The organism is Streptococcus oralis, from assembly GCF_024399415.1.
Taxonomy (GTDB): domain Bacteria; phylum Bacillota; class Bacilli; order Lactobacillales; family Streptococcaceae; genus Streptococcus; species Streptococcus oralis_CS.
On the sequence record NZ_CP029257.1, the window covers coordinates 1,300,544 to 1,358,214 of the forward strand.

The following is a 57,671-nucleotide window of genomic DNA, read 5'->3' on the forward strand; positions in this document are numbered from 1 at the left end:
CAACACTGCTGATAATCGGTCCACGGATAAAAGTCATGGGAATCTGACCGACTCCCTTACATTCTGCCTCTGTATAGAAGCTTCCTAGTTGGCGTCCATAAGCATTGCGCTCAACCACTATATCCATGGTTCCAAGATGACTTTCTTCCTGAGAAGTGATTTCCTTAGCCAGCAAAATCAAACCGGCGCAGGTTCCAAAGACTGGGAGTCCAGATAAAATAGCTTCTCGGATGGGAAGCAGCATGTTCTGGTCACGCAAGAGCTTGCCCATGGTTGTAGACTCCCCACCAGGTAATATCAAACCCGCCAAGTCACTCTGATGTTTCTGAAAATCATCTAAATTTCTGATTTGGACACTAGCGACTCCTAGTTTATCTAGCACTTTTTCATGCTCTGCAAAGGCACCTTGCAAGGCTAATATTCCGATTTTCATCTATTTTCCTCGCTCAGCCATGAGAATTTGGATTTCATTCTCATTAATTCCAACCATGGCTTCCCCTAGATCTTCAGAGATTTGAGCTAGAATTTGAGGATTTTGATAATTGGTTACAGCTTTAACAATAGCACTTGCTCGTTTAACAGGATCGCCTGACTTGAAAATACCTGAACCGACAAAGACGCCCTCTGCCCCCAATTGCATCATCAGCGCAGCATCTGCTGGCGTTGCCACACCTCCAGCTGCGAAGTTTACAACTGGTAATTTTCCATGTTCATGGACGTATTGGACCAATTCAACAGGGACTTGCAAGTCCTTGGCAGCCACATAAAGTTCATCCTCACGGAGATTTTGAATACGGCGAATTTCCTGATTCATCATACGCATATGGCGAACGGCTTGAACAATATCTCCTGTCCCCGGTTCTCCTTTTGTGCGAATCATAGAAGCTCCTTCAGCGATACGACGCAAGGCTTCACCCAAGTCCTTAGCTCCACAGACAAAAGGAACTTGAAATTCCTTCTTATCTACATGGAAACGATCGTCTGCTGGAGACAGCACTTCACTCTCATCGATATAGTCAATCTCAATAGCCTCTAAAATCTGAGCTTCAACAAAATGCCCGATTCTGACCTTGGCCATCACTGGAATGCTGACCGCTTCTTGGATTTCCTTAATCATCTTTGGATCGCTCATACGGGAAACCCCACCAGCTGCACGAATATCAGCTGGAATCCGTTCCAAGGCCATCACAGCAGCCGCACCAGCAGCCTCTGCGATACGAGCCTGTTCAGGGTTTTGAACGTCCATGATAACCCCACCTTTGAGCATCTGTGCCAAGTTTTTATTTAGTTCATAACGATTTTCAGTCATTTCTTAATCCTCATCATTTGTATTGGTAGCTACCATTTCATTTTAAGCCATATTAGAATGAAGTACAAGATAAAAAAAGGATAATTGTATGGGTACAGATTGATACTCAATGAAAATCAAAGAGCAAACTAGGAAGCTAGCCGCAGGTTGCTCAAAGCACTGCTTTGAGGTTGTAGATAGAACTGACGAAGTCAGTAACATATATACGGTAAGGCGAAGCTGACGTGGTTTGAATTTGATTTTCGAAGAGTATAACTAAAAAACTATCTGACCTTAACCTAAGGCCAGATAGCTCGTCAATTTTTATTTTTCAGCTGTAAGTGCAGCCATTGTAATGTAATTGTATGGTTTGTTAAAGTGTGGCAAGAAGAAGAGATCTGTCAAGGCCAATTTATCGATTGTTACATGCTCTTGGATAGCAAGTGAGAACATGTGGATTCCCATACTGATAGCTGCATCATGTGAAACCATTTGTGCACCAAGGATTTCGCGGCTGTCTTTATCAAAAACAATCTTGATGGCAACTTCGTGGTTGTCATGTTTGATAAATTCTGGTTTTTGAAGATCGTTAAAGCCAGTTTCAGTTGCATTATAGCCTGCAGCTTTGGCTTTTTCAAGAGTCAAACCAGTCGAAACCATGTGAAGACCGTAGATAGAAATACCGTTTGATCCTTGTACACCAATTCCTTCCAATTCATGTCCACAAGCATTGTAAGCACCAACGATACCAGTACGTACAGCGTTAGATGCAAGAGCGATGTAGCTAGTGTCTTTACGAGCATTGTCATAAACAGTTGCACAGTCACCAACAGCGTATACACCTGGGATAGATGTTTCTTGTTTCTTATCTACAAGGAAGGCACCGTTACGGAAGAGTTCAATCTTACCATCAGCAAGAGCTGTGTTTGGACGGAAGCCAACAGCAAGAACCACCATATCTACATCAAATGTTTCTTTGTCTGTTACCAAGCGTTCAACTTTTCCATCACCTTGGATGGCTTTAACTGTTTGACCAAGAGCCAAGCGGATGTTGTGGTCTTCCAAGTTCTTCGCCATCATTTGAGTGAAGTCTTTATCATAGTAGCCGTTCAAGACTGTGTCTACGATATCGACAAGTACCACTTCTTTTCCAAGACGCTCAAAGGCTTCTGCAAGTTCAACACCGATGTAACCACCACCAACAACGGCAATGCGCTCAAGGTGTTTGCTCTTGTCTTCAAGTTTTTCAATAACTTCTTCAGCGTTTTGGTACAATTTAACAAATTGTACATTTTCAAGAGTCGCTTTGAATTCGCGGTTGCCCTTAACGATTTCAACACCTTCGATTGGAGGCAAGATTGGAGTTGAACCAGTTGCAAAGATCAATTTATCATAAGACTCTTTGTGCTCTTTTCCTTCAACTTCTGCAGTCACAACTTTGTTATCGTAGTCAATTGAAAGAACTGGTGAGTTCATGTAAACTTTAGCACCTTTTGCTTCCAATTTTTCTTTATCAGAGTAGAAGAGACCTTCTGGGCCGTCAATTTGTTCCCCGATCCAAAGCGCCATTCCACAACCAAGGAATGAAATATTTGAGTTTTGATCAAATACTACGATTTCGTTCTCATGACCGAAGTTGTCCAACATGGTATTAATACAAGCTGTACCAGCGTGGTTAGCACCAACTACAACGATTTTACTCATAGAAAAATTCCTACCTTTAATTTTTGATTTACCTTTCTAGTATATCATTTACTGTTAGCGTTTACAAGGCATTTGCTCAGAATTCTCTTTTTTTCAGAAAAAAATACACTTAACATTGATAAATCCAATTTTTCTATCGTTTTCATATTAATTTTGAGCATATTTCTTGACTTTTTGTCAAAATTCATTTGTGAAAACGCTGACTTTATGATATGCTAGATACATGGAAAGAAAATGTAAGGGGTTTAATTTTTCTTTAACGACCTTATATTGAATGATTTCCTATAAAGAGAAAGGAGCTGGTAGCTTGCCTCTTCATTCACGTTCTGAACGGCTAATGGGAACAACTATCACGATTTCATTAGTAGATGAACAGGCTGATTGCCTACTTCAAGGAGCCTTTGATTTGCTCAAGGAGCTCGAATACCGCTTCAACGCCAATAGTCAAGAATCCGAACTAATGGAAATCAACTACCAGGCTGGAATCGCACCTGTTAAGGTTCATCCTGACCTATTTGAGCTGATTGCTCTTGGACTTGATCATAGTCTAGCTCCATCTAGCCATCTAAACATCAGCATTGGCCCCTTGATTCAAACCTGGCGAATCGGATTTGCAGATGCACGGCTTCCAGACTCTAAAGAAATCGAAGCTGTCTTATCTCTAGTTGACCCGCATTTTATCAAGTTGGATCCGACTAGCTCTACTGTCTTTTTAGAGAAGAAAGGAATGAAGCTTGATTTAGGTTGTTTAGCCAAGGGCTATAGTGCAGATAAGGTTGCCCAGTATTTGAAAGAACACGGTGTCACCTCTGCCCTGATCAATCTCGGAGGAAATATCCTCACCATCGGGAACAACCAAGCCAAAGAAGGGAAAGCCTGGCAGATTGGGATTCAAGATCCGCGAAATCCTCGTGGCAATCATCTCCTAACCATTCCTGCTTCTAACAAATCCGTTGTCACTTCAGGTATCTATGAACGCCACCTGACAGTAGATGGAAAAGACTATCACCATATCTTTGATAGTGAGACAGGATTTCCTGTCGAAACCGATCTCGCTAGCCTAACGATTATCTCTGATAAATCCGTTGATGGTGAGGTATGGACAACGCGCCTTTTCGGAGAACGAAGCGCTTCTATCCTCTGGCAAGTCGAAAGTATAGATGGAATTGAAGCCATCCTCATCGACAAAGAGGGACGCCTTGCATGTTCTTCAGGCCTTCAAAATTGTATTATGTAAAAAGAGAAAGGAAATCTCATGCTAAAACTTATTGCCATTGTTGGAACGAACTCTAAACGTTCTACAAACCGCCAATTGCTCCAATACATGCAAAAACACTTTGCAGATAAAGCTGAAATTGAACTCGTTGAAATTAAGGACATTCCTGTTTTCAACAAACCAGCAGATAAACTTCTTCCTGCTGAAATTCTTGAAATTGCTGCTAAAATTGAAGCATCTGATGGTGTCATTATCGGTACTCCTGAGTACGACCACTCTATCCCTGCAGTTTTGATGAGCGCTCTTGCTTGGCTATCTTACGGTATCTACCCACTTTTGAACAAACCAATCATGATCACTGGTGCTTCTTACGGTACACTTGGTTCATCTCGTGCCCAATTGCAACTTCGTCAAATCTTGAATGCTCCTGAAATCAAGGCAAATGTTCTTCCAGATGAATTCTTGCTCTCACACTCTCTTCAAGCATTTAACCCAAGTGGCGACTTGGTTGACCTTGACGTCATCAAGAAATTGGATGCCATCTTTGATGACTTCCGTATCTTTGTGAAAATTACTGAAAAATTGCGCAATGCACAAGAATTGCTTCGCAAAGATGCTGAAGAATTTGACTGGGAAAATTTGTAAGATAGGAGACCGAAAGAATGAAATTTGTTGGACTTGTTGGATCAAACTACGATCAATCATATAACCGCAAACTCTTGGAATTTATTCGTCGCAATTTCAAATTCAAATTTGAATTAGAAGTCCTTGAAATTGACGAAGTTCCAATGTTTAACCAAGACGAAAAATGGGACGAAAGCTTCCAATTGCGTTTCTTGTATAACAAGATTACACGTGCTGATGGTGTCATTATCGCTACTCCTGAGCACAACCACACTATCTCAGCTTCACTCAAATCTGTACTCGAATGGCTTTCATACGAAGTTCATCCATTTGAAAACAAACCTGTTATGATTGTGGGAGCATCATACTATGACCAAGGAACATCACGTGCCCAAGTTCACCTTCGTAAAATCCTTGATGCTCCAGGTGTTAATGCCTACACGCTTCCAGGTAACGAATTCCTTCTTGGTAAAGCCAAAGAAGCTTTTGATAACAATGGAAACATCACCAACGAAGGAACTGTTAAATTCCTTGAAACTTGCTTAGATAACTTTGTTAAATACGTAGGAGTCGTTTCGAAATTGAAAAAACCAAAACCAATCGAACCAGAAGACTTGGATTGTGGAAAACCAATTGCTACAACCATTACTGAAGTTGATCCTGACGATCCAGAATGGGTAGAAAAAGTTGCAGCAATCACTGGAGCTGTTTCTGGTGATACCTATGTCAAACTGGACCACGGTATCCTTACAGTTAACCAAATCGATATGTTCTTGAAAGCTATGCCATTTGAATTGACATACGCTGACGACAACAACCAATTCCTCTACTACAACAACGCTCACCAAGATCCAGACACCATGTTTGCTAAACGTGTACCACCTCAATCAGGTAGCCGTATGTCGACTGTTCATGGTTCTCTTCCACCAGCACGTATGAAGAATGTAGAGTGGGTTATCGGAACACTTCGCAACGGAAACCAAGAATACGTCCGTACGATCGTTCCAGGTTCTCCTGCAGGTGTCATCAACACACACAACTACCAAGCAATGTACTATCCTGATGGATCATACGCTGGTATCAATGAAATTGTCTTTAACTTCCAACCATGGCTTGACTGGTACCTAAAAGAGACTGGTCAACGTTTGGTGGGTGGTAGCGGACCATTTGCCCCTGCTGCTGGAGGTCATGGAGACGCCGATGCTACTTCTGGTGCTTCTGATTCAGGTGATGCTGGAGGCCACGGTGGTGACGCTGACGCTACTTCTGGTGCAAGCAACTAAGAAACCAAAAAGGAGCCAAATGGTTCCTTCTTTTTTATTGAAAAAGAAAAGGGGCTTGTAAATCATCTACAAACCCCTTTCATTTTATGAGTTGGGATCATCTAAACTACGCCCATGCAAACCTTTTTCACGTTGTACCTGACGTAGTTTTTCTGGTGTGACGTCATTTCCTTCCTCATCCACAATTTTAATTCCTTCAATGTGGTGACGAACAGAACGACGATAGCCTTCGATGTACTCCTCACGAAGTTTAGCTTGTTCCACTTTTTCAGCAGAAGTTAAACCTTCTGTTTTTTTCTTTTTAGCAAGCTCGTTAATACGAGCGATTTTTTTCGGATCCATTTCTTCTCCTTTGTGATAAGATACAGTCCGTTCGACTGAGTTTATTTAGTATTGATTTGGTTAAAACGAGCGAGTTTAGCTGCTTTCTTGGTTAGTTGCGATAAGATTGCCAAGCGATTTTGTCGGACAGCCTGGTCTTCAGCCATTACCATGGTATTTTCAAAGAAAGCATCAATTACTGGGCTAAGCGCAAAGAGTTGTTCTAATTGCTGACTTGCAGTTCCTGACAAAACAAGTGATTCTACGGCTTCTGCCAAGGCTTTCTCTTCTTCATTCTCAAAGAGAGCATGATCAACAGTATCAGTTCCTTCGGCTTTTTCAGCCAAGTTAAAGGCGCGAGAGAGGGATTCGACAGATGGTTTGAAGCCTTCTTTCTTGCTTGCTTCTACAAGAGCACTTGCTGCTTCCAACATATCTGCCACAACGAAGTTCGAACTTGCAAGGACTGCTTCCTTAATGTCTTTTGGAGTAGAACCCATCATCTTATCAACACGAGCCTTGATAAAGTCCATAACTTCTGCTTTATTTTCATAAGTTAAGCTGTCGAATTTCAACGTATAAAGACTATCAATCAGCTCATCCATAGCAATGTGCCAACCAAAGGCATCCAAGATACGAACAACACCTTGCGTCGCACGACGAAGAGCGTAAGGGTCATTAGAACCTGATGGAATCAAGGCAACTGAGAAGAAACTCAAAATCGTATCCAATTTGTCTGCTATGGCTAGAATGGCTCCCACCTTGCTCTCTGGAAGAGCTCCGTCAGCTGATGTCGGCATGTAGTGTTCACGAATGGCTGCTGCGACTGCTGGAGTTTCCCCAGCAAGAAGGGCATATTTTTCACCCATAATCCCTTGGAGTTCATCAAACTCACCAACCATCCCCGTCAACAAGTCAAACTTGTAAATAGCTGCTGCACGAGCAAGGTCAAGAGTTTCATCCATTGATAAACCAGCTTTTTCTGCCAAGAGAGTGGCTATCTGACCAGTACGAATCATGTGTTCACGAAGAGAACCAATCTTTTCGTGGAAGGTCACATGGTTCAATTTTTCAACAAGGTCTGAGATGACCAATTTTTGGTCTTCACGCCAGAAGAATTCTCCGTCTTCCAAGCGGGCAACCAAGACTTTTTCATTGCCCTTGATGACATTTCCCAAATGCTCTGCATTTCCGTTACGGACTGAAATGAAGTTTGGCAAGAGTTTACCGTCTTGATCACGAACAACAAAGTAGCGTTGGTGCTCTTTCATTGAAGTCACCAAGACTTCTTCTGGAACTTCAAGGTATTTGGCGTCAAAACTTCCCATGAAGGCAGTTGGGTATTCAACCAAGTTCAAGACTTCATTCAGCAAGTCAGCATCAATTTCAATACGTACACCATGTTCAGCTTCGATTGCCTTGATTTGGTCAACAATTATTTGCTCACGTTCACGTGGATCCGCGATTACAAACTGCTTACGAAGGTCTTCTTCGTAGCTAAATGCTGACTGAATCTTAGTTTCTTGTCCCAAGAAACGATGACCACGGCTCACACGATCTCCCTTGATATCAAGGAAATCCAAATCAAACTCTTCTTCATCTAAAAGAACAGTTAAAGTGTGAACAGGGCGGATGTATTCAAAGGTGTTATTAGCCCAGTGCATACTGACAGGGAAAGTCAAGGACTTCAAGACATCTACAACACCAGGAACAATGGCTTCAACTGGTTTACCCACTTCTTCCTTGGTAACATAGACATATTCTTCACCCTTGATTTCGCGGAATTCAATATCTTCAACTGTCAAGCCTTTTCCACGGACAAATCCTTGGGCTGCTTTGGTGAAGTTCCCATCACTATCCAAGGCAATTTTCTTTGCTGGTCCCTTGAAATCTTCTGTTAAATCAGACTGTTTGTCTGCAAGACCAGTCACACGAACAGCCAAACGACGTGGTGTTGAGAAAGTTTGAATGGCTTCAAAGGAAAGACGATTTTCTTTGAGGAAGGCTGCCATTTTTTCACCTAGTTGTCTTTCGCTTGGAGTTACTACGTAGGCTGGTAACTCTTCAAGACCGAGTTCTACTAATAAGTTTTTTGTCATGTTTTTTCCTTTACATCTTCTTCAATCTTTTTTGATATGCACCTTAGGTACTGGGGACGTCGCTAACTAACTTTGTGAGTCTGTATGGAAATCTAATGCAAAATTGATCAAGATTTCCAACAGTCTCATCAAAGTGGATTTAGCTGACTGATTTTTGAACCTAAGGTTTCAAAAATCCCCACATAACAGTACAGCGGTGCATATCCCTCTAGCAAGTCTTTGACTTGCCTCTAACGATCTTAGAGCACAGTATTACTCACTATTCTGCGTCTTCTGCTAAAAGTTTAGCTCGTGTTGCTTCATCTAAAAGTGGGTAGCCTAGGCGTTTGCGTTCCGCAACAAAGGTTTTAGCTACGACACGGGCCAAGTTACGAATACGAGCGATATAGCCCGCACGCTCAGTTACAGATACGGCACCACGCGCATCCAGCAGGTTAAAGGTATGTGAACATTTGAGAACATAGTCATAGGCAGGGTGAACCAAGCCTTCTTCCAAGGCACGACCAGCTTCTTTTTCAAACTTATCAAAGTTTTCCAGCAACATTTCTTGGTCCGAAATTTCAAACGAATATTTTGAGTGCTCGTACTCAGGCTGGATGAAGATTTCTCCGTATTTTACACCATCGGCCCACTCGATATCATAGACAGAATCAACTTCTTGAATGTAAGAAGCCAAGCGTTCCAAACCATAGGTAACTTCCGCAGTCACAGGGCCAGTTGCCAATCCACCAACTTGTTGGAAATATGTGAACTGAGTGATTTCCATCCCATCAAGCCAAACTTCCCATCCAAGACCAGCTGAACCAGTTGAAGGATTTTCCCAGTTGTCCTCGACGAAACGGATATCGTGTTCCAAAGGATTGATACCCAATTTTTCCAAAGACTCAAGGTAAAGTTCTTGGATGTTTGATGGAGAAGGCTTCATAACCACTTGGAATTGGTGGTGTTGGTAGAGACGATTAGGGTTTTCCCCGTAACGACCGTCAGCAGGACGACGTGATGGCTCTACATAAGCCGCATTCCATGGCTCAGGCCCAATAGCACGAAGGAAAGTGTAAGGACTCATCGTTCCCGCACCTTTCTCATTATCATAAGCCTGCATAAGCATACAACCTTGGTCATTCCAAAATTGTTGCAAAGTCAAAATAATTTCTTGAAATGTTAATTTCTTAGACATTGAATACTCCTTTAATTTATATTATCTTTTTAGATTTATTCATCAAGCAACCAAGAAAAAGCTGGGTCCTGAAAAATATGACGTTTGGGAACCGTTTGTAAATTCTGATCGCATTCGTCTATTGTACCTAGTTTCAAAGCACAGACTTCTGGTATATTTTCTTGAGCAGTGAAAATTTGACTATGACAGTTCTGACAGTAATAGCGTTGTTTTCCTGGAGATGAACTATAGGTAACCAACTGTTCTTTTCCATGCAATACTAGGTTTTTACTGCTAACTTTGGCATTCACTGTATAGGCAGACGCAGTTGCTTTCCGACAGAATGAGCAGTGGCAAAAAACTAATTCCGACAATTCCTCATCTAAAGTGTAGGTCACTGCTTTGCATAAACAAGATCCTTTAAGCATTATGCTCCTTTCTACTTAGGCATTAGACGAAATTCAAAAAGAACCGAATTTCAACACCCAAGCCTTGCGACTAGGGGCGTCTGAAACGCGGTTCCACCCTAATTTATTACTTCATTGTTTATAAAAATACGACAGAAAGCGCCAGTTTCTTACCTTGTCCTACTTGGCTCCCACTATCCCAAGCTCGCTGAAGAACGCCATAAGACTTTCTTTCCTAGCTAGTATTATAGCAGATTTTCTAGCCAGTGTAAACCAAAAATGAGTCTGAAAACAAAGTTCCAGACTCATTTAATAGTAAAGCTTCAGAAAGTCCTGTTTAAGGATGTCTTCTTGCTTTTGGTTTTTTGCCATGTAGATTTCTCTTGGCTTGTTTCAATGCTGTAATGGCATCTTTGACATCTTCTTGGCTCGCTCCTGGATCTTTAAGGAGTTCCTGTGCCTCTTTAAAGGTTAGGAGATAAGCTGCTTTTTCTTTCTTGTCTGCATAGATAAATCTCGCGTTCTTTTCTTGGAAAAGGCGTTCATCTTTGACCAGTTTCTTCAGACTAGAGAAGTCAGTAGCTTTGCCATTTAGTTTGCTTTTAGCTGTTGCTAGGGCAATGAGAGATTGGTCAATTTGATCCTGTTTAACTTTAGGATCCACAGCTAGTAAGGCGATTTCTTGGAAGGCACGATCATAAGCTCGACGTACTTTTTCCTTAGCATTAGCATATCGTCCAGTTTTAGTCGTTGCATAGTAAGCTTTCATAGCTTCTTTCAAGGCTGTAACGTTCGAATCTTTTCCATCCAAAGCCTTACCAGCAACTTCAAGACTAGCAAGAACACCATCAATCAATTCTTGCTTCAACTTGCTTGACAAGGCTGACTGTGCCACTTGGAAAGCTTGGTCATAAGCTTTTCTCTTATCTGCACTACTATTAAAGTAACGAGACGTTTCTACCAGTTCTTTTTGTTGATTTACCGCAGCAATCAAGGCCAACTTAGACACAACAGATAGACGCAAAGCATTATTTCGACCTGGCTTCACGAGCAAGGAAACGAGATCTTCAAGGAGTTCATATCCAGTTGGCAAGGTGACTTGTACAGTATAACGACCTGTAGCAACTTTCTTACCAAAGGCGTATTGACCGTATTTTTCAGCAGGAAGAGTGATACTTGTCCCATCTTCTCCTTTCAGAACCACTGTAGTCGTCTTTGGAACTGCTTGATTGAAGGAAACAGACACAGGTGCATATTCTAAGAGATTTGCTAGGAAGGTAATGGTTTGGAAACTATTTTCTTCAGTCAAGTCAAACTCTTGGGACAAGGCACTGATAAATTTCAATTCTGTTCGGTCATAACTGAAAATTTCTGCTGTATAATGACCAAACTGTAAGAAATGAATCGCTTTTGTCTTGTCAACATCAACATATTGTCCCTTGCTATTTTTGATTCGATAGACGTAGAGGGTATCAATATCTTGGTTTGTTTTTGCATCCTTCAAGGCAATTTTCACTCGACCACTATTTTGATCGCGTACAAGTTCAGCAAGTGAGATATAATCTACATTTCCTGCATAGTCCTCAACAAGATAGTAAATATTAGCCTTGTCAACATCCTTAGGAAGTGTATAACTACCATCAGCATTGGCTTTGATCAGATGGGTGTTCTCAAGCGCACGAGTTCCAGACTGGTCTTTCCCAGATAGAATCATGGTCCCTTTCTGGTCAAATGGTGTGATATAGAAGACTTTTTCTGAAAGGATACCGCCTTGACCCACATCTTTTGGTTTGCGAGCTACGAATTCTTGGTTTCCATCTTTAAAGCGAATATAACCACTTGTGATGACAGGTTTTTGAGTATCAATTTGAATCTTAAAGGTCGTATATTGTTCTTTGGCTCCTGGAACATCTGGTGTGTAACTAATAACATAGTCATATAAACCATCTGCAACAGTATTCCCATCAAAATCCTGGCCTCTCCAAGCAGTATTATCTAGAATATAACTCTTCAGATTTCTACTGTCTCCATCAAAATAATTCTTACGAAGATCCTTTGCATCACCCTCCCAAATAGGATGTTCATGCTTGGTATCCGTAGCCGCATAAACTGTAGCCCGAAGATTTACAAGATTTCTCAAAGCAACCGTTTTGTATTCAACTAGGTCTTTGTTTCCATCATCATTTGGAGAAATGGCAATACGGACATTCCCTTTTTCGTCCAACTGAAGAACATGCTTACCTTCAGCATTTTGTTCGATTCCAAGAACGGTAATTCGGCGTCCTTGGCGTTGACCTTTAGACACTAGAAGGTCATTTTGCAAGGTAGCTAGATAGGTAGCATCATTAGAGTAGTTAACGGCGGGATTTTCTTTGTCTACTTCCGTGTAAAATCCATTTTTCCCTTCTCGGACAAGATTGTAAATTGGTTTTTCGACAGCAGGGAGATTTTGGAATTCTCCTCGGAAGCCCATAAATGCAAGACTCACAATATCCCCATCATCTGCTGGATCTACAAATCTAACAAAACCTTCAAGGAAATAGCCATTTGGCATTTGTTTGCTGAGTTCAGCAGCAAATTTTCGAGCATCCACTTTAACAGTGACTGTTTGACTGCTGTGGGCTTTGACTGTCACTTCAGGCCAGACTGTCTCCGTTAGTTTTCGAGGTCGAAGGGTGAATTTTCCATCTTGGACTTCGTCTGTATTGGTATTCACTACCATCTTGAGAGTACGGTCAGTATCTGAAATGTTGTGTACAGTAACCTTGAAAGTAAATTGATCTCCAACATTTCCTAAAGTCACGCTTGGATAACCATTTTCACCTGTTACATAGAGGTCGGTTGAAACTGCAGCAGCAGTATCCACAATCCCAGAGCCTTGCTGACGAGGAGAGGTATAAGTGCCTGTATCCTTATTAACATGTGGTTTTGCAGTTGACATGATCAAGGCCTTGACAGTCTCTGATACTTGCTCAGGAGTCAATTCTGGATGGTGTTTTTGAAGGTATTCCTTAACCAGAACTGCAACACCCGTAACGTGAGGAGCCGCCATACTGGTTCCGCTGATACTTCCATAGGTATTGTCATTAAAGGATGAATAGATATTGCCACCAGGAGCTGTCACGTCCGGTTTCAATTGTCCATCGGTAGTCACTCCCCAACTTGAAAAGTCAGATAGCTGATTGGCTACATCGGAAGGGCGATTATCCATCTTGTCATTAAAAACAATCTTGTAGTTTCCTGATTTTAAGGCTTCACCATACTGTTTAGAAATAAATACTGAAGGAATTTTCTTTGCTTCATCATCAATAGCCATATTGATGTTTGCACCTTCTACATTATTGTAGATCAAAGCACCAACTGCACCGTGTTTTCGTGCATTTTTGATCTTCTCTGAAAAGTTCATGGCTCCACGCTGAATGAGGGCAAGTTTCCCAGTTAAATCCAACTTCGCAAAGTCTTCTTCACGACCTAACCCTGCTTCGACGTATTCGTACTCTTTTCCTTTTTCAAAGTCCTTATCTGCTTCAGGTTGATTATAATCAAATTTTCCGTTATGAAGGCCGGCATTTCCCTCTAGACCTTTAACTTCAAAAACGGCTGTTGTCAATGTTTTATTGTTGACAGAAGCAACTGAAATTGAGTCTTCAACAGTGGATGGATTTCCAACCAAGCCATAGTCTGGGTTTTCGGCTAGCGGTTTTGAATAACCATTTCCGAATGTATTGCTATTTCCTGCTGAGATAAGAACAGACACTCCCTTGGCACGAGCCCGTTTGATGGCATCCACAATATCGGAACCAGCATCCACCATAGAACCAGTGCTAGATCCTAAACTCATATTAATGGCATCTGCTCCTAAGGCAACTGCGTCATCAATCGCCTTTACATAAAGGGCAGAACTGGTCGTTTTTTGGCGATCTGAAAAGACACGCATAAACATGACTTGGGCTTCTGGCGCAACACCATAGACCTTTTCACCATTTGGTGCTTCTTTATCAGGGTTTCCAGCAGCAATCCCTGTTACGTGCATCCCATGAGAAGTTCTTTCTGCTTCTTTGATTTTATCTGTTCCGTCAAAGTAATCGTAGGCATAGACAACCTTATCACTATACCATTTACCGTAGTCGATTCCAGCAGCCTTTTTAGCTGCTTCGATGGCTTCCTTGTTTTTAAATTTTGCTTTTGACGGATCCGAAATTCGAAGAACCTCATGATTCAAATCAAGCCCAGAATCAATTATGGCAACAACGGTCCCTGTCCCCTTGTAACCAGCCTTCCAAGTTTTTGGTACTGTGATGATATCATTGCTTGAAAGACTATTGGGTTTTGCAGACTCAGCTTTTTCTTGTTCTTTTTCAGTAGTTACTGTTTCTCCAGTAGTTTTAGGAGCTGTCGTTGCTTGAGCCTCTTTGTTCTCTATGTTAGAAGCCTTCTCAGTAGCAGGCGCTGTACTGGTATCGACTGTTGTTTCTTTTTGGACGACACCTTGGTCTACTTCTTTTGCAACTGCGCTATCTTTTCCTGATTCTTGAGCTTCAGCAGTTTTATCAACCGGAGCTTCCACCTTAGCTTCTTGTTTACTAGCATCCTCTTTAGAAGTTTCAGCTTCTTGTTTCTCTCCAACTACTGGAGCTATCACATTAGTATTGGTTTGGTCAGTCGCAGAGTTTGAGTGTTTATCGTCTTTTAGCTCTGTCTTAATTTCCTGAGTTTGTGCTTGATTTTCACCTGTACTCTGCTCATTGGCACTGACTTGACTTGCTCCAAAAACCAATGCAGTTCCCAATAAAACTGAAGCAAGACCAAATTTGTATTTCCTTAATGAAAAACGTTGTCGTCTATTCATAAATAATCTCCTTTTTCTTTAAAGTATACCTATTATAACGCAAATAATCATAAATTTTCATAAAAATCTGAATTGTCACAAAAATGTAATATTTACGTATATATTTTACTTGTTTAATTTTATCATTCGTGTTATTTGTTCTATCAAACCAATATTTTCTAAATTCGTTCCTATATTTCAATCCATAAAATTATTTTATTATACAAACAATTTAGATTTTTTATACACAAAAAGACTAGGATTTAAAATTCCTAGTCTTTGTTATTTCGGTATAAATAGATTTTACAAACTAAAAATCCATCTCATCCACACGAGGTGCGCCCGAAGTCACTGAAATTGTCTTTAAGATTTCTCGCTCGTCTTTGCTGAGTTCAATTCCAAAACAGTCAAGATTGCTCTGGATGCGAGAGGCTGTCACTGACTTAGGTAGAGGTAAAAAGCCTTCTGCCAAACTCCAAGCCAAGGCAATTTGAGCCACTGATTTCCCATGCTTAGCAGCAATTTCTTGGACTTCTGTCTTGTCAAACAACTCTCCTTGGCCAAAAGGTCCCCAAGCCTCTAAGAGAATTCCTTTCTCTCTACAGTAGTCAACCACTTCCTCTTGATAAACTCCTGGTGCAAAGCGTACCTGATTGACCGCTGGAATGACTCTTGCTGTCTCAAGCAAGGCATCCAAATGATGGGGAAGGAAATTACTAACGCCGATAGCACTGATTTTGCCTTCTTGGTAAAGGTCCTCCATCGCTCTCCAGACTTCAGCATTGCGAGTTTTCCATTCGTCATTTTCTCTTAAAGGTTTTGGATTTGGCCAATGGATAAGGTACAAATCTAGATAATCCAATCCCAGTTTTTCCATTGATTCTTCAAATGCTTGGCGTGCTTCATCATAGCTGTGATTGGTATTCCAGAGTTTGGTCGTTACAAAAATTTCTTGTCTTGGAATACCGCTATCTCGAATAGCACGACCAACACTTTCCTCATTTTTATAGATAGCTGCAGTATCGATATGACGATAGCCGGCCTTTAAGGCTTCTAAAACGGCTTGGTAGGCCACCTCTCCATTTTCAGCTTTCCATGTTCCAAATCCTAGTACAGGAATTGAAACTCCATTATTAAGTGTGTAAGATTTCATCGTTTTTCCTTTCTATTGTGAAGAAAATCTAAAGAAACAAAATCCTGATTATCAGAACACTTGCCCCTTTAGATTTTAACAATTATTGATCACGATCGTAATAGATCTCGTGAGCTTTCAAGCGAGAATTGAGCAATTCAGGAACGGTCACAAATGTATACCCTTCACCCTTTAAATACTCAATGACACTTGGTAGGGAATTAACTGAAGGACCATGGATATCATGCATGAGGATGATAGAACCATTGCGAACCTGACGTTGAATCTCTGTCAAAATAGCTGTCTCATTTTTACTCTTCCAGTCCAAACTATCCACATCCCACATGATGAAGCTTAAATCAAGGCCGTTTCGAATATCATCAGTGATAGCACCATAAGGTGGACGCATCAGTTTAGAGCTTGATCCTAAAACTTGAGTTAACAAATCTTCTGTATCAGTGATTTGCTTTTTAGCATCTTCGAGCGAAAGTTGTGAAAGAACGGGATGACTCCAGCTGTGGTTTCCTACAACATGACCTTCTGATTTCATTCGTTTTAGAAGATTTTCATTACCTGCAATGTTTTTACCAAGTACAAAGAAGGTTGCTTTTACACCATATTTAGCTAAAGTATCCAAAGCCTGCGTGGTTGTGGTTGGATTTGGACCATCGTCAAAGGTCAAGGCTACAACTTTTTTATTTTTCTTAGCAAAGTATGCTTGGTAAAGTTCAGCATCCTTTTCTAATAGATAAGAGGACTCAATGACATCAAAGAAACTGGATATGGGCAAAGCAATTTCCTCAACAGTCTCTCCAGCATTAGCAGGATAAAGGATGATTTGACTATCCTTATAATCAAAGCTCCAAGATGTCAATTCTTGGTCTGTGAAGCTCTTTATAACTTGATCAATTTTTGCCTGGTCAAGTTTCTTATCTTCTAGAGTTGATTTGATTTGACTCAGTAAAAGTTCCTTAGCCTTACTTGCATCTTTGAAGAGTTTACTGAGGTCAAAAGCTTTCCCATCTTCAGTCAAGAAAATTTTCCCTAAAGAAGTCTTTTCTTTTTCTTCAACCTTTGATGCAGACAAATCGTAGACTTGCTTACTGATACTACGAGCAACAACTCCCTTTAAGACTGGATCCAACTGCTCGGTATAATAAAAGACCAAATCCTCTTTATCTTCCAGCTTTTCTTTGATATCCTGGTTGATTTTTTCTCTAACAGACGCAATGACTTCCTCTCCTTGTAGAGGGTAGTAGGCAATCACCTCAGCTTGACCTTTTCGGAAATGATCCTTCTGACTACCTGTGTTGAATTGCTGGTCCTTTTCGCTTTTTAGCGCTTCAATTTTCTGTTCGTAAGATTGCTTTTGTAGTAGCTTATAACCAATAGCACTCCCTAATAGAATCGTAGCAATTCCAAAGATTCCAACAAGGGAAAGCAATAGCCTTCTCGTTTTATCGTGAGAAACACGTTTCGCTCTATTTTTTTTCATATTTCCATCATATCAAATCAAGGCTATTATTTCAATGATAAACAGGGATTCTGTCTTTTTTTAGGAAAATAAAAAAGCTTAGAAATCTTCTAAGCTTCTATTTTTAAAAACGAATCGCTTCACGTGTTTTCTCATATGAAGTTACAAAACGGTTTGTAACCCCTGGTTCAGCAACTTCCAAAGCTTGTGAAATTTTTTCAAACGACGCTTGGTAGTCAAACTCTTTTTCAAAAATTTCAAGCGCTTCGTTGAAGGCCTCTTGGATACGCTCATCAAATGAACGGTAACGGTTTGAGTATTGGAGTAGTTGCTCCGTCAAGGTTGCATATTGAACGATATCATAGGTTTCTGTTTCAAGTGCTTCCATATCATTTGTTGCAATTTCAAGAATTCGTTTAACCGATTCAATATTCACTTGTGGTTGTTCTAACTCTGCCATCAGATCTTCTGTGTTATGACTTGCAGTAAAGAAAAGTTTCAAGAAACTTTGAGGAATACCTGGCAAGTTTCTCTTCTCCATGTAACGTTTGATAGTATGCAAACGGTTCACATAGACATTTGCTTTTTGGCGAGCATTGAGGTCGTCTTTTTCAATTTGCGCAAGTCGTTCGCTAACAGAGATTTGCTCATCCTCTATATCCTTGAGGTTGCTTTGAAGCATTTCCAACTGTTCTTCAAGAGCAGAGTAGGCTTGTGTTGACTCACCTTGATCCTCTGTCACTTCCATGATTGCTGTATCAAGTGCAGCCAATTCTGCTTGAAGGCGACGAACATGATTGCCATCACTTTCAGGAAGAAGGTAGGTTTTAGTCAAGCGTTCAAGATCTTGAACAAGCACCTGATTATTTTCTTTCAAGTGGTTGAGATAAGTTGGTAATGTAGCAAGAAGACTTTCAACCACTTTTTGAGCTGCAATTTCACGAGTGAAGATATCATAAAGTGCGTTGATTTCTTCTTGGATGCGATTATTTTCATACTCTGCATTGTCCAATTCCAACTGACGAATATTTTCTTGATTATTTTTCAAAGACTCATGCAAAAGTTGGAAACGGGATTCAATATCTGTTTCTGTAAAGTGGTAGTTGGCATCCAACAGCTTGCGATAGCCTTCTTCCAAATCTGCCAATTGTTCTGGCAGTTCCTTTGTCAAGGTTTCAACAAGAGCTGGAATTCGCTCAACGATGTGTGTCAAAGCGAGAATATGATTTTCAGTTGAATCAAGAATTGCTGCGGCTTCAACCGGGTCACCTGATGAATTTAGGGTAACAAATTGAGAGAATTCAGATTGGATGTTTTCCAATTGTTTCTCAATCTCAGGAAGGGCCTTACCATATTTCTCCGAATCTTCTGCAACGGTATGTTGAAGGGATTCAAACAAGTCCAAGGCATGAAGGACACGGCCACTATTCTTAGATTCTTGTTTTTCGAGTTCAGAAAGGGCATTGCGAATAGCTGCAATATCTTCTTCAATCAAGCCGATTTGGCTTTCAATTTGATCAATCTTGTGAGCTGCTTTAAAGAAACGGAAAGAATTATTGTAGCTTTCAGCTTCAAAGAGGTGATTTTCAATATCAGCAAATGAGTTCAGAGATAAATCAACCCATTTTTGATTCCATTCACGGAAGGTCACCTGACTTTGACCAATCAAGTGCATGTTTTTAACGGCTTCAACCTCATCATTTACAGGAAGGTTGTAGAGTTCTTCTTTTCTTTCTTCAAGGGCCGTTAATCTGCTTACATTACGCTTACGTAAAAAGATAGCTGTTACATAAGCTAAGATCAGAATGACTGCAATCGCAACCATTAGATAAATTAGTTGTCCATTAGACATATCAAACTCCTTTTATACTAGAAACAATCGTAATGATTATATCATATTTTTTAAACCAAGGGAACTATTTCCCACATTTTTTAGACGTCAAGTGTACTGTAAACAGCGTTTTCTTCGATAAATTCGCGACGAGGTTCTACTCGATCCCCCATCAACATATCAAAGATTTTATCTGCTTCGGCAGCATCATCTACCGAAACACGCGCCATCAAGCGATGTTCAGGATCCATGGTTGTTTCCCACAATTGGTGGTCATCCATTTCTCCCAAACCTTTATAACGTTGGATGGTTGGTTTTGAACGCCCTTCACTGTGACGTGCTAAGGCTTCTTGGAGTTTAATTTCTTGATCTGCACCAGGTTGAATGTATTCTTTGATCTCACTTCCAACTTTAACCCCATAAATCGGTGGTTGGGCAATGTAGACATAACCAGCCTCTAAGATTGGTTTCATGTAGCGGTAAATCAAGGTAAGCAGGAGTGTTCGAATGTGGGCTCCATCAACATCGGCATCGGTCATCAAAACAAGTTTTTGGTAACGAGCCTTAGTGACATCAAATTCTGCACCAAATCCTGTTCCCATAGCTGTGAAAAGGCTTCGAATTTCTTCGTTTGCAAGGATTTTATCCATGCTAGCTTTTTCAACGTTCAAGATCTTACCACGAATTGGCAAGATAGCTTGGAATTCACGATTACGACCAGATTTGGCTGATCCACCAGCTGAGTCTCCTTCGACGATGAAGAGTTCGGTTTCAGCAGGGTTGTTAGAAGAACAGTCTGCTAGTTTTCCTGGAAGATTGGAAATTTCCAAGCCAGATTTCTTGCGAGTGACTTCACGCGCACGCTTGGCAGCTACACGAGCCTTGGCAGCCAAAATCCCTTTTTCCACGATACGCTTGGCAATCTGTGGATTTTCCATGAGAAAATCAGAGAAGGCATCGCTGAAGAGGCGATTGGTGATCTTGACCACTTCACTGTTCCCCAGTTTGGTCTTGGTTTGTCCTTCAAACTGCGGGTTTGGATGCTTAACTGAGATAACTGCAGTCAAGCCTTCACGGACATCTTCCCCTGTTAGGTTATCTTCATTGTCTTTTAGTAGCTTATTCTTGCGAGCATAATCATTGATAACACGCGTCAGGGCTGTACGGAAACCTTGCTCATGCGTACCACCTTCATGGGTGTGAATGTTATTGGCGAAACTCATGACGTTTTCGTGGTAACCGGTTGTGTACTGCATGGCTACTTCAACTGTGATATCATCCATCTCACCGTCTGTGTAGATTGGTGTATCAAAGATAACATCCTTGTTCTCGTTGATATATTCAACGTAGCTAGCAATCCCACCCTCATAGTGGTAATGTTTAGTCTGTTCGAGACCATCACGCTTATCTGTGATGGAGATTTGAAGACCTCGGTTCAAAAAGGCTAGTTCTTGAATACGTTTGTTTAATTTATCAAAATCAAAAGTCGTTGTTTCTGTAAAAATCTCTGGATCTGGTGTGAAGTGAACTGTTGTTCCAGTTTTATCTGTATCTCCAACCACCTCAAGATCAGCAACAACATGACCACGACGGTATTCTTGGTAATGAATCTTACCGTTTTTATGGACATGAACATCTAGTTGAGTTGAAAGAGCGTTTACTACTGATGAACCTACACCGTGCAATCCACCTGAAACCTTGTATCCGCCACCGCCGAATTTTCCTCCAGCGTGAAGAACTGTAAAGACGGTCTCAACAGCGGGACGTCCTGTTTTTTCCTGAATATCAACAGGAATTCCACGCCCATCATCCACTACGGTGATGGAGTTATCTGGCTCTATAAAGACTTGGATGTGACTGGCAAATCCAGCTAGGGCTTCGTCAATTGAGTTATCAACGATTTCCCATACTAGATGGTGAAGACCTTCTTTTGAAGTCGATCCAATATACATACCTGGACGCATACGAACAGCTTCAAGTCCCTCCAAAACTTGAATTTGACTGGCATCATAATCCTGTGCCTGTTGATTTTTGATTTCTTCTGTCATTTTTTCCCTTTTCTTACATGTCTATTGCTTGTCTCAATGTCGCAACGTTATTAAAAAGATAGGCATCTAAGCCAGCAGCTTTACCTGCTTCTACATCTATATTTCTGTCACCAATGACCAAACCAGATGTAATATGATATTTATCACGTAAATAAATCATGGACTCAGGATCTGGTTTTCGTTTAAAGCCAGAACTGGCAGTCACCACCTCGGTGAAGTAGTTCGCTATCTGGGTCTTAGCAAGAAGTTCTAGAACTTGGTCATTTCGATGAGAAACCAAGAAATGGCGACCACCCTTGTCCGAAACGTCTTTGAGTAATTCTGGAATTCCCTCAAACAAAACTGGATGTTCTAGCTCACGCGCTTCATTTTCTTTATAGTTCTCTAAAAAATCCTCGATATCTGGTGCAAACTTCTCGATGGCAAAAGCTGTCGAAACCTTCAAAGCTTCGTAGACTCGGTCGTGTTCTTGCTCTATTCCGTATTGGGCTAAGGTTTCTACAAAGGCTGCAGTAGAAGTCTCATAATTATCCAATAGGGTACCACCTAAATCCCATATATAGTCGTGATATTTCATACCCTTCATTATACCATTTTTTTATGAAAAAAGCGATGATTTCCTAGATTTTTCGGCTCTATAATTTATATAGAGAGTAAAACACTATTGCATCTATGGAGCCTTTTTGTGAAGAATAGCTCCTCTATAAATAATCAAGCAAAATCTTTCTTATCTCAAATGTACAAATTAAAGAATAGAAACTACTAACAACCGCGTCATTGTTCACAAACGAAACGCTTTTGGATTTTCAAACTTTAAAAATAGAATACTCATTGCTTTGAATACCACAATAGAGTGCAGAAAAAGATTATTCCAATATGGAGTCCCTTGTTAATTCATTACAGTTCCCAATGATTCCATCTTTCTTTTCAATTGTAATTTATTCTCCAAACAGGCAAAAAACGATAACGTCCTTTTAAGGTGTTATCGTTTTTGTATATCATCAGATAAAGTTTGATTTTTATTGAGCTAAATTCGATTAGTTTCTTCCGAAGTTTTGACCTCTACCATCGCGGTCAAAATACATCCAACTTCCATCTTCAAGTTGAATCCATTTGCTTCGAGCCATATCCCCTGAATTGGCATCGAAATATCGACTAACCCCATTCACATCAACAACTTTTCCTTTGACTTGCTTGCCGTCTTGCGTGAAATAGAGAGTCTGTTGACCAACCTGCTGCAAGCCTGTCACTGCTTTTCCATCTTGATCAAAATAGTACCACTCATTTTGGGAACCTTCGACAAACTTGTTGGTTGCCATCTCTCCTGAGTTAGCATCAAAGTAACGGATACTCTTATCTGAAAGTGTCACGATTTTGCCCTTGACTTGCTTGCCATCTTGGTCGAAGTAAAGTGTTTGTTTGTCAATCTTTTGAAGGCCTGTCACTGCTTTACCAGTTTGGTCAAAGTAATACCATTCGTTCTTGGCACCTTCTGCAAACTTGCCGACTGCCATTTCTCCTGAGTCGGCATCAAAGTAACGGATGGATTTATCAGCCAAAGTTACTACTTTACCCTTGACTTGCTTACCATCTTGGTCAAAGTAAAGTGTTTGTTTGCCAATCTTTTGAAGACCTGTCACTGCTTTACCAGTTTTGTCAAAGTAATACCATTCGTTCTTGGCACCTTCAGCAAACTTGCCGACCGCCATTTCTCCTGAGTTGGCATCAAAGTAACGGATACTCTTATCTGAAAGTGTCACGATTTTACCCTTGACTTGCTTGCCATCTTGGTCAAAGTAAAGTGTTTGTTGACCAATCTTTTGAAGACCTGTCACTGCAACTCCATCTGCTCCGAAATAGTACCAATCACTTGGGTTATCACCTTGAGCAAAACGATTGATAACAGCATTTCCTGAATCCTTGTCAAAGTAACGAAGTTTGCCATCTTTAGCACTCACAATCTTGCCCTTAACCTGATAGCCGTTTTCATCAAAGAATTGCTGTCCATCTCCTATCTTGACAAGACCTCGAGCCATAACGCCCTTGGCATCAAAGTAACGCCAGTTTTGACCATCAGTAGTGTAGTAACGGTTGAGAACTTGGGCACCAGTTTGATCATAGTAGTACTGATTACCATTTTCATCTTCACGGATAGAATCACGAAGTTGAATACCATTCTTCAAGAAATAAACGTGCTTGCCATCAATTTCATGAGCACCTGTTACAAGATAGCCTCGTTTATCGAAGTAATACCAATTTCCATTTTCATCTTGGATAAAGGAATTTTTAGCTTGATAACCACTAGTTGAATAGAACTTAGTACCATTGGCATCACTAACAAATCCTGTGTAAGCATTCTTATTAACTAATTGCTTAGGCAATACTATCTCGCCATTTCTGTTAGTGAGATAGTCGTTGCTAGCCCAGTCTTTAAGAACATAGTAAGCACCACGACCTAAGATATTGGTACCATTGAAGTACTTAGCCGACCACTTGGTAATCTTCTCATCTGTTGTCATCTTTTGACCATTGGAAATCTGTACTCGTTCAAAGATTTCTGGATATTTAGCTTTGAGCTCATCTAAGAAGGCGCCACCGTACTTACCTTGGAAATCAGTTCCATTGGTCTTACTATTAGCTACATAGAGTTTTTCCTTGATTTCTGCACCTTCACGGTAGGTTCCGTAGTTGTTGACACGTGTTGCTGTTACCACTTCCTTACCTGGTAGGTTATAGATTTGGTCTGGTACCCAGTCCGCGATGGCTTGGATATTAACACTGTGAAGCGCACGAAGAGCATTGAGCAAATCTTTTAAAGAACCATATTTATTGTTCTTGCTCATCGCCATATCATAGCGGTCTTCAAAGGCATAACCATTCTGAATGATAGAATCTAAGAAAGTACCGTCTTGGCTAGATACATACTGAGGTGGTAGCTCAAATGAAGTTACTCCCCATTCCTTGAAGAGGTTGACATTTTTAGCAATAACTTTATTGGTATATTGGTCATCGCGGGTTGCAAAGTCTTGGAAGTTAGAAAATCCTTCGTAAATCAACTGAGAATCAAGGGCTGCGCTAGATTCGTAGACCTGACCACTAGCGTTTTTCTTCTTGCTTGCTGTTGTACGAGCATCCTGATCTGCCTTAGCGCCAACTGGTACCCAAACAGCCAGATATCCAGAAACCTGTACATTGCTATAGCCTGCAATATCATTCATATCAAAGGTTAAAATACCATTAGCATCTGTCTTCTTCCAGAGCGATTGCGGCACTTCTTCGTCAGTTAGATAGCGGGAAATGCCATCTTTGGTCGTCAAAAGCACAGGGCGATAGTATTGATTCTTGTGGGCTGCTCCCATATTGACTTGCAGTTTATCCCATTCGTTCAGTTTCAGGTTAGGGTTGTTAGAAGCAATAACAGCCATCCCTTGGGTACGGGTTTCTGCTGTTCCTTCATCTGTTGCTTCATTGGCACCAGTACCGTAGCGAACAGAAGTCAAAATACCATTGTAAGACCATTTATCAGCCTCACGAGGTACACCCATATATGTGACTTTCATGTCTTGTCCACCTGCTACATACTTAATACGAGCACGCAACAAGGCATCAATAGCATCGTGGTAAGGAGATTTTTTCTCCATGTATTGACCATCATCGGTATAGAGGTCACCATAGTAGACCCGAGTGATAGAGTCTTTATTGGAGAGCATGAGAGCATGAGCAGTTGGGATGTTGAACTGCGTATACTTCTTGTCTGCCTTGCGCATATCTTCGTTGTAAATCTTGAAGGCTTGCTTGAGTTCATCCATAGTAAAGGTCAAACCATCCGTGTTTGGATTAATATTTTCTCGGATGATGTCGGCAATAACGGTTTGTACTTCACTGTCATGAGCCCGAACAAAGATATAGTTAGCCATCCGTTCGCCATTTTTCTTTTCAGAAGAACGGTCATTTAGACTATTTGTAATCGTTGGCTCTACTCCGCTACGGATAGATAGATTACGCATGAATGAATAAAGCAAGGAGAAGCGTAGCTTGTTGTCAATTGCTAGTTGAGCACCTTTAGTATCTTTGTTGTAGTCAGGATCGTTATCAGACCAAGCTTCCAAGATAGACAAATGCTTGATAGCTTCTTCTTCACTTTCTCCCACCTTGTAGCGAGACTTGAAGTAGTCAGATGCGATTTGGAGCAAGTCTGCGTTGACATTGTCCACCGCATCGACACGAACTCCATCAAAATTAGCAGTCGGATCATTGGCTACGATGCTTCCAAAGTTCATCATAAAATGCAACCAGTTGAGTTGTTCGGCTTGAACAGCTGGATTAGAGTTGTCAAAGTCGTTAGCGAGCAAGAACTCATAACCACCATTTGACTTGTCAATGAAGTACTTAGGTGTACCTGTTTGACTAGTAGGGGTACGGTTAAGCAGACGGAACTTAGAGTCAGTATGAGAGCTCTTCTCATTATTGGTATAAAGCAAAGCTCCACCCTGCAAGTGGTCCTTTTTAGTACCAGTTGTTTCAGACTCTGACTTGATATTCCAGTTTGGCTGGGTTTTGACAAAGGCACCCATCAGCGTTCTCAACCATTTTGTATCGCCTTCTTTACCAATTTTTTCCTCAATTTTGCGCTGAACCTGCTGAGAAGCTCCTGTCAGGAGAGCTTGTTCAACTTTGTTTTCAAAAGCACCTGCTCCCAGACCTTGCTGGTTCATATAGTTGAGGTAATTAATCTGAGTACGTTTATCAGGCCACCAAGCCATCAAAAGGGGACGTAAGTCTGTTTCTGTCGAAGCCGTCCATGTTTTTCCATCTTTTAAGATGAACTTTGGACGATACCAACTATCTGCTGTCAAATAACCGTCTACAGTTTCGATATCCTTGTCAGTCGTACCGTAAAAAGCATTCTTTTGAGAGAATTCATTATTGAGACTGCTGGTTCCTTGTTGGAACTGATATTCATTTGAATCAACTAAGGCACCGGTTTCTGCATCAAAATAAAGTATTCTCCCATTAAGTTCAACTGCAAAGTTCTTTTTAACTGTACCATCGTCCTGAACATAGTAATTTTTACCATCAATGGTCTTAATATGAGATAGGACATCATCATCATGGTCAGCATTTACAGGTGCAGGTTGAGCCTGATCTGCCACCATTCTTTCAGCTATTGCTCCCTGTTTTTGAGCAGGTTCGGGCAAGCGATCTTTCTTTGCAACCTTTGGATTTGCAACAATCTTGTCTTCAACAGCCGTTTTTTCTCGCTTGTCGCCTTCTTGGTCTTGGGCAGTTGTTGGCCTTGCTTGTTTATTCTGGTCTGCTACTTCAGTTTTAGGAGTTTCTGTGATTGCATTAGCAGCTTTAACTTCTTCAGCAACAGCAGCCTTTTCTGTAGATGCTTCTTTCGTATCTGCTGGTTTAGCAGGCTCTTGAGCATTGGTTTGAACTGTTGCTTCTGTATTTTCTGCTGGTTTAGCAGGCTTTTCACTAGCAGCAACATCGTCTGTCACCTTGTCTGCAGGGGTTACTTTTTCTGCTTCTTGCTCAGATGCTATTTTAGCTTGGGCTGGAGTTTGCTGACCCGGACCACTAGTCTGAGCTGTAGCAGGTTCTTGAACTACAACCTGCTTTACATCATCCGCATGGACAACGCCTGATTCTAGACCAAGTACCTTTGGTGCTACAATAAGGGCCAAGGTAGTCAAAGCAATGGCTACCCAGTTTTTCTTAACTTTATGCATCTTATAATGAATCTTTTTCTCCATCATAAAGCCTCCTTCTGAATTTAGTATAAAGTTACGCTCTTATTCTAGTATATTTTTCAAAATGATCATTTTTTGTTGCACATCTACAACTATGAAAGGCAGATTCTTTCAAACTGTTCTTTAAGCTTTTGGGCAACACCAAAGGAATCTAAAAATTCAAAAAAAGATAGGCATTGCTCGATGTCACTGAGAGCATTAGTATTCCCGACCTTGTAGGCATACAGAGCCCTATGATACTTAATCAGCGTTCGATCATATAGATCGGTTTCAGGGATTTTAGAGTGGTCGAGATAATTGAGAAACCTCATAGCAACTAGCAGATGGTTTCCTTCTATACAGACGCTAATGACATTAAGTAGCATCTTGATAATACGGCGGCGATTTTCAGGTAGGTTGTTATAAAACTGGGTACGATTGATCATCTCACTAGCGAAGGTTTCCAACGTTTCCAAGGTCATCAAATCAACACTGTTTGTAAAAAGCCAGAGTTCATAACGTCCCCACTCCTCAACAGAAAAGAGATGATCCGTCAGAAATTCTATATCCTTCTTGCTAATCTGAAAATCTGAGCAACAGGAAGACAGAAGGGCTCTGACAATGATCGTATTGAGTTTATAGTTCTTCTTCTCAGGAAACTGTTCGGTCAAAGCTTCTGAGCTAGACAAAATATTTTGGAGCTTGACAACATTGTTTTCCTGATATGCATCAGCTACTTTTTTTGAGAACAGCACATCATCTGAATCAATGTAATTATGGTAAACATACTGAAACTCCTCTAGGGAAACGGCCATATTTTTTAAACAGCAATAAAAAGAATCAAGTGTGATCCCATTGACTCCCCGTTCAAAACGGGATAGCTGAGCCACGGAAATATCACCAGCAGCTACCTCTTTCAGGGACATTTTTTTTGATTCTCTAATGACTTTGAATATTTTTCCGAAAGTTTCCAACATATCACTCCCCCAGTTTCGTATATGCAAAAAATTCTTACTAATTTTAATATACTAGTAACACGTTTCAATTATATTACAGAGAAAGTACTTTATATTTCAAATTAATACAAGCAGATTAATTCACATGATAAGACCGTTTAATATAGCATTTATTGAATATTATATCTTTTTCATGAATCTATTGATTTCAGTAACAATCTGAAGTATTCTATCTAACAACTTGAAAACACTAAAATTTCTAGAGATAAATTTCCTTCTTATACTGGACGAAGCTTGATTGATTTATAAAAATTTGATATAAAATCACAAGACAATCATATGAAACATTTTTTAGAAAGGGAGTCAATAAAAAAAACGAGAGCCGAACTCTCGTCTTACTGTTTGTTTCCAAAGACATCCCGATAGAGCATGCCGTCTCGTAAACTTTCGGCATCTCCTCCCAATTGCTCTACCAACTCATAGGCAAAGGCAAGGGCAGTTGACGGTCCTCGGCTGGTTGTTAGATTGCCATCCACAACCACTGTTTGCTTTTGATAAATTCCGTCAGTAATTTGCTCCTGAACTCCGTCATAACAAGTAAAGTGCTTGTCTTTCAAGATACCTGCTTGATGGAGGGCGATTGGGGCTGCACAGATGGCAGCAATTTTCTTTCCAGCTTGGTCAAAGGCTTTAATCTCAGAAATGAGGGCTGGATTATCCCGTAGGTGAGCTGATCCTGGCATGCCACCTGGAAGAACTACCAAGTCATAGTCAGACAAATCACCATCAAAGGTACGGTCGGCTTTTACCTGAATGCCATGCGACCCTGTCACCTGCTCTTCAAATCCTACCATATCACAAGAAATGTTTGCTCGACGCAAGACATCGACTACTGTCAAGGCTTCGATTTCTTCAAAACCCTGGGCTAAAACAACTGCTACTTTTGCCATAGTGGCCTCCTTATTTGATTTGTTTTAGGACGACTTTTTTTCGTTTGAATGGAACTTTTCCACTTTTCTCCTCCGCTAGGTTGGTCTGGTAACTCATAGATAAGAGGAGACCAACACCGATGAGGTTACTAATAATTGCGGAGCCCCCTTGAGAAATAAATGGTAGAGGAATCCCTGTCAAAGGAAGTAAGCCTGTCACGGCACCGATATTTTCAAAGATATGGAAGAGCAGCATCATGATAAAACCAGTCGAAATATAGGTGTAGAACTGGTTATTTGACCTGAGCGTAATCTTCAACATACGGTAGATGAGAAGCAAGTATAAAGCAACCACAAAGACTGAACCAATAAAGCCAAAGTCTTCTGCAATTACGGTGAAAATCATATCACTCTCACGTACTGGAATGAGGAGATTGGACACATTGAAACCTTGTCCAAACAAGCCACCACTTCCAATCGCAATTTGTCCCTGCGCCTGTTGATATGTTGTTGTTTGTGCAAAGTCAAAGGGATTGAGCCAAGCCAAGATGCGGTTGATCTGGTAAGTTGGCATCCCAATCTGATGCAAGAAGGCACGTCCATCCTTGCTTATAAAGATGGCCATGAAGCCTGCAACAGCAGTCACCCCTGTCGCAAAAACCGGAATGATAATCTTCCACGAAACACCTGAAAGGAGAACCATACCGGAAAAAATAGCTACAAAGACCAAGGCAGTCCCCAAGTCACTTTGTAGGGCTAAGAGGATCAAGACTGGTATGGTAAAGGCAATCATCCAACCAATCAATAGGAAATCCAAGGGAATAGTTCGTCGCCATTCCTTGTGTTTTTGAGTGAATCTTACAATGGCTCGAGCCAACATCAAGATATAGGAAATCTTCATGAACTCCGATGGCTGAAAAAGTGTCGTTCCACCAATCGATACCCAGTTCTTGGCACCTGTTGACGCTACAAGATTTGGATTGTAGAAAACAAGAGGTAGGACCATCAAAGCTAGCCCTAGACCATAAAGATAGGGAGTCACCTTCCATAAAAACTCGGTATTAAAGAACATGACCACAAAACCAATGACAAGGCCCAAGGCAATCCAAGCGATTTGCTGACCTAGAATTGGTAATACATTATTTGGATAGTCATGACTAACTGCTATATAAATGGCCACTACTCCAATCACCAGTAAACAAAACACTGGTAGGAGGAGGCTATAATCGACTCGAGAGTCGAAGGAACGTTTCATATTTTTTACCTTTTCTCTTTCTTGGATTTTTCTTTCATTCTATTGCGACGGGATTGGAGAAAATCAGCTACAGCAGGCTCTAGCTGTTCTCTAGAAAGAACCTGAACAGCCCTTTCTTTTGACAAGGTCTGGGCGATTTGTTTGCCGTAACGCTTGCTGACAACACGACTGTCTAAGATTACAGCAACCGAACCTTGGTTGGGCCGTCTAACAGTACGACCCAGGGCTTGTTTTAACCGAATGATCGCCATCGGCAACTGATAATCATAGAAAGGATTTTTCCCTTCTTGACGCAGTTCTTGGTTTAATTTTTTGGTTAACGGTTCTTGGGGGTTTTGGAAAGGCAATCTCGGAATCACTTGAATCACGCAAGGATGGGTTGAAAAATCAACTCCTTCCCAGAAACTGCCTGTTCCAAGCAAGATCTGGCGTTCACCTTTTTCAAAACGTTTTTTCAGTTGGCTTGGTTCCCCATTTTTATACTGAGCTAGATGCGGTTGGTCGAGCAGGTCCGAAACTGCCAGCAACATCTCTTTTGAAGTAAACAAAACCAATAAAGGTTCTTGAAAGGCTTGTAACCTTCGGATAACAGAAGCCACTTCACTAGCATAGTCAAAAGGTGAAACTTCTGTCACAAGAGGAAAGTCATTGACTAGAAAGACTTCTTGTTGGTCCTGCTTTGCTACATCTAGCCTAACAAGTGGAGCATCCGGAAATCCCAATAAATCTGCTAAGGAAACCCGATTGCTGATTTCAAGAGTAGCCGATACTCCTAGGAGTCTACAATCTTCTGGCAATAGGTCTGCTAGTATAAAGCGACCTTTTTTGCTTGAACAAATCAAGACATCCTTGCTCGATTTCTCTGCTGTAGCAAGCCAAAATTCACGGTCCGAGGTGAAAAAGTTTGCAATTTCTCGATACTCTGGGAGAGCTAACTCCGAAAAATGCTGGCGCAAGTGTTCGAGAGAATCCAACCACTTTCCATTCTTCAGACCTGACTGATAGTGCTCCATCAAGTAACGACATTCAAAGCCGATACTCTCAAGCAAGCGTTTCTGAACCAAATCTTCCTCTGTCTCCAAGGACTTATCAAGCTGGGTTACAAGATCCTCAAGACGATAAGCCTGCTGGGCTAGATTTTCGAGAGCTAGCAGCATTTTTTGAGCCTCATCCAAGATTACTAAACGGTTATCGACAAACTCTGGATTGTCTTCCAAACGAGTGACCAGATAAGCATGATTGGTCAGAAGAACACGACTGGTTTTTGCCTTTTCCTGCCCTCGTTTCCAAAAATCCTCTGTGGCAAATAAACTTTTCTTTGAAAGCTTGCCATCGTGGACTAGTTCTGGCAGAAAATGCTGATAGCGATAAAGTTGCCCTATTTCGTCCAAGTCACCTGTCTCTGTCTCTGTTAGCCAGATAAGCAACTGCATTTTAAAGCGTGTGAAAAGGCGATTGGACTCTGATCGATAGAGAATTTGGTGAAAGGCATCCAATTTCAAGTAATTTTGAGGCCCCTTGAGACTATGAATCTCCATATGGAAGACCTCTTTTAAGCGCTGACCTTCTTCTTGCATGATTTGATTTTGAAGAATTTTGGTCGGAACACTCACTAGGATCCCTGCTTGACTCTCCAAGTTCAAAGCTGGGAGGAGATAACCATAAGTCTTGCCCAGTCCCGTTTGAGCTTGGACAAAGGAAATCTGGTGTTCTTCCAATAAGTGCTCAACCTTCTCCGCAAATTCCAACTGTTGCGGACGCTCCTCCAGCCCCAATAAAGAAATGTTTTTAGCAAAATCTTTGGATAACTTGCGTGGTACTAATGCTTGACTTTCCTTTCTCAGGAAAAGTCCATGGAGTTCCATCAAGTCTGGCGAAGACAAGAGAGATTGCTGCTGGTAAACCTCCTCAATCACCAGATAACTTTCATAGAGAAGGTTGTCTGCAAGGTCTAACAAGCTTTCTAAAAGCCCTTTTGGTAACTCAAAAAGTTTTTGACGCATGTAAAGCAAGAGTTCAGCTGTTGCCTGAGCATCAGACAGGGCAGCGTGGGCTTGTTCTAGTTCAATTCCCAACTCTTGACAAAGGATACCTAGATTGTATTTTTCAAACTGAGGATATAAAACTTGGGCTAACTCAACAGTATCCACCCGCGGTGTGCGCAATTCATATCCTTCAAAAAAGAGGAATTCTGCAAGAAGGTTAGCATCAAACTGTACATTGTGCGCAACAAAAATACCGTCCTTAACCAATTCAAAAATTTTTCCAGCCACCTGAGAAAATTCTGGTGCCGCAGCCAAGCGTTGATCGGTTAGACCTGTTAATTCTTTGATATGAGAATCCAAGGGTTCGTGAGGATTGACATCAGTCGCATACTGATCGACGATCTCGCCATTCTCAATCACCACAATGCCTACTTGAATAATTTTTGCCTTGCTTCCGGTGCTGGTCGCCTCTAAATCAACGACCACATACCGATCATTTCTCGCATTCATCATTAAAAATTATATCAAAAAAAGCATGATTTGACATCCCTCAACTTTGATAACAATCTCGCTTTAATTGCTAGTTTGACTAAAAATCAAGACCTTAAAAGTGAGAATTTCACGCAAGTTCTGCAGTTGGTCGCTGGTTCTGAGGTATTTGAAAACCTTATCAACAAAGCTACATCAACATAAAAAGACAACCAAGGTATTAGCTGCCTTTTTGAGATATTTTTTTCATTGTTTTGGGGAGGAGCTTGCTAATTTCTGTTGGCAAGACAAGGTAGTTTTCTTGAGCTAGTTCTTGAGCAATGGCTGAGTGCAGATGGGTCGCTACTACTACGCGTTCATAGAGATTGACATGTGGAAACTGACCTGCAAAACCTGCAATCATCCCAGCCAAAGTATCTCCCATCCCACCGGTTGCTTGATAGGGACCTCCAACCTCCAGTTGATAGTATTCAGGTTTGCCAGCTTTCCAGATACGAGTCGCTGGACCCTTCTCAACTAGAATTGTTCCTTGAGGAAAAGAAGAAAGAGCCCTAGCAGTCGTCTCTGTATTTTTATGTTCAAGAACTATACCAGACAGTCTTTCCCATTCCTTTTGGTGGGGAGTAAGAATGAGCTGACTAGATGGAAATGGCAAATGACCTTTTGCTAAGATGCCCAAAGCACCGCCGTCTACAATCAAAATCTGGTCTTTTCTGAGACTGTCAAAAACTCGTTTTACGAGTTCTTCTCCAAATGCATCCTCTCGCAAACCCGGACCTAACAAGACAACTTCTGCCTTTTCCAACTGCTCTTTTAACAATTGCTGATCTTGAAGAGAAAATGCCATGGCCTCCGGTAAATGACTGTGCAGAGCCGGAATATTTTCCTTATCCGTGCCAACAGTCACCAACCCTGCCCCACTTTTGACAGCTGCAATGGCTGACATGATGATAGCTCCCCCATAAGGATAGGTCCCTCCAAGCAAGAGCAGGCGACCGTAATCTCCCTTATGGCTGTGACGAGAACGTTCAATAATGACTTTTTCTAATAAAGCTTGATCAATCACTTTCATCGTTTTTTCCCTCTCTATTCATTATACTATAAAGTTTATTGACCTTGCATCTTAAACATAAATCTCTTCCTTCATATAGAAAAAGAGGGGACAAAGCCCCTCTACGAAATATCTCTTTTTTCAAAGTCAATTAATTTCTTTTTTACTTTTTGCGACAAAGATAGTAGATAGAGCTAGTCCAACACTTGCCAAGAAAATAGCTGTTTCTGACTGTTTCTCACCAGTTTCTGGCAATCTCTTGTCTTCTTTGGCAATTTGAACTGGTGCTCCTGAAGTCTGAGTTTTTTCTAACGAACTTAGCTTGAACTCTGGTTTCTCTACTGTCGGTGCTGCCTGGTCGCCTACTGTTGCTAGCGGGCCTGTGTATTCTGGCAATTCATGCACTAGAGCCATCACTGCATTGACACCACCCTTGAACTCAGGTTTCTCTACTGTTGGAGCCGCTTGGTCTCCTACTGTCGCTACTGGGCCTGTGTATTCTGGAAGCTCATGTACCAAGGCTTCAACTGCATTGACACCGCCCTTGAACTCAGGTTTCTCTACTGTTGGAGCCGCTTGGTCACCTACTGTTGCTAATGCGCCTGTGTACTCTGGAAGTTCATGTACTAGGGCTTCAACTGCATTGACACCACCTGTGAATTCAAGAACCTCAAGAACGGGTGCTGGTTCTTCGCCCTTACTTGACTGAACAGGTTCTTCTGTTAATTCTTGATGGAAGCTTGCCAATTCATAAAACTCAGCCTTGCCACCTTCCCAGACTAATTTGACGTCTAGAAGAGAGCCACCATTTCGGATAGCGAAAGTTTGGAGACTAGATGTAATGGCACCGAGGTCTGTCCAACTGTCTTGACCATCCTTGAGTGTTCTAGCAAGAACACGTGCTTTCGCTCCTTCAGGAAGACTGGAAACAAGACGAAGGTGGTTAGCATTAGTCGGCTCAGACAAGTGATAAACCAACTCGCCCTTGTCTTTTTCAGACTTGTAGCTGGTCAAGACTTTGCCGTCTACAAGATTATTATAAAGGTTGCCTTGGCTTTCTCCACTACTTCCTTCTACTGTTGGATCATTGATTGGCTTGACAAATTCACCATCGTTGATGACCAATTCTGTAAATCCTACAAAACGGGCATCATAGTCTGCTGTATAGAGGACACGGAGATAGTTGGCTTTGACTGGTGTCGTCAATTCGCCCTCGATATAGCGATTTCCTGGCATCTTAGAATCGTGTGTCCAACCATCTGTCAATGAATCATCGTGTTGGCTATTGGCTACACCATCTCCTACTGTCACGACATCTGTCCAAGTTTTACCGTCTTGGCTGACTTGAATCTTACCATCACGAAGGTAGTTTTGAGTTCCGTCTTGGATGTAGGCTCTGATTTTCTTGATGGTACGTTCACTGCCAAGTTTCAAGGTTACGTGACCATCTTTATGGGCGTAATCTGAAAACTCAACAAAGTTGTTGTAAACACCGTCAAATAGTTGATCTAGGTTGTTCAGTTTACGAACATCATTGCTTCCGTAAGTTGGATGAATGCCCATAGTTGTAGATTCTAGTTTGGTTGGTTGCACTTCTTTGGTTGTCACAAGGAGAGAAGTGGCTGTCACAGCTTGTTCCTGATCTGTTTTATTGACCAAACGAACATAACGTACCAAGTGGCTCACTACAGATCTGTCAGTCAACTGGCTAGCCGGCGTCCATTCTTGCGCATTTGCAGAGTACTCAAGACTAAGAGCTGGGTTGGCCTGACCTTTGAGCTGGATGCTCTTGATTTGATGGATACGGTCAAGTTTCATACCTAGATAGCTATTTGCAGGAAGTTTAGTTCCAGCTGGAATTTGAAGTTCATAATGTCCCAAGCTATCCACTACCGGCGTTTCCTTCAAGGCATCGACGTTGGTGTCTGTTAAGTCAAGATTTGGACTATCGACATCTACTGTAAATTCCGTAATTCTCCACCACTTATTTAAGGTTTGTGTATTGCGAATGCGAACAAAACGAGTTGTAAATTCTTTCACAATATCAGAAGTTCGTTGCCCTGATAAATTTTGAAGCGTTGTCCAATTTGTACCATCTGCAGAATATTCGATGACACCAGATGCTAGTTTGTCTCGTTCCCCTTGCATCAGATGAACTCGTTTTACTTTGTGCAGCCCACCTAAGTCCATTTTTACCCAGGCTTGAGCTGGTGTGACATTGGTCTGATCAACATGTGCCATCATGGATTCTGTGTTTTCTCGACCATCTTGCATCTGAACAACACTTGTTCCATATTTGTAAACAAGGTTTGGACTTAAACTAATAGTGCCCCTAACCTTCTTACTACCCAATTCTAGGGGTCTGTTAACAGCAATTTCACGCATGGCAAGCCAAGCATTATCCTTCTTAGCTGTTGCTATCATACGGACAGCTTGAGCTGTGATATCAAGGTCATTAAATTCCAGAATACGTTCTCTACCAGTATAAGCGGGGCTCGTTATGGCTATCCATTCTCCATGTTCATTTTGATATTCAACAAGAGCATTACTAAAGGTATAATTATCGGCCGTATTAGTACCCGTAGCGAAACCTAATTTGTGTATTTTAATTGCCTTATTAAAGCGCAAGCCTACATAATCGCCTCTCTCAATCACAATGGTTGTTTTGGCAATCACATGTGTATCAAAGTCACCATCTGTGACTTCTTGCAATCCACCTTCTATTCCAGCACGATTCGTAATAAATGTTGTCACAAGTTTATCTGGATTCAACATTGCTTGGATATGTAAGGCTAAGTATTCTTTGAGATTATTGATAAATGGTCGAATATGTTGGACACCAAATTCTGCGTATTCATAATGGTCAACGTAAAAGAAGGCATACTTAACTGACTGGTCATAATGTTTGACTCCGGCCTGATAATACTCCCACACCTTGGCATCATTCTTTTCAGTAAGACCTTCTGTAGCTGTTAGGAAAGCTTCAAGCGCGTTCATTTGATCTACTGTATTCTCTAACCAATAGTGAATTTGTTCGATTAATTTCTGATCACCTTTTTCTTTAAGTAATAGAGCATTGGCTTTCAAACCAGCAAAAATTTCCCTCAACTCTTTTCTTTCAGTATCCAGATTTTGACCAGATTTGAGTTTGTTATAGAATTCTGTCAATTTTGGAGCCAATTCTACAGACTCTTCTAATTTAGTGACATGAGGAGGTCTATTTTGATTGCGCATGTGTTTTCCGAGTTCTCGAAAAGCCTTCGAAACACTGCTTTCTTCAAAATGATCATTAACTACATAGTTAAAGGCCATATCGTTGATTTGTTCTGCTTCTTCTACACTTCTCCATTGTTTCCATCCATACTGAGCCATATCAAAAAGTGCCACTTTAGATGCTTCAGATTGTTGCATTGGATTTAGCATAATTCCTTGTGCAAGTGATAAATCAACATTTGGATGTAAGAATTTTTCACCACCTCCAAGAATTAGGTGGGGTTTTGTATTATCATTACATGGCCAGTTAATCCAGAACTGAATTGGACGGTAAGTCTTACCACCTTCTGTTAAATTTTTCTTTAAGTTCGTTAAGAATGTTTGGTCAACAGCCCCCCAGACCTTTCCACCAGTAAGAGTTAAATGGACATTTTCAGGAAGATGTTCATTCAAGGTTCGAAGTTCAGCTTCAGTTCCTTGCCCCATGTACCAGGCAGGAACAAAAATCATATCTTTACGGAGACCACTGTATGTTGTTTGTTTTTCAGTCAACCAATTTGTGATATCCTTCATCAAGCGAACATAACTATGGTAACCACCAACTGGGCTTGGTGCATCATCTGCAAGCACACCAAATTCACGCACTCCCACGTCCAACAACTGAGTAAACTTAGCCTTTATGGTTGCAAGATCAGCCTGGTAATGCGCTTCATTGCCAAAGCGGATACGATTGTTCATAAATGGATGGATGGTCCAAACATAACGTGTTTTCGTTTGATTACCGACACGTGCAAGTTCTCGGATTTCAGCCAGTTTTTCTTCTGGGTAAAGTTCACGCCATTTCTTATTGTGGTATGGATCATCTTTTGGTGCGAAATAGTATTGAGTTAACTTCAATTCACTTCCATAACGCATCAATTCTTTACGATTTTCATTAGACCATGGATTTCCATAGTAACCTTCGATAAACCCACGGTTCTTGATTTCAGCGTAATCTTCCACTGTCACATTGCGAAGGACTGGCACTTGACTTTCCTTGAGCATATGTTTCAAGGTTGTCAAACCATAAAAGACCGCATCTGTGTCTTTTCCGACGATGGAGATATAGTTGTCCTTGATGGTCAGAGCATAAGCATCAATTTTGTCAAAGAGACCTGTGGAAACCTTGGACAAGTTTTGTTCTGCTTGTGAACCTTGTCCATGCACTCCAAGATAGATATTAGTTGCGCCAGAAACGGCCGTTTTACTAGTTTTGTAAGATACTTGATTGTCCTGCAAAACGCTCTTCAAGCGATTGCGAGTATAGATATCGAGTTGATCGCCCATGACCAGATTGACTTGCTTACGAAGGGCTGTGACACCTTCTCCATAAGTCACTTTTTGTGGAGTTGGAAAGACCTTGTACTCTTTTTTGAGATAGTCTGAGCTCTTGCTGGCAGCTTCAATACTGGCTTCGCTAGCTGGTTTACTTGCAGTGAATTGATCTGCCAATTCAACTGTTCCATCACCGGTTTGGTCTACTTTTGTTTTTTCAGGTGTAGTTGGTTGACTAGGTTTAGCGATTTCTTTCTCATTTTGTCCTCCACTCATGGCTTCAGACGGCTTTGTTTCATTCTCTGGAATTCTAGGTGCTTCAGCTGGTTTAAGATTATTTGTCGAATCAGTAGAACCAATCGTTCCTGTAGTTTCTCCATTTCCAACTGTCGAGCTAGCTTCCTTCCCAGCATTTTCTTCTGCTTTCTTCAAAACTGCTGCAAGTTCATCAGGTAACTTTTCCAATGGCTGTGCTTGAGTTATAGTTCCCTCTTTATCTCCTACATTACCTGTTTCTGCTGCCTCTACTAAATTAACACCAAAGATACTGGCACCAATCATAATAGAAGCTACTCCAATAGCGAATTTACGAATACTGTAATGACAACGTTTATTGAAAAAATTTTTATCCATCTTTATCTTATCTCCTTTCATCCAAACACGAAAGTAAACGATTCCATTTTTACTAGTAAAGACGGAGAGGCCTAATCGGTCCTCTCCATCTCTTCAACTCATTTATCGATGTGATTTTTTATCATCGACCAAGCTATACCAATAGGATAGCATTAGACGCACAAACTAATCCTCTTTTCGTTTTGCAGTTAATAGGGCTGCTGACAAGGCCAAGCTAACACCTGCCAAGAAAATGGCTGTTTCAGATTCTCCCTCACCTGTTTCTGGTAATCTATTTTGCTCTTCTTTTACTACTGAAACATTTGGTTTTATAGTCTGGTCATGAGCTAATAGCTCTACTGGATAATCTGGTTTTTCAAGAACAGGCGCTTCCTCATTTCCTACCGTGGCTAGAACACCATGATACTCTGGAAGTTTATGTTCTAGAGCCATTACAGCATTAACGCCACCCTTAAATTCAGGTTTCTCAACGCTTGGTGCCGCTTGATCTCCTACAGTAGCAAGAGTTCCTGTGTATTCTGGAACTTCGTTTACTGCTGCTTCTATATAGTTAGCACCTCCTTTGAATTCTGGAACTTCATTGACTGGAGCTGGCTCCTCGCCTTTACTACTTGAAATAGATGCTTTCACTCCTACTTCAACAATGCGATCCTGAGCCTTTCTTTCTTCAGAATGAACAAGACTTCTAGTAGTACCCAAAACTTGAATATAGTCAACTTTTTCTCCATCTTGTCCTTCAGAAACGATACGACGTTGACCTTGAGCAAGTTCAGGGTTTTCACGAATAACTTCTTTAAACGGAAGTGGAGTCTTTTCAATTTCCAAACTTGGAGTTTCTGCTACTAAGTTCTTAACGCCTTCTGTTGGTGTTGTTTGGAAGGTAGACTTAAAGTGTAAACGATATTCTTTCACCAGATTTCCATCTTTGGAAACAAGACGAACTAGTGTTGGAAGATTGGCATTTCCAGAATCCACAACTGTAACTACTCCATGTCCACTAGTTGTTGCAGTGACTTTTGGTTTTGAACCCATTGTTGTTAGAGTGTAATCTGTCACATTTGGATCAAAGTTTTCCAATGCTTTTCCGTCGATCGAAATAGTCGCTGATGGTGTTTCCACTTCTGATCCCTTGCCTGCAGAGTAGGCTGTAAATTCTACAAGTGCAAGACCATTGGTGGTAGCCTTACGAGTCATGCGCGCACGAATAGCTGTCGTTTGAACCGGTTCAAAGTTAAACTCGATTGGTTTACCAGCTACTAATTCTCCAGAAGCTTTGTAAGAAATTGGTGCCCAATTTTCTGCCTTGTTAAATGGATGATCGGCATTTTCTTCGTAACGAGAAATCGTACTTGGTTCTGTAAAAGCAGGACCAATATATCTTTCTAGAACCATTTTCTCTGGAGCATCTGTGCCACTATCTTTAAAGAACTGAATGGCTACTTTCCCAATAGATTGAGAAGCAATTTTTCCATCCTTCTTAAAGAGTAATCCAACAGAAGTTTCTTGATTTTTCGGAGTACGAGACCAGTTTGTCCAACGTCCATCTTCATTGTATTTTCCATCATTGATATAGAAAATTCGATCATGTGAAGCTGCTTGAGTATCGTTCGTTGTCGAAGCAAAGGCTTTAGAATCAGTTTCATTGTTGCTTGGATTTTCTGAAATGACTTGATTGCCTTTAGCAACAACTGTCACCTGCATTTTAGTCGTTAGATTTGTACCAATGACATGACCGGTAACTTCAAATGTTCCCTCATGCTCTGTCGCATGTTCAGGAATAGCATCCCACTTCACTGCAAGTTTATCTGTAGTCCAATTAGTTGAAGTTGGGTAATAAACAGTGACTTCTGAAGGAAGTTGAAGAGCATCTCCAACATTCAAGATTTTAGCACTATTTTCTGCAGCAAGAGGTTGACTAGTTTCTCTCTCATCATTGCGGAAGATTCTATATTCTTTCAATACCGTACCATCTTCTGCTTTTAAGATGAGACGTGTTGCACCTTTTGGACTGGTTGCAGGAACAACTGTTACCAAACCATTATTGCTAGCTGTTGCAGTGATTTCTTTGCTAGATTGAGGAATATAGTAATCGGTCTTAGATGGATTAAAGTGTTCAAGATCCTTGCCATCTACCTTGATAGAAATCTCTGAACTTGTAGAGCTTACTACCTTGTTTCCAAGGACAGTTAGCTCTGTCAGACCAACACCTGAAGTTCCATCAGCCTTCTTCATACGAATACGAACAGCATAGGTTTCTACCTTGTCAAATGTGAAGTGATTTGTTTGAGTTGCAGATAGCTGATTTGGAGCATGTAAGTTTTCAACTGCTTTCCAATTGTCTGGATTATTAAATGGATGATTGCTATCTCGTTGCGCATGACTGACATCACTTGGTAAATCTGGAATTTCTTTACCTACATAATATTCAACTACATATTCTTTTGGAAGACCAATTGCTCCATCAGTATAGAAATCAACCGACAAATTGTTGACAAAACGTTTCGTCAAGTCTCCTGAATTACCAAATAAGATAGAAGCCCAGTCATTATCAGTATTTGTTCTCCAAGTTGTCCATCTATTTTTAGTATCTGATGGCGTTCTTGATACAGTCAAGTCGTTCAAGGTATTGGCTGAATCATCTCCACCTGTATTGGATACAATGGCAGCTGGTAATTGTGAACCTGTCCATTGTTTAGAGATATTATTTCCAGCAACCACTTGACTAGACACTCGAACATGAGCTTTAGTTGTCAGATTGCTACCTACTAAACGACCATTGATTTCATAGACCCCTTCAGTTTGACTAAAGTTAGCTGGAACCTGATCCCAAACAACATCTTTGTAGATAGTTGTTCCGTTAGAATGGTAAGTCCGGACATTGGCTGGCAATTGAACCGTCTCACCCTTAGGTACTGTGAGGCTGATTTCCTCTGAAACTTGCAATCCTTCAACCGTTACAGTCGCTTGTGCTTCGATATCTGTACCTTCCACATGTCCTTTAAGCGTAAAGCTATGATAGTGCCCCAACTCTTTTTCATCTACCTTATCCCAAGCTACAGATACTTTGCGTGGCAAGCCCTTATCAAATTCTGCTCCAACTTCTTTAGGTAGATTCGGTTGCTGATTGATATCTGTAGAAACAGACACAGGATGAAGTTTCACAATCTTCTTGCTGACTTTATTTTCTTTAATCACCACTTCAGTGGTTACAGATTCTGTTTTCTCTGTTTGATTATCGATTCGAGGTGTCAAAGTCACTCTTCCCTTAGTATAGAGCAATAGATTCTGACCATTCACCTCAAGATGTCCCCCATCAGATGATTTAGCTTCTAAGTGAATATCTGAAGCCGAAAATTCTGTTTGTGAACCATCCTCATAACGACCAATGACGTGATAAGTTAATACTTGATCTTCAGTGGCAGTTTCTTTTCCTTCTACAACCACTTCCAAACGTTTCAAAGCAGGAGCTTCCTTCACAAACTGAATTAAGTAAGTTTGAACCAAGTCACCCTTTTGGTCACTCAAGAAGAGAGAAGCCTGATAACCATTATCAGCAGAAGCTTGCTGAACAGTTACTTGATATCCGGTAGTCTGAGCTCCAACACTTGGAATTGTTCCAGTGTAAGGAAGAGATACACGGTAATAGGTCTTGCCAGACTCAAAATTCTCAAGAGCTTTATCCCCAACAGTAAGTCCTGTAATGCTACTTGTTGTTTCCTTACTACTTGCGATAAAGGTTGCAGTCACTTCACGGTCGTCATCTACCAATTTACCAGTAGCCTCCGTACGTCCACCTTCCTTGTTCAAAGCAGCAGGGTCTTTCAAGGTCCAAGAAACAACATCAGTATCAATCAAGCTACCATCTGTCAGAACAGCAGTGACCGTTTTATCCAAATCAGCAGCATTCGTTCCAACTGGGACTGTAGCAACTTTTGGTAACCATCTATCTAAAGCAATCACTTTAACAAGTGCCTCAGCTGGGGTTTCCAAACCTTCCACTCGTCCAGAGACTTTCTTTTCACCTGCACTTGTAAGCAAGTCTGATGGCACGTCCCATGTTACAGTCTTTTCCTCAACACTACCATCGCTATAAATAGCTGTTACTGTTTGAGGCAATTCAGGATTTGTTGTCACGTCAGTTGTTGCTTTTACAGGAGCAAAGGCTACAAAGTGACGGTTTTCTTTCTTACCAGACACAGTTGCGACTGTTGCGCTATCAGAAGTTAAACCAGCAGAATCTGCATAAAGAGTAAATTTACCTTCTTTTTCTGTTGATTTTACAATGACAACCCCTTTACCATTGAAAGCACGTCTTTGCCATGTTCCATCTGCTTGAGCTTTGTAGCGTTCACGACTAGCTTGTTCTCCATTATCCACACCAACGATTTGTCCCTGACCATGAAGATTGAAATGAACAAGATTGTTAGCTGTTGGAACCACATTCCCATCACCATCAACAATTTCGTAATGGATGTAGGATAGGTCTTTTCCATCTGCAGTGATAACATGCTCTTCTTTAGTCAGACGAACTCTTGCTGGCTCCCCAGCAGTTGTCACACTATCACGCGCAATTTCGTTGCCATTTTCATCTCGAGCAATCGCAGTCAGTGTGCCTGGTTGGTATTTCACAAGCCACTCAAGATACAATTCACTTGGTTTAGCTCCCTCATGATATGGACGTCCATCTTCTGTCCTTTTCTTAGTAAATTCCTTTTTACCAAGCGACTCTCCATTTAAGAACAATTCGACGCTTGCAGCATTTGAGAAGGTACGAACCGGAACCTTTCCATCAATCAGCATCTTGCGATCCTTAAGGGTCTCTTCAGTCCAGTTCCAATGTGGTAAAATGCGAACAGTTGGCTTTTCTTTAGCACTATACCATTCACTACGGTAAAGGTAGAAATCATTCTTTGGTAAACCAGCTGTATCAATAATACCAAAGTAAGAGCTCTTGACAGGTGTACTATCTTGGTTATGCCATGGAGTCGGTTCTCCAATATAGTCAATTCCTGTCCAGATAAATTGTCCAGCATAGCCAGCACGATCACGGTCAAAAGTCCATGATTCAGTAGCTGTTCTTCCCCATCCAACACGGTCATTACCATAGTCAGATTGTTCATAGTGACGATTTGGACGATTGTCATGTCCAAGGATTTGAGCAGGGTTATAATAAGAATCACGCGTCCTAGTAGCTGAAGAGGTTTCAGAACCATAAATGAGCCAGTCTGGATGCGCTCTACGAACAGCATCATAATTACGTTCACCATAGTTCATACCGACAGCATCCATAATTTCTGCGAGTTTCAAGAAATCACCTGTCGCTGCACGACTAAATTTGTTTTCCCCCATGGTTACATAACGCTCAGTATCAATCGCTTTGATAACTGCCTTCAAGCGTTTAGCAGTTTCGATAGAACGAGGACTACCATTTGCCTCCTCTACTTCATTTCCAAGAGACCACATGACGATAGACGGATTGTTCTTATCACGTTCTACCATTGTTCTGAGATCAAAATCAGACCACTTCTCACCCTTCTTAGCCTCCGGATGAGTTGCATCTTGATCAAAGAACCGTCCATAGTCGTAAGTCTTCTTGCCACCATACCAAGTATCAAAAGCTTCCTCTTGAACCAAAAGACCTAAACTAGCTGCAGCATCAAGCAACTGAGGACTCGCTGGATTGTGGGTTGTTCGAATAGAGTTAACCCCCATATCTTTCAAGAGTTTTAATTTACGATAGGTAGCCTTATAATTCTCTTCTGCCCCCAAGGCTCCATTGTCATGGTGAATACTTACTCCGTGGAATTTCATGCGTTCACCATTCAGAGAGAAACCATCCTTAGCAGTCCAATTGAAATAACGGTAACCAAATGTATCTTCTGTTACATCAACTAGTTGACCTTCTTTATAAACCTTTGTTTTCAACACATACAGTTGAGGATGATAACTTTTTGTCGTCCAAAGAGTTGGTTTATTAACTAGGATTGTTTGTCTGAAATCTGCAGTTTCATTTTCTGCTAAATTCTTCGTTTCAGAGCGGACTAATTCTGAAACAACCTTACCTTCCTTAGTAAAAATTTGTTGTTCCACAAAGACTTTAGCAGCCTTCTTATCCGTATTTTTAATCTTACTTTGAACCTGTGTTTCAACATTCCCTTCTTTTTGCTCAGCAAGTTTTGGAGTAGTTATATGATTACCATTTTCGGCAACATGGACTTTATCATGATAACTAAGGGTTACATCACGATAAATCCCACTTCCTGAATACCAACGACTACTTGGTTGCTTATTGGTCACTTGAACAGTAATTGAATTTTCACTACCATCCTTGTTTAAAAATTCTGTGATATCATATGAAAAATGATTATAGCCACTTGGATAATGTCCGACAAATTTACCATTTACATAGACCTTTGAATCCATGTAAACCCCATCAAAATTGATACGAACATCCTTATTCTTGTCAGCTTCATTTAATGTGAAAGTCTTACGATACCAAGCTGTTCCACCATTTAACTGGCCACCCTCATTACGCGCGGGAGATTTGTGATCAAAGTCAAAATAAATACTCCAATCATGAGGAAGATTCAATTTAGACCAATCATGAACATCCACATCTTTTTTTGAAAAATCTCCTTGGGCATTTAGTTTAAAATACCAATCTTTATTAAAATCTTGTTTTCGTTCCGATAATAGCTGTTTTTCCTTTTCAACTTCGGCTTTGTTTGACTCTCTAGACAGCACTTGCGATTTTTCAGAAGAAGATTTGATCTCTGTGTCTGCTTTCACTTGGTCCTTTTCAGAAGTTTTTTTAGAATCCTCTTTTACTTCTGTTCCAGCTTTTACTGCAGATTCAACAGGCTTTGGCTTTGCCTCTTCAGATTTCTGTTTGTCCTCAACCTTAGTTCCTTCTTCTACTTTATTTGGAGTTTCCCCTTTAGGACTAACCAATTCACGACTACTCTCGTTAGTAGGTGTAGTAGGTTCTGTATCCTTAGTCACTTTGTCTTCTGCCGATTCAGCTTTTGGTTTTACAAACTCACGCCCACCATTCTCATCAGCCTTTGCAATAGCAGCTACCACATCATCGGGAAGCTTATCTAAAGGTTGAGCTTGATGAACAGTTGTTTCTTCTGTTTTAGCATTGGATGAATCCACCTCCTCAGCTTGTACAGCAGAAATACCAAATATACTAGCCCCAATCATTACAGATGCCGCACCTATTGCAAATTTACGAATGCTATAATGACAACGTTTATCAAAAAGTCTTTTGTTCATTAAAATCCTCATTTCTTTTTCTTGATACAAAGTAAGCGTTTACTTTATTTTAAAAAATAACCTCCTTCTGAATACACAAACAAGTACCAAGTTTTATAATATATTTTATATATTAAATATATCAAAAGGCACCTTAAATTGCAATTATTTTCCATTAATTTAACCCAATAAAATGATATATAAGAAGGGGTCATTTAAAAGGAATAGTTGCAATGAAAATAGCTTTCGGTTCTAGACTCTTTCTACTACAAATTGAATTCCATTAATATCTTTTTTAAACTTCAAATTTATAGTTTATAGACTGCATTACTCTACATAAAAAGAAGGCGAACCTCCTTCAACACTATTTTCCCTTAAATTCCGCAAAGGTCTGTAAGATTTTAGCTGCTACTGCTGGAGAAGGAGCTCCTTTTAGCTCTAACGTGTCATCTGCATATGGACTAAGACCAGCAAAATCTCCAATCTGGACAGAATAGAGCGACGTCTTAAACAGTTCAATATCGTTTTGGTCATTTCCAAAAGCGATGAAGTTCTCCCCACATAATTTTTCAACAGTTGTTGCCTTATGAGTATCCAAGGGATTAACATAAAGGCACTTTTCATGCGCATGATAGGAGAGATGAGCTAGCCCCAGTCTTTCTAACTGACCAAGTAGATCATCAAGCAAATCCTCGTGGTCTCCCATATAAACGACTACCTTAATCGGAGTCCCTAAGTTCTCGAGTTTCTGATGACGAGCTACCTTTAGGGGATCCACACTGGAAATAAATGGAATCTTCTCTACAATCTGACCACTATAGTCAAAGCAATCATCTACAAAGAAAGGGAGATTATAAGTCTGGCAATAATCCACTAGCGCCTGATAAACTCTAGCATTGAGATTCCTTTCAAAGATAGCCTGCCCCAGATGATAGGCTACGCCACCATTCAAACCTATAACCAAACGCTGACTGAGTTCAGGGCCTAATAAACCCAAGCAATCCCGATAAGAGCGAGCTGAGGCAAATACAAGATCATGCCCATAATCTTCAGCCTTTAAAAGAACCTGCTGAATCTCCTCATCTATGGTCATGTAGTCAAAAGATAGCGTTCCATCCAGGTCAAATACGAATTTCATCTTCCTAGTCCTTGTTTAGTGTTCGAAGCGCTGCCTGATAGGTTTGCTCCATTAGCATGGTAATAGTCATAGGTCCAACTCCACCCGGTACAGGTGTGATGTGACTAGCAAGTGGTGCAACGGCATCATAATCAACATCTCCACAAAGCTTGCCATTTTCATCTCGGTTCATCCCAACGTCAATGACAACCGCTCCTGGTTTGACAAAGTCAGCAGTCACAAACTTAGCGCGACCGATTGCAACCACAAGAATATCCGCCTTAGCAGCAATCTTGGCAAGATGATGGGTACGTGAGTGAGTCAAAGTCACTGTTGCATTTTTAGCCAAAAGAAGCTGAGCCATCGGTTTTCCAACAATATTTGAACGACCGATAACAACCGCATTTTTACCTTCTAGATCAATCCCATACTCATGAAACATCTCCATAATTCCTGCAGGTGTCGAAGGAATCATAACTGGATGCCCAGACCAGAGACGCCCCATGTTTAGGGGATGGAAACCATCCACGTCTTTTTCGGGGTCAATGGCTAATAAAACTGCCTCTTCGTCAATATGTTTTGGCAAAGGTAATTGAACCAAAATCCCATGCCAAGCTGGATCTTGATTGTATTTGGCAATCAAGTCTAACAATTCCGCTTGGGTAATGGTCTCTGGAACTCGCACTACTTCACTACGGAAGCCAGCAGCGAGAGCTGACCGTTCCTTGTTTCGAACGTAGACTTGGCTGGCAGGATTGTCCCCCACCAAAATCACTACCAATCCGGGAACTAGACCTGTTTCTTCTTTTAGTTTGGCAGTCTTTTCAGCCAACTGTCCTTGTAACTTAGCTGCAAGAGCCTTCCCATCAATAATCTGTGCCATATCTCTTCTCTTTTCTATCAAATATCCTCTATTATATCAAAAAATAACTCGCCATCCTAACACTTCTTTCCTAATGGACCTTATAGTCTGAAACTATAAGAAAAAGCCCTTGTCGAGCTTTTATGCCTATTTATACTAGGTAAAACTGTCATGCTTTCTTTTTGACTTTTGGAGCCGGTAAGACTTCATACATCTCCTTGATTAATCTCATTAGAAATGATTTATCTTCAATGTCTTCTATCAAAATCATCTCCTTAGCTCCTTCATAAGGACGTTCAAGCCTAGTCTGTCCCAGTTGATCCATGACCACCTTCACAGGCTTCAGTAACAAACGGTTATCATAGATTCCCCCAATAATCTTCCCACGATAATAAAGGATATACTCTCCCATCATTGGACGATAACTCATCTCCTCTAGCTCTGATAGCTGTTCGAGAATAAAATCTAAATATTCTTCACTGGAAGCCATGATGCCTACTCCATTTCTTCTAAAAATGAGGTATTACAAAACCTTACTCAAAAATTCCTTGGTTCGTTGTTCTTTTGTTTGATCAAAAATCTCCTCTGGTGTTCCATCTTCAACAACAACTCCATCCGCCATAAAGATAACACGGTCTGCTACCTCACGCGCAAAGCCCATTTCATGAGTCACAATCACCATAGTCATCCCTGACTTGGCAAGGTCTTGCATAACAGCTAGAACTTCTCCAACCATCTCAGGGTCTAGGGCTGAAGTCGGCTCATCAAAGAGCAAAACATCTGGTTCCATAGCAAGTCCACGTGCAATGGCAATCCGTTGCTGCTGACCACCTGATAAACTCTGAGGATAAGCCATCGCCTTATCTGGCAAACCAACTTTTTCTAACAGTTCCTGTGCTCCTTTCTCCGCAACTTCCTTGCTTTCACCTTTGGTTTTAATTGGGGACAAAGTGATATTTTCCATCACTGTCATATTGGGAAAGAGGTTGAATTGTTGGAATACCATGCCCATCTTTTCACGCATAGCAAAAAGGTCATTTTTCTTATCAGTGATATTAACTCCTTCAAAGATAACCTTGCCTTTACTTGCTTCTTCAAGTAGATTCATCGAACGAAGGAGGGTTGATTTCCCGCTCCCTGACGGACCGATAATGACCACAACTTCTCCTCGTTTAATCTCAAGGTTGATGCCTTTTAAAACTTCATTTTTCCCAAAAGACTTATGTAGTTCTTCAATTTTAATCAAGGTTTCTGTCATTATTTCTTGTCTCCTTGTCCAATATGTTTTTCAAATGCTTTCAACGCCACTGTCAAAACAGAGGTCATAATCAAATAGTAAAAGGCTGCAAATAAAAGGGGAGTCAACGGTAAATAAGTTGTTGTCGCTACAGTCGTTGCACCATTCCACAACTCCATCACCCCAATTGCCGACAAGAGGGAACTATCCTTGATAATGGTGATAAATTCATTTCCCAGAGCTGGAAGAATATTCTTGATAGCTTGTGGCAAAATGACATAACGCATGGCATTTTTCGGACGAATACCAAGAGAGTATGCGGCCTCTAACTGCCCTTTAGGAATCGCATTGATCCCCGCACGAACAGTTTCTGAAACGTAAGCTCCACTGTTCATAGAAATAATCAGAATACCAGGAATCAAACGAGAAAGATCAACTCCTAAAATTCCCACTTGGATAGTCGGAGCGTTGATATGCATAAGAGCAAAGGCAATCATAATCTGAACCATCATTGGAGTACCACGGAAAATCCATACATACACATTTGCAAACCAGACAAGAGGTTTAAAACGTGAACGTTGAGCAAAGGCCAATAAGACACCTAGAATAGTACCAAAAAAGACTACCAGAATTGAAATCACTACCGTGACAAGAGCACCATAATTAAAATAAGGTAAATACTTTGGTAAAAAGGAAAAATTCATATTCGATCAACTTTCTATGTGTTAGATTGTATGATTATAACATGAATTGAATTAAAATGCAATCCTTTTTCCCTAATTTTAACAATTAACTTGATAGAATAGAGAAATAGAGAGAAATCACAGTTTTTTTCTAGTCAACTACCTCTTGTTTATGGTAAAATAGTAACGATAAGAAATGGAGGAGAATCATAATGGAATCACATTTGGTTAGAATCATCAACCGCCTAGAAGCTATGACAAAAGATGGCGGAAATCTAAAACGTAATTTTGAACGTGAAGGAGTTGTCGTCGCAGAAGTTGCATACAGCCACGACGAAGAAAACGGATCACTCTTCACCCTTCGCGATGTAGAGGCTCGTGAAACTTATACCTTTGATAGCATTGATTTGATTGCAATGGAGATCTACGAACTCCTTTACTAATATAAAAACAGCGGGCAGTAAGTCCCGATGAATGAGAATCCTTTTTGTCACCACAAATGGGATTTTTTCTTACCTCCAATGTCGCTGGATTCTCCATAAATCCCTCTTTTAAAAACGACCACTTCCCAATCTTTTTACTTGCTTTACACCTTAATCATGCTATAATGAGAGTATAAAACTTTGACTATTTTTGACCTTTTTTCTTAGGCCAAGAATAAGAATGAAATGAGGTAGATGTATGCTCTGTCAAAACTGTAAAATTAACGACTCAACAATTCATCTGTATACCAATATCAATGGACAGCAAAAGCAAATTGATCTCTGTCAAAATTGCTATAAAATTATCAAAACAGACCCAAACAATACCCTCTTTAAAGGAATGACTGACCTAAACAATCGTGACTTTGATCCTTTCGGCGACTTTTTCAATGATTTGAACAATTTCAAACCTTCTTCAAATAACGTCCCTCCAACTCAATCTGGTGGGGGATATGGAGGAAACGGTGGTTATGGACCTCAAAACCGAGGCCCGCTTCAAACACCTCCTAGCCAAGAAAGAGGACTCCTAGAGGAATATGGTATCAACGTGACTGAAATAGCTCGTCGAGGAGATATTGACCCTGTTATTGGTCGAGATGAGGAGATTATCCGCGTTATCGAAATCCTCAACCGTCGAACCAAGAACAATCCTGTCCTTATCGGAGAACCAGGTGTTGGTAAAACAGCCGTTGTCGAAGGTTTAGCTCAGAAGATTGTCGATGGCGATGTTCCTCATAAACTCCAAGGCAAGCAGGTCATCCGTCTGGATGTGGTCAGTCTAGTCCAAGGAACAGGGATTCGAGGCCAATTTGAAGAACGTATGCAAAAACTCATGGAAGAAATCCGCGAACGCGAGGATATCATTCTCTTTATCGATGAAATCCATGAAATTGTTGGTGCAGGATCTGCTGGCGATGGCAATATGGATGCAGGAAATATCCTCAAACCTGCTCTTGCCCGTGGTGAATTGCAAATGGTTGGTGCCACTACTCTCAATGAATACCGCATCATTGAAAAAGATGCTGCTCTAGAGCGCCGTATGCAGCCTGTCAAGGTAGATGAACCAACTGTCGAAGAAACCATTATCATCCTCAAAGGGGTTCAAAAGAAATACGAAGACTACCATCACGTCAAGTATACTGATGCTGCTATCGAAGCTGCTGCAAATCTTTCCAACCGCTATATCCAAGACCGCTTCTTACCTGACAAGGCTATTGACCTTTTGGACGAAGCCGGTTCAAAGATGAATCTGACACTGAACTTTGTTGATCCTAAAGTGATTGATCAGCGTTTAATTGAAGCTGAAAATCTCAAGGCGCAAGCTACACGAGAGGAAGACTTTGAAAAGGCTGCTTATTTCCGCGATCAGATTGCCAAGTACAAAGAAATGCAAAAGAACAAGGTGACCGATCAGGATACTCCAATCATCAGCGAAAAAACAATCGAACATATCATTGAGCAAAAAACCAATATCCCTGTTGGAGAACTCAAAGAAAAAGAACAGTCTCAACTCATCCATCTAGCAGACGACCTCAAAGCTCATGTCATTGGTCAAGATGAAGCTGTCGATAAGATTGCCAAAGCCATCCGTCGTAATCGTGTTGGACTTGGAACTCCTAACCGGCCAATCGGAAGCTTCCTCTTTGTCGGACCAACTGGTGTCGGTAAAACAGAACTTTCCAAACAACTAGCCATTGAGCTCTTTGGTTCTGCTGACAGCATGATTCGCTTTGATATGAGTGAATACATGGAAAAACACAGTGTAGCTAAATTGGTCGGAGCCCCTCCAGGCTATGTAGGCTATGATGAAGCTGGGCAACTGACTGAAAAAGTTCGTCGCAATCCTTACTCACTCATCCTTCTCGATGAAGTTGAAAAAGCACACCCAGATGTCATGCACATGTTCCTTCAAGTCTTGGACGATGGTCGTTTGACAGATGGGCAAGGACGTACAGTTAGCTTTAAGGATGCTATCATTATCATGACCTCAAATGCGGGTACTGGTAAGGCCGAAGCCAGCGTTGGTTTTGGGGCGGCTCGCGAAGGACGTACCAACTCTGTTCTCGGCGAACTCGGCAACTTCTTTAGTCCGGAGTTTATGAACCGTTTTGACGGCATCATCGAATTTAAACCTCTCAGCAAGGACAACCTTCTCCAAATCGTCGAACTCATGCTTGCAGATGTCAACAAACGCCTCTCTAGCAACAATATCCACCTCTATGTGACAGACAAGGTCAAAGAAAAGTTGGTTGACTTGGGATATGATCCAAAAATGGGGGCGCGTCCACTCCGCCGTACTATTCAAGACCATATCGAGGATGCCATCACTGACTACTACCTTGAAAATCCAAGTGAAAAAGACCTCAAGGCAGTTATGACAAACAATGGCAAAATTCAAATCAAATCTGCTAAAAAAACTGAAAAAACAGAAGAGATTACTTCTGAAATAGAAGAATAAATCTCATAAAAAGAACAGGAAACAAGATTTCCTGTTCTTTTTTTAATTCTCTTCTTGAACTTGATAGCGAAGAATTGTTTTCAATTTGCTTGGCTCCGTTCGATGAAGATTAGTGAGATAAATTTCTCGGTGTACTTCCGAAGTTCTTTTGAGTTTATGAAGTTGACAAAAATGCTCCATCTCTGCAAAAGTCTCATTTTCAGTATCAAAAGGTCCTACATGAAGCATAGCAAGGCTTTGGCCTTCTTCTATCATTTCAAAACGAATAGCCTCATAGAGAATATTTGGCTTCTTGATTTTGACCTCTTCCAAAGCTTTTTCAAATAGTTCTCTCGTAATAAAATCGGGTTGCCCAATCATAATGCTATAAGAAAGCTCACTTTTTACCAGTTCTCCCTCCTTCTCCTTTTTCCATACACCTTCTAAAGGAAAGACAGTAAAATCAGTGTAAACCTCATCCAGAGGAGCTTTTTTATACTTCATCTTTATCGCATAGGCTAAGGCATATAAGGCCCCTACGCGTTCTGAAAAATCTTCTTGATTTGGATCACCTTTACCATCAATCACGATATAGGATTGACCTAGTACCTGCAGGATGCTGGGACTAGCTTTCACTTGATAAAGATCTTTTGCTTCCTTTCTCCATTCGTATTTCATTTGGTTCCTCTCCTTTCTATCTCTAGTATAGCACCAAAACCCTGACATCTTTTGTCAAGGTTTGTAAAGTTTTTGGATTTTTTCTACTCTAGAAAGCAATTCCTTCTTCAGATGATTGGGGGCGAGTATTTCCACCCCATCTAGATAAGACAGGAGGTAAGTATACAGACTTTCATGCTCTGGTAGGACTGTCTTGACATAATAACACCCATCTTTCCCCAAGCTAATCTCATCTTCTGAAAAATCTTCATAAACCCGGAAAGCAAGCTTGGGACTAAACTTCAAGGAAACTTCGATTTGATGTGCCACTTGATCTGAACCATCAACCCAATCCTCCACATTTTTCTGCTTCACAGTTTCAGTTGTTAGGTGATAATTCCTAATTCTAGACAATTTGAAAAAACGCCACTCTTCCTTCAAACAACAGTAGGCATGAAGGTACCAATCTCTCTTTTTAAATACGAGTTTAAAGGGTTCGACTGTACGAATCGTTTTCTGACCACCCCCACCTAGATAAGTAATCACCAGTTGCCTTTTCTCTAGAATAGCATGTTTGATGTTATCAAATAATTCTTTTTGACCTTCTCGCTTCCTCCAGTCAGTTAAGTCTACTTCTATCCAAGGGCTAGTAGAAACTTGAAAAATAGATTCCAACTTTTCAAGTAACAGGTCTTGCCTTTCATCGGTCAGGGCTTGAATCCCTTGCAAAGCTGACAGAAGTTCTAATTTTTCATCCTCCGATACGAGAGTACGATCCAGAACAAAGTCCTTCATTAAAAAGATTCCGCCCGCCTTCCCAGGAACTGAATAAAGGGGAATCCCTGCCATACTCAACCGCTCAATATCACGATAAATCGTTCGTACAGATACTTCAAATAATCGGGCTAATTCAGGAGCCGTTGTACTGCCTTTTTCTAAAAGTAGATATAGGATACGAAATAGTCTTGATTCTGCCATAAAATCACCTCTCTTTTATTATACCAGTTATAGTGCTAGGTCTGGAAAGTTTAACGAGACAAGGATTGACCAAGACAAAGTAGCTTTTTCTGCACCTTTTTTTACTAAAATAAATGTAAAACCTTGACAGCTTGCCCCTCGTCCATTATGATAATAATAAAGATACTAGATAATGAGGAAAATGCAATGGCAAACCCAACTTTTGGTGAAAAAAGAGAGAATGTGGCCTACCAGCCCCGCTATGGTGTGTACGCAGTTATTCCTGATGCGGAGAAAAAACAAATTGTCCTAGTCCAAGCTCCCAATGGGGCTTGGTTCTTGCCAGGTGGAGAGATTGAAGCAGACGAAGATCATCAAGAAGCACTGAAGAGAGAACTAATCGAAGAACTTGGCTTTACAGCTGAGATTGGAACCTATTATGGGCAAGCTGATGAGTATTTCTACTCTCGCCACCGTGATACCTACTACTACAATCCAGCTTATCTCTATGAAGCTACTTCTTTCCAAAAAGTACAAAAACCATTGGAAGATTTTAATCATATTGCTTGGTTCCCTATTGATGAAGCAATTGAAAAACTCAAACGTGGTAGCCATAAATGGGGAATAGAAGCTTGGAAAATCCAGCATGGAATTGGCTAAAATACACGATTTTATCCAAAAAGTGCTATAATAGAGTTAGAAAATCGGAGGAACTGTTATGAAGCTTATCAATACGACAAACTCACACTCGCAACTTGTAAAAAGCCAATTAGAAAGCACAGACGCAACTCTTGTCGAGGTCTATTCTGCTGGAAACACAGATGTAGTTTTCACACAAGCCCCGCTTCACTATGAAATCCTCATTTCCAACAAACACCGTGCTATTCGTGAACCTGAAATCGAAACCATCCAAGACTTCTTCTTGAAACGTAAAATCGATAAAGGAAGCATTGATGAAGCCAATATCAAGACGCTTTATTCAGATAAATTGATTGAGATTTCAATCCCTGTAAAATAAGAAAACCAGCCAAAAGCTGGTTTTCTTTTGCAAAAAAGATTGGTAGTGCACAGCTACCAATCTTTTAGTTTTATTTCACAGCTTCTTTTAATGCATCTACCTTATCCAAACGTTCCCATGGAAGGTCAATATCTGTACGTCCCATGTGTCCATATGCCGCTGTTTGACGGTAAATTGGACGTTTGAGGTCCAACATTTGGATAATTCCTGCTGGGCGAAGGTCAAAGATTTGACGAGCCGCTTTCTCAAGTTTGCTTTCAGCTACTGTTCCTGTACCAAAAGTATCGATACGAACAGAAACAGGCTGCGCCACCCCGATAGCATAGGCCAATTGCACTTCTGCCTTCTTAGCCAAACCTGCTGCAACGATATTCTTGGCAATGTAGCGAGCTGCATAAGAGGCTGAACGGTCCACTTTCGTCGCATCCTTACCAGAGAAGGCACCACCACCATGGCGAGAGTAGCCACCATAGGTATCTACGATAATCTTACGACCAGTCAAACCTGAGTCCCCTTGAGGTCCACCGATTACAAAGCGACCAGTTGGATTGATGAAGAATTTGGTTTGCTCATCCAAGTAAGAAGCTGGAATAACTTCCTTGATAACTTTGCTAATCACATCATTGTGAATTTGTTCATTGCTAACTTCTGGGTCGTGCTGAGTTGAAATAACGACTGTATCCACACGTACTGGACGATCATTTTCATCATACTCAACCGTAACTTGTGATTTAGCATCTGGACGAAGATAGCTGATTTCACCAGACTTACGAAGTTCTGCCAAACGACGAACCAACTTATGACTGAGTGAGATTGGCAATGGCATGAGTTCTTCTGTCTCATCCACTGCAAACCCAAACATGAGACCTTGGTCTCCAGCACCAATCAAGTCCAGTGGATCTTGATCTGCATTTCCACGAACTTCCAAGGCTTCGTTAACTCCTTGGGCGATATCTGGTGACTGCTCAACAAGTGACGGATGAACTCCCACCGTCTCCGCAGAAAAACCATACTCTGTATTGGTATAACCAATCTCTGCAATGGTATCACGAACCACTCGGTTAATATCTACATAAGCATGTGTAGAAATTTCACCAAAAACATGGACCGAACCTGTGTATACAGCTGTCTCGGCAGCAACGTGCGCATCTGGATCCTTTGCTAAAATAGCATCCAAAATCGCATCTGAAATTTGGTCTGCAATCTTATCCGGATGCCCCTCAGATACAGATTCAGACGTGAATAATTTACGTTCTGACATAAAAATGTCCCCCCTTAAAAAATATTGTTATAGAGTTACAAAGTACTGATAGAAAATTCTACCATCTTATCGGGACTATATAACCTTATCATTATACCACTTTTTACTTTTTTTTGCAGTATTTTCTCGAAATCGAAAAAAGAACCTTACGGCTCTTTTCTCATCATAAAAATTCGGCTTGTACTCCATAATACAGAAGATTATACCTATGCTAATCTGCATACTTTGTTTACAAACTACCTATTTTTTTATCACAATGTTCTTACAAACAATCTTCCAGTTAGGCTTACTGTTCCTTAGACTTTCTATTGCTTACAGTTAAGCCAAGTCCAGCCATTAGGAGGCCAAGTCCTACAATACCATAGTTCGCTGTATCATTACTTCCTGTATCAGGGAGTTTCGCCACTTCTTTTTTATAAGCTGTAGCTACTGGAACTGTGGTAGTTGGAGTCGCACTTCCTGTCTGAGCAACAGGTAGTGTTGTACGACGTTCTAGGTAAAATTGGTAATTATCTTTCGTTACCTTGTAATTGTGTCCTTCAGTCACAGTTTCAACAATCCATGTAGTTGCATCCTTAGTTAAAGAATCAGCCAAGTTACGATTAATATTCATTAATCGACCTTCAGATACAAAATCTTTATAGCTAATATCGGTCCCTGTCGAAGTTGCAACAATTCTTTCGATTTTTGCGGCTTTCAAAGACGCAAGAGTATTCGCCATCGTTGGAA

General features: G+C 40.9%; 36 protein-coding genes and 2 pseudogenes (2 of these 38 running past the window's edge). 7 read left to right on the forward strand and 31 right to left on the reverse strand.

Annotated elements, in window-relative coordinates; all coding sequences use genetic code 11:
* The 3 genes from pdxT to nox all read right to left on the reverse strand — a co-directional run.
* On the reverse strand, window positions 1-433 hold the 5' portion of the coding sequence (gene pdxT, locus DG474_RS06460) for a pyridoxal 5'-phosphate synthase glutaminase subunit PdxT (protein WP_070656998.1). It extends 149 nt beyond the left edge of the window; 433 of the gene's 582 nt are visible here — the first part of the coding sequence; it begins with the start codon at window positions 431-433; its stop codon lies off the left edge, out of view.
* Complete coding sequence (pdxS, locus tag DG474_RS06465) at window positions 434-1,309, reverse strand: pyridoxal 5'-phosphate synthase lyase subunit PdxS (protein ID WP_000138520.1); 876 nt, start codon at window positions 1,307-1,309, stop codon at window positions 434-436.
* Window positions 1,310-1,612: 303 nt separating this feature from the next.
* A complete protein-coding gene (gene nox / locus DG474_RS06470; protein WP_000036761.1) occupies window positions 1,613-2,992 on the reverse strand; it encodes a H2O-forming NADH oxidase in 1,380 nt (459 codons plus the stop codon).
* 307 nt (window positions 2,993-3,299) lie between these two features.
* Between nox and DG474_RS06475 the strand changes: the two genes are divergently transcribed.
* Genes DG474_RS06475 through DG474_RS06485 form a run of 3 tightly spaced genes read left to right on the forward strand, consistent with a single transcriptional unit; the run spans window position 3,300 to window position 6,115 of the window.
* Window positions 3,300-4,229, forward strand: a complete 930-nt coding sequence (locus DG474_RS06475; protein WP_304665711.1) for an FAD:protein FMN transferase — start codon at window positions 3,300-3,302, stop codon at window positions 4,227-4,229.
* Between the two features lie 18 nt (window positions 4,230-4,247).
* The gene (locus DG474_RS06480) at window positions 4,248-4,853 is read left to right on the forward strand and encodes an NADPH-dependent FMN reductase (protein ID WP_000915929.1); all 606 of its coding nucleotides are present in this window, start codon (window positions 4,248-4,250) and stop codon (window positions 4,851-4,853) included.
* A 17-nt stretch (window positions 4,854-4,870) separates the two neighbouring features.
* On the forward strand, window positions 4,871-6,115 hold the full coding sequence (locus DG474_RS06485) for an NAD(P)H-dependent oxidoreductase (protein WP_000673672.1): 1,245 nt from the start codon (window positions 4,871-4,873) through the stop codon (window positions 6,113-6,115).
* A gap of 84 nt (window positions 6,116-6,199) precedes the next feature.
* On the opposite strand, the gene DG474_RS06490 is transcribed toward DG474_RS06485, so the two are convergent.
* The 24 genes and pseudogenes from DG474_RS06490 to DG474_RS06605 form a co-directional block, all read right to left on the reverse strand.
* Window positions 6,200-6,457 carry a DUF896 family protein gene (locus tag DG474_RS06490; RefSeq protein ID WP_000371291.1) on the reverse strand — a complete coding sequence of 86 codons (258 nt, stop codon included), beginning with the start codon at window positions 6,455-6,457 and terminating at the stop codon, window positions 6,200-6,202.
* A 41-nt stretch (window positions 6,458-6,498) separates the two neighbouring features.
* A complete protein-coding gene (gene glyS / locus DG474_RS06495) occupies window positions 6,499-8,535 on the reverse strand; it encodes a glycine--tRNA ligase subunit beta (protein ID WP_255777718.1) in 2,037 nt (678 codons plus the stop codon).
* Window positions 8,536-8,794: 259 nt separating this feature from the next.
* Entirely contained in the window at window positions 8,795-9,712 is a 918-nt protein-coding gene (glyQ, locus tag DG474_RS06500; protein ID WP_000038733.1) for a glycine--tRNA ligase subunit alpha, read from the reverse strand.
* 35 nt (window positions 9,713-9,747) lie between these two features.
* Entirely contained in the window at window positions 9,748-10,119 is a 372-nt protein-coding gene (locus DG474_RS06505; protein ID WP_000912017.1) for a GFA family protein, read from the reverse strand.
* 316 nt (window positions 10,120-10,435) lie between these two features.
* Window positions 10,436-14,947 (reverse strand): S8 family serine peptidase, encoded by a 4,512-nt coding sequence (locus DG474_RS06510; RefSeq protein ID WP_255777719.1) that lies wholly within the window; start codon window positions 14,945-14,947, stop codon window positions 10,436-10,438.
* A gap of 289 nt (window positions 14,948-15,236) precedes the next feature.
* Window positions 15,237-16,079 (reverse strand): aldo/keto reductase, encoded by an 843-nt coding sequence (locus DG474_RS06515; protein ID WP_255777720.1) that lies wholly within the window; start codon window positions 16,077-16,079, stop codon window positions 15,237-15,239.
* An 82-nt stretch (window positions 16,080-16,161) separates the two neighbouring features.
* Window positions 16,162-17,553, reverse strand: coding sequence for a peptidoglycan-N-acetylglucosamine deacetylase PgdA (gene pgdA, locus DG474_RS06520; RefSeq protein WP_125421152.1), 1,392 nt, complete (start codon window positions 17,551-17,553; stop codon window positions 16,162-16,164).
* Between the two features lie 103 nt (window positions 17,554-17,656).
* Window positions 17,657-19,384, reverse strand: a complete 1,728-nt coding sequence (gene ezrA / locus DG474_RS06525) for a septation ring formation regulator EzrA (RefSeq protein ID WP_070799981.1) — start codon at window positions 19,382-19,384, stop codon at window positions 17,657-17,659.
* An 80-nt stretch (window positions 19,385-19,464) separates the two neighbouring features.
* Window positions 19,465-21,411, reverse strand: coding sequence for a DNA topoisomerase (ATP-hydrolyzing) subunit B (gene gyrB, locus DG474_RS06530; protein ID WP_255777723.1), 1,947 nt, complete (start codon window positions 21,409-21,411; stop codon window positions 19,465-19,467).
* Window positions 21,412-21,424: 13 nt separating this feature from the next.
* On the reverse strand, window positions 21,425-21,988 hold the full coding sequence (locus DG474_RS06535; RefSeq protein ID WP_025168831.1) for an HAD-IA family hydrolase: 564 nt from the start codon (window positions 21,986-21,988) through the stop codon (window positions 21,425-21,427).
* A gap of 460 nt (window positions 21,989-22,448) precedes the next feature.
* Entirely contained in the window at window positions 22,449-27,176 is a 4,728-nt protein-coding gene (locus DG474_RS06540; protein WP_255777724.1) for a glycoside hydrolase family 70 protein, read from the reverse strand.
* Between the two features lie 86 nt (window positions 27,177-27,262).
* Entirely contained in the window at window positions 27,263-28,126 is an 864-nt protein-coding gene (locus tag DG474_RS06545; RefSeq protein WP_044021065.1) for a helix-turn-helix domain-containing protein, read from the reverse strand.
* Between the two features lie 374 nt (window positions 28,127-28,500).
* On the reverse strand, window positions 28,501-29,055 hold the full coding sequence (locus DG474_RS06550) for a DJ-1 family glyoxalase III (RefSeq protein ID WP_247931239.1): 555 nt from the start codon (window positions 29,053-29,055) through the stop codon (window positions 28,501-28,503).
* Between the two features lie 10 nt (window positions 29,056-29,065).
* Window positions 29,066-30,289 carry an FtsW/RodA/SpoVE family cell cycle protein gene (locus DG474_RS06555; RefSeq protein ID WP_045617427.1) on the reverse strand — a complete coding sequence of 408 codons (1,224 nt, stop codon included), beginning with the start codon at window positions 30,287-30,289 and terminating at the stop codon, window positions 29,066-29,068.
* A 5-nt stretch (window positions 30,290-30,294) separates the two neighbouring features.
* A complete protein-coding gene (locus DG474_RS06560; protein WP_439794572.1) occupies window positions 30,295-32,784 on the reverse strand; it encodes a bifunctional DnaQ family exonuclease/ATP-dependent helicase in 2,490 nt (829 codons plus the stop codon).
* A gap of 199 nt (window positions 32,785-32,983) precedes the next feature.
* Window positions 32,984-33,835, reverse strand: a complete 852-nt coding sequence (locus DG474_RS06565) for an NAD(P)H-hydrate dehydratase (protein WP_255777726.1) — start codon at window positions 33,833-33,835, stop codon at window positions 32,984-32,986.
* 126 nt (window positions 33,836-33,961) lie between these two features.
* Window positions 33,962-38,605 (reverse strand): annotated as a pseudogene (locus DG474_RS06570) (SIALI-17 repeat-containing surface protein); the annotation flags it as partial.
* Window positions 38,606-38,866: 261 nt separating this feature from the next.
* A pseudogene (locus DG474_RS06575) lies at window positions 38,867-38,995 on the reverse strand (YSIRK-type signal peptide-containing protein); the annotation flags it as partial.
* A 144-nt stretch (window positions 38,996-39,139) separates the two neighbouring features.
* A complete protein-coding gene (locus tag DG474_RS06580; protein WP_255777727.1) occupies window positions 39,140-46,252 on the reverse strand; it encodes an SIALI-17 repeat-containing surface protein in 7,113 nt (2,370 codons plus the stop codon).
* Window positions 46,253-46,595: 343 nt separating this feature from the next.
* On the reverse strand, window positions 46,596-47,369 hold the full coding sequence (locus DG474_RS06585) for an HAD hydrolase family protein (RefSeq protein ID WP_255777728.1): 774 nt from the start codon (window positions 47,367-47,369) through the stop codon (window positions 46,596-46,598).
* A 4-nt stretch (window positions 47,370-47,373) separates the two neighbouring features.
* Entirely contained in the window at window positions 47,374-48,231 is an 858-nt protein-coding gene (locus DG474_RS06590) for a bifunctional methylenetetrahydrofolate dehydrogenase/methenyltetrahydrofolate cyclohydrolase (protein WP_255777730.1), read from the reverse strand.
* Window positions 48,232-48,379: 148 nt separating this feature from the next.
* A complete protein-coding gene (locus tag DG474_RS06595) occupies window positions 48,380-48,700 on the reverse strand; it encodes a TfoX/Sxy family protein (RefSeq protein ID WP_216728486.1) in 321 nt (106 codons plus the stop codon).
* A 33-nt stretch (window positions 48,701-48,733) separates the two neighbouring features.
* Window positions 48,734-49,468 carry an amino acid ABC transporter ATP-binding protein gene (locus tag DG474_RS06600; protein ID WP_255777731.1) on the reverse strand — a complete coding sequence of 245 codons (735 nt, stop codon included), beginning with the start codon at window positions 49,466-49,468 and terminating at the stop codon, window positions 48,734-48,736.
* A complete protein-coding gene (locus DG474_RS06605) occupies window positions 49,468-50,151 on the reverse strand; it encodes an amino acid ABC transporter permease (RefSeq protein ID WP_255777733.1) in 684 nt (227 codons plus the stop codon). Before DG474_RS06605 ends, DG474_RS06600 begins: the two co-directional genes overlap by 1 nt.
* A 191-nt stretch (window positions 50,152-50,342) precedes the next feature.
* Here DG474_RS06605 and DG474_RS06610 point away from each other — a divergent pair, with 191 nt between their 5' ends.
* Window positions 50,343-50,573: a DUF1797 family protein gene (locus tag DG474_RS06610; RefSeq protein ID WP_000443577.1), complete on the forward strand. Its 231-nt coding sequence runs from the start codon at window positions 50,343-50,345 to the stop codon at window positions 50,571-50,573.
* Window positions 50,574-50,811: 238 nt separating this feature from the next.
* Window positions 50,812-53,070, forward strand: a complete 2,259-nt coding sequence (locus DG474_RS06615; protein WP_255777734.1) for an ATP-dependent Clp protease ATP-binding subunit — start codon at window positions 50,812-50,814, stop codon at window positions 53,068-53,070.
* A 42-nt stretch (window positions 53,071-53,112) separates the two neighbouring features.
* Here DG474_RS06615 and DG474_RS06620 read toward each other — a convergent pair whose 3' ends face one another.
* Both DG474_RS06620 and DG474_RS06625 read right to left on the reverse strand, forming a co-directional pair.
* The gene (locus tag DG474_RS06620) at window positions 53,113-53,727 is read right to left on the reverse strand and encodes a GyrI-like domain-containing protein (protein ID WP_000873101.1); all 615 of its coding nucleotides are present in this window, start codon (window positions 53,725-53,727) and stop codon (window positions 53,113-53,115) included.
* Between the two features lie 54 nt (window positions 53,728-53,781).
* Window positions 53,782-54,684 (reverse strand): helix-turn-helix transcriptional regulator, encoded by a 903-nt coding sequence (locus DG474_RS06625; protein WP_255777735.1) that lies wholly within the window; start codon window positions 54,682-54,684, stop codon window positions 53,782-53,784.
* Window positions 54,685-54,870: 186 nt separating this feature from the next.
* Between DG474_RS06625 and DG474_RS06630 the strand changes: the two genes are divergently transcribed.
* Both DG474_RS06630 and DG474_RS06635 read left to right on the forward strand, forming a co-directional pair.
* Window positions 54,871-55,323 (forward strand): NUDIX hydrolase, encoded by a 453-nt coding sequence (locus DG474_RS06630; protein ID WP_255777736.1) that lies wholly within the window; start codon window positions 54,871-54,873, stop codon window positions 55,321-55,323.
* A 58-nt stretch (window positions 55,324-55,381) separates the two neighbouring features.
* Window positions 55,382-55,681: a DUF1827 family protein gene (locus DG474_RS06635; protein ID WP_000767208.1), complete on the forward strand. Its 300-nt coding sequence runs from the start codon at window positions 55,382-55,384 to the stop codon at window positions 55,679-55,681.
* Window positions 55,682-55,751: 70 nt separating this feature from the next.
* Here the strand turns inward: DG474_RS06635 and metK are convergent, their stop codons facing one another.
* A complete protein-coding gene (gene metK / locus DG474_RS06640) occupies window positions 55,752-56,942 on the reverse strand; it encodes a methionine adenosyltransferase (protein WP_044021077.1) in 1,191 nt (396 codons plus the stop codon).
* Window positions 56,943-57,228: 286 nt separating this feature from the next.
* A protein-coding gene (locus DG474_RS06645; protein ID WP_000361432.1) for a VWA domain-containing protein crosses the window boundary here: on the reverse strand, window positions 57,229-57,671 show its 3' end. The gene runs 937 nt beyond the window's last position; 443 of the gene's 1,380 nt are visible here — the last part of the coding sequence; the start codon falls outside the window, past its right edge; the stop codon is at window positions 57,229-57,231.

Excerpts from the sequence above, each read along its gene's own strand:
- pdxS (WP_000138520.1), bottom strand. The coding sequence starts at position 1,309 with ATGACTGAAAATCGTTATGAACTAAATAAAAACTTGGCACAGATGCTC.
- nox (WP_000036761.1), bottom strand. The coding sequence starts at position 2,992 with ATGAGTAAAATCGTTGTAGTTGGTGCTAACCACGCTGGTACAGCTTGT.
- DG474_RS06480 (WP_000915929.1), top strand. The coding sequence starts at position 4,248 with ATGCTAAAACTTATTGCCATTGTTGGAACGAACTCTAAACGTTCTACA.
- DG474_RS06485 (WP_000673672.1), top strand. The coding sequence starts at position 4,871 with ATGAAATTTGTTGGACTTGTTGGATCAAACTACGATCAATCATATAAC.
- DG474_RS06490 (WP_000371291.1), bottom strand. The coding sequence starts at position 6,457 with ATGGATCCGAAAAAAATCGCTCGTATTAACGAGCTTGCTAAAAAGAAA.
- glyS (WP_255777718.1), bottom strand. The coding sequence starts at position 8,535 with ATGACAAAAAACTTATTAGTAGAACTCGGTCTTGAAGAGTTACCAGCC.
- glyQ (WP_000038733.1), bottom strand. The coding sequence starts at position 9,712 with ATGTCTAAGAAATTAACATTTCAAGAAATTATTTTGACTTTGCAACAA.
- DG474_RS06505 (WP_000912017.1), bottom strand. The coding sequence starts at position 10,119 with ATGCTTAAAGGATCTTGTTTATGCAAAGCAGTGACCTACACTTTAGAT.
- DG474_RS06510 (WP_255777719.1), bottom strand. The coding sequence starts at position 14,947 with ATGAATAGACGACAACGTTTTTCATTAAGGAAATACAAATTTGGTCTT.
- DG474_RS06515 (WP_255777720.1), bottom strand. The coding sequence starts at position 16,079 with ATGAAATCTTACACACTTAATAATGGAGTTTCAATTCCTGTACTAGGA.
- pgdA (WP_125421152.1), bottom strand. The coding sequence starts at position 17,553 with ATGAAAAAAAATAGAGCGAAACGTGTTTCTCACGATAAAACGAGAAGG.
- ezrA (WP_070799981.1), bottom strand. The coding sequence starts at position 19,384 with ATGTCTAATGGACAACTAATTTATCTAATGGTTGCGATTGCAGTCATT.
- gyrB (WP_255777723.1), bottom strand. The coding sequence starts at position 21,411 with ATGACAGAAGAAATCAAAAATCAACAGGCACAGGATTATGATGCCAGT.
- DG474_RS06535 (WP_025168831.1), bottom strand. The coding sequence starts at position 21,988 with ATGAAATATCACGACTATATATGGGATTTAGGTGGTACCCTATTGGAT.
- DG474_RS06540 (WP_255777724.1), bottom strand. The coding sequence starts at position 27,176 with ATGATGGAGAAAAAGATTCATTATAAGATGCATAAAGTTAAGAAAAAC.
- DG474_RS06545 (WP_044021065.1), bottom strand. The coding sequence starts at position 28,126 with ATGTTGGAAACTTTCGGAAAAATATTCAAAGTCATTAGAGAATCAAAA.
- DG474_RS06550 (WP_247931239.1), bottom strand. The coding sequence starts at position 29,055 with ATGGCAAAAGTAGCAGTTGTTTTAGCCCAGGGTTTTGAAGAAATCGAA.
- DG474_RS06555 (WP_045617427.1), bottom strand. The coding sequence starts at position 30,289 with ATGAAACGTTCCTTCGACTCTCGAGTCGATTATAGCCTCCTCCTACCA.
- DG474_RS06560 (WP_439794572.1), bottom strand. The coding sequence starts at position 32,784 with ATGAATGCGAGAAATGATCGGTATGTGGTCGTTGATTTAGAGGCGACC.
- DG474_RS06565 (WP_255777726.1), bottom strand. The coding sequence starts at position 33,835 with ATGAAAGTGATTGATCAAGCTTTATTAGAAAAAGTCATTATTGAACGT.
- DG474_RS06580 (WP_255777727.1), bottom strand. The coding sequence starts at position 46,252 with ATGAACAAAAGACTTTTTGATAAACGTTGTCATTATAGCATTCGTAAA.
- DG474_RS06585 (WP_255777728.1), bottom strand. The coding sequence starts at position 47,369 with ATGAAATTCGTATTTGACCTGGATGGAACGCTATCTTTTGACTACATG.
- DG474_RS06590 (WP_255777730.1), bottom strand. The coding sequence starts at position 48,231 with ATGGCACAGATTATTGATGGGAAGGCTCTTGCAGCTAAGTTACAAGGA.
- DG474_RS06595 (WP_216728486.1), bottom strand. The coding sequence starts at position 48,700 with ATGGCTTCCAGTGAAGAATATTTAGATTTTATTCTCGAACAGCTATCA.
- DG474_RS06600 (WP_255777731.1), bottom strand. The coding sequence starts at position 49,468 with ATGACAGAAACCTTGATTAAAATTGAAGAACTACATAAGTCTTTTGGG.
- DG474_RS06605 (WP_255777733.1), bottom strand. The coding sequence starts at position 50,151 with ATGAATTTTTCCTTTTTACCAAAGTATTTACCTTATTTTAATTATGGT.
- DG474_RS06610 (WP_000443577.1), top strand. The coding sequence starts at position 50,343 with ATGGAATCACATTTGGTTAGAATCATCAACCGCCTAGAAGCTATGACA.
- DG474_RS06615 (WP_255777734.1), top strand. The coding sequence starts at position 50,812 with ATGCTCTGTCAAAACTGTAAAATTAACGACTCAACAATTCATCTGTAT.
- DG474_RS06620 (WP_000873101.1), bottom strand. The coding sequence starts at position 53,727 with ATGAAATACGAATGGAGAAAGGAAGCAAAAGATCTTTATCAAGTGAAA.
- DG474_RS06625 (WP_255777735.1), bottom strand. The coding sequence starts at position 54,684 with ATGGCAGAATCAAGACTATTTCGTATCCTATATCTACTTTTAGAAAAA.
- DG474_RS06630 (WP_255777736.1), top strand. The coding sequence starts at position 54,871 with ATGGCAAACCCAACTTTTGGTGAAAAAAGAGAGAATGTGGCCTACCAG.
- DG474_RS06635 (WP_000767208.1), top strand. The coding sequence starts at position 55,382 with ATGAAGCTTATCAATACGACAAACTCACACTCGCAACTTGTAAAAAGC.
- metK (WP_044021077.1), bottom strand. The coding sequence starts at position 56,942 with ATGTCAGAACGTAAATTATTCACGTCTGAATCTGTATCTGAGGGGCAT.